The organism is Pseudomonas sp. GP01-A4 (assembly GCF_058780865.1).
The window spans coordinates 1-56,383 of the sequence record NZ_JBYSWF010000017.1; the positions used below are offsets into that span (position 1 = coordinate 1).

The following is a 56,383-nucleotide window of genomic DNA, read 5'->3' on the forward strand; positions in this document are numbered from 1 at the left end:
GTCAATGATACAGTGACTGATCCACCGCATTCGCGAGCAAGCCCGCTCCCACATTGGATTTCTGTTAATACTGGGATAAGTACTAAAGCCCGCCCGTCGCATTGAACCCAACCCCCAGCACCGTCAGCACCGACAGCGGCAACAGCAGCGTGTCGAGCAAGGCACTGGCCGGCAGGTCGACATGGGGATAGCTCGGCGCCTCGGCCCCAAAACGGTCCATCGCGCAGCACCCGCCCTGAATCGCATACATGTCCAGCCGCGTGCCGGCATACACCACCGGCGCGCCGGGCTGGGCGGCGTCCAGGGTTCGCGCAGTCGCACACCCGGTCAGTTGCAGCGCCAGCAGCACCATCAATAGTTTATTCATCACTGCTCAAATGGTGCTCGCCCCAGCGCGGCAGCATGTCCTGGGGAATGTTCAGCAGGTTGAGAATCCGCGCCACCACAAAGTCCACCAGGTCATCGATGGTCTGCGGCTGGTGATAGAAGCCCGGCGACGCCGGCAAGATAGTCACGCCCATGTTCGACAGCTTGAGCATGTGCTCCAGATGGATGCTCGAATACGGCGCTTCGCGCGGCACCAGAATCAACTGGCGACGCTCCTTCAAGGTCACGTCCGCCGCGCGCTCGATCAGGTTGTTGCAGGCGCCCGTGGCAATCGCCGACAGGGTCCCGGTGGAACACGGCACCACCACCATCGCGGCCGGCGCACCGGAGCCCGACGCCACCGGTGACATCCAGTCTTCCTTGCCATAGACCTTGATCTGCCCCGCCGCCGCACCGGTGTACTCGGTGAGGAAGGCCTGCATCATCTGCACTTTGGGCGGCAACGCCACATCGGTCTCGGTGGCCAGCACCAGTTGCGCGGCCTTGGAGATCAGGAAGTGCACCTCGCGGTCTTCGCGCACCAGGCAGTCCAGCAGGCGCAAGCCATAGGGCGCGCCGGACGCACCGGTCATCGCCAGGGTGACGCGTTCCGGGCCGCTCACTTCAGGGCCTCGGCGAGTTTGCCATGCAGGCCGCCAAAGCCGCCGTTGCTCATGATCACCACGTGAGTGCCGGGCCTGGCCTGGTGTTTCACGTGTTCGATAATGCCTTCCAGTGAGTCGCGGCAAATCGACGGCACCGTGCACAACGCGGCGATGGCAGGCAGGTCCCAACCGAGGTTGGCCGGCGCGTACCACACAACTTGGTCGGCATCGTTGACGCTTTCCGGCAAACCATCACGGTGGGCGCCCAGCTTCATGGAGTTGGAGCGCGGCTCGATAATCGCGATCACCTGGGCATCACCCACACGCTTGCGCAAGCCATCCAGGGTAGTGGCGATGGCCGTCGGGTGGTGGGCAAAGTCGTCATAGATGGTAATCCCATTCACTTCGGCGACCTTTTCCATCCGGCGCTTGACGCTTTTGAACGCGCTCAAGGCCGCAATGCCCATGGACGGCACCACGCCGACATGCCGCGCAGCCGCCAGGGTGACCAAGGCATTGGCGACGTTGTGCTGGCCGGTCATGTCCCAATCGACGATGCCTTGGGCGACGCCTTCGAACAGTACTTCAAATTTGGAGCCATCTTCGCTCAGCAGCTTGACCTGCCATTGGCCGCCAGCACCGGTGGTTTGTACCGGGGTCCAGCAGCCCATCTCGATAACTCGCTGCAGGGCAGGCTCGGTGGTGGGGTGAATCACCAGGCCTTCGCTGGGAATGGTGCGCACCAAGTGGTGGAACTGCCGCTCGATGGCCGCCAGATCAGGGAAGATGTCCGCGTGATCGAACTCCAGGTTGTTCAGGATCGCCGTACGCGGGCGGTAGTGAACGAACTTGGAGCGTTTGTCGAAGAACGCGCTGTCGTACTCATCGGCCTCGATGACAAAAAACGGGGTGTCGCCGAGGCGCGCCGACACCGAGAAATTCTGCGGCACGCCACCAATCAGGAAGCCCGGGCTCATGCCCGCATGCTCCAGCACCCAGGCCAGCATGCTGCTGGTAGTGGTCTTGCCATGGGTACCGGCAACGGCGAGTACCCAACGGCCTTGCAACACATGATCGGCCAGCCATTGCGGGCCAGACACGTACGGCAAACCTTTATTCAGTACATATTCGACTGCCGGGTTACCGCGCACCATGGCATTGCCGATCACGACAAGGTCCGGGACCGGGTCGAATTGCGCCGGGTCATAACCTTGGGTCAGCTCAATGCCCTGGGCCTGCAGTTGCGTGCTCATGGGTGGGTAAACGTTGGCATCGGAGCCAGTAACATGATGGCCCAGTTCTTTGGCGAGCACCGCCATGGAGCCCATGAACGTGCCGCAAATACCGAGAATATGAATGTGCATAGTCGACCTCGTAAAACATCGAGGCAGGTTAGCGCAGGGAAGGGAAAATCGCACTCTTTAGCTGTAGCACGCAGGCCTTGGGGGGTAGCCGCCATTGTTTGTCAGAGCGTAGGGGAATATTCGATAAGTCCGGTGCCACAGGATGCATGCATGGCATCGGACCCATCGCCAATTTGATTGAGCATCATCCATGACTCGAAAGTTTACGCGGGGTTATGTCACACGACTTTTGTTTCGGCAGACTCTGCCGGTAATGACAGCGTTCCCATGTGCAACAACTTCCCTATGAACTTGTTTAATGCGTCGAATTTTTTATCAATAACATCCAGACGGCCTTTGTCATCGGTGCCGTCTGCGGGAGTGGCAATGTAAGGCCGGAATACCATGTCGTTTTCGTCCGCCAGTTTTTTAAGCTGTTCCTCCGCAGTTTTATACAAGGCCTCAAGCGTTTCCAGGCGCTCGCTTGGCGTACGCGACGAGGAGTCGCTCATTTTAAGTGCCGGAGCATTCGTTCCTTGACGCATTGCCATAATATTGTTGGCAATGACTTCCATGCGCAACTCGGCCAGGCCCAAGCGCGCGGTCGTGGCACCCGTGTCGGTGTCCTGCGTGGCGACGACCGATGTTGTCCCGTCGGTTTTCGCGGCAGGCACCTGCGTGCTTGGAGCCGGCTGGTGAGCCGGAGGGAGCAGTGGCGTATTGTTTGTAAACTGCGCCTTGATTGTCTCGCCAGACCAAACCGAGCCTGCGTAGGTACCAATACTCAGGGGAGCACTGACCAATCCGCTTACACCCGCACTGACAAAGGCGTCGCGGGCTACCGTCGCAGCCTGGGGCGAGGTGTCGAACACCTTAGCCTTGACCAGGCGATCAGCAACCATCAGGTTTTGAGTCACCTGTGCCATATCTTTAGGATCTGCGCTGGCCTGAGGCTTGAACGGCCGGTTGGCAGACCCTTGGTTCATCAATTTTTGTTGTGTCAGCGTTTGAAAGGTATTGGTTTTCTCGGGCTTGGGTTGGGGTGTGGGGGTTTCTGTGGCCGGATTTTTCCCTAACCGGGGTTTAGGTTGGGGAGCTTTTGGAGGGGTGTTGCCCTGGCCGCCGGGACGTACTACCGGAGGCGTTACACCGCCATTGCGCGTGACCGGTGGTGTATTCACTGGAGGTATATTGACCGTGGTGGGCCGAGATCTAGTAATGTTCATGGTTATTATCTCACTTGTTGTTACTATTTACGCATAAGCGCTATCAGCGAGTTATCGAGAAAATCGATAACCGCCAACTTAGTAACTAAACAGATAATGAACGTTCCAGAAGACAGTCACCTACGCACAAAAATACATGACAAAACATTAATACGGTGCGACGCCAATTATTTAACGCACAGTCGCTCACAACACAGATTGATCACTCACAGTCAGAACAGTTAACGTCATCATTAAACCTGACGCGCTATACCATACTTACGTAACTTTCTATAAAGCGTATTTCTACTGACTCCAAGCACGGTCGCCACGTGCGTCATATGCCAGCGTTGCTGCACCAATGTTGCCAGCAATGCCTGGCGCTCGGCAGCATCCAGCAATGAGTTTGCCGGTTCACTCACCACCACCGGCACGGTTTGCACGGCACGAATCTGTGCAGGCAGGTCATCAAGCCTCACCCGCCCGTCCTCACACAGTGCGGCGAGGGTGCGCAACACCGTGCGCAACTGCCGCACGTTGCCCGGCCACGCGAACGCCAACAGGGCCTGGCGGGCCTCGCCGTCAAGCTGCACCGCCTGATTTCCCGCTTCTTCGGCCAGCAGGAAGTCCAGCAGCTGCAATTTGTCACTGCGCTCGCGCAACGGCGGCAAGGCCACTTCCAGGCCATTGAGCCGGTAATACAGGTCTTCACGAAAACTACCGTCCTGCACCCGATCAAGCAGATTACGGTGGGTAGCGCTGATAATTCTGACGTCAACCGCTTGCGGTTCACCGCCGATGGGCACTACCAAGCGGTCTTCAAGCACCCTTAATAGCCGGGTTTGCAAAGCCAGCGGCATATCGCCGATTTCATCCAGAAACAACGTGCCACCATCTGCCTGCTGCAGCTTGCCGCGCATGCCTTCCTTGCGGGCGCCGGTAAAACTGCCGCCGCGATAACCGAACAGCTCGCTTTCGATGAGGCTTTCCGGGATGGCTGCGCAGTTGAGGGCCACAAAGGCTTTATCTGCGCGCAGGCTTGCATGGTGCACGGCCTTGGCAAACGCCTCTTTGCCAGACCCGGTTTCCCCCTGGATCAGCAAAGGCACATCACGCTCGAACACCCGCAAGGCTCTGCGGAAATCGTTTTGCAGCGCCGCGTCTCCAAGGCAAATGCCCGGCAATCGCGGCCGCTCCGGCAAGGCGTGGGCCACCGGCACCGGTACGCTGCGTGGCTGGCCGCGCAACACCGCGAACAAGCCACGGCCATCGCGGGTACGCAGGGGCCAACTGGCGCTGGCGTTCGCGCTGGCACGCCCGAGCAACTCATCGAGCGAACAATCGAAAAACGCCTCGACCGGCTGCCCCAACAACCCGCCACGGATTTGCCCGAGCAGGTTCAGCGCACTCTGGTTAACCGCGCAAATGCGCCCTTCACCATCGAACGCCAGCAGCCCTTCGCTGAACAGGCCCACAGACTCTGCCTGCAAATGAAAGCGCAGCAACCAGTGGTGCTCAAAATGGCGCAGGAAGTAACAGCTCTCTATCATCTTCGCCGAAAGATTGACCAGCGCCATGGTGTGGAACTGGCTCTGGCGCGACACCGCCTCCCGGGCCGAGGACACATCCAGCACCGCCAGCAGTTCGCCATGAGGGTCGAACACCGGGCTGGCCGAGCAGGTCAGGCCGGTATGTCGGCCACGAAAATGTTCATCGCGATGAATCGTCAGGGACTGGCGCTCCACCAGGCAGGTGCCGATGCCGTTGGTGCCTTCGCAGGCCTCGCTCCAATCGGCACCCAGCCACAGCCCGGCACCCTCGAAGATCTTGCGCTCGCTGGAGGCGGTGACGCAGTTGAGGATCACCCCGCGGGCGTCGGTCAGCAGCACCGCATGGCCGGCGCCGGAGAGCTGTTGATGCAGGCTGTTCATTTCATTGCCGGCGATGCTCAGCACTTGTTGCAGGCGTTCGCGGCTTTCCAGCAGGCGGCCATGTTCGAGCACCGTGGGCGCGATGGTCAATGCGGGGTCGAGGTGATAGTCCTCAAGACAACGCAGCCAGGAGCGGGCGATGGACGGATCGCTGCCGGGGCCATGCAGCGGGTCCTGCCCACGGGTGACCGTCAGGACTTGTTGGGCATGGCGACTGAAATGATCGTTTTGCATGTTCTTATTATTCTCCCTGCGTGAAGTACACCGCGCGCGAGTGCCCAGCATCCTCCAGCCTCCCGACCAATGCAATCCCGGGCAGACCCACCGGTCACAGGCTGTACCGCTTATGGCACAAACTGTCACCCAGGCTGTACCAAGCTTGCCACAGCAACGGTTTGCAACAACCTCTAAACCCTTGATTTACAGGCTCTACGAGGCACTGGCCCGACCTTTGCTCTACGCTTTAACAAGCACAACCGTGCGTCCTCCAATAAACACAAAAAGCCAGGAGATACCCACCATGCGTTACGCACACCCCGGTACTGAAGGCGCGATCGTTTCGTTCAAGGCCAAGTACGGCAACTACATCGGCGGTGAGTTTGTCGCGCCGGTCGATGGCAACTATTTCACCAACACCTCGCCGGTCAACGGCAAGCCCATCGCCGAATTCCCGCGCTCCACTGCCAAGGATATCGACAAGGCCCTGGACGCCGCCCACGCCGCCGCTGACGCCTGGGGCAAGACCTCGGCCCAGGACCGCTCGCTGGTACTGCTGAAAATCGCCGACCGCATCGAACAGAACCTCGAACTGCTGGCCATCACCGAAACCTGGGACAACGGCAAGGCCGTGCGCGAAACCCTGAACGCCGACATCCCGCTGGCCGCGGATCACTTCCGCTACTTCGCCGGCTGCATCCGCGCCCAGGAAGGCAGCAGCGCCGAGATCAACGAACACACCGCCGCTTACCACTTCCACGAACCGCTGGGCGTGGTCGGCCAGATCATCCCGTGGAACTTCCCGCTGCTGATGGCCGCCTGGAAACTCGCGCCAGCCCTGGCCGCCGGTAACTGCGTGGTGCTCAAGCCTGCCGAGCAAACCCCGCTGGGCATCAACGTGCTGATGGAACTGATCGGCGACCTGCTGCCGCCGGGCGTGCTGAACGTGGTGCACGGCTACGGCAAAGAAGCCGGCGAAGCCCTGGCCACCAGCAAGCGCATCGCCAAGATCGCCTTCACCGGCTCCACGCCAGTGGGCTCGCACATCATGCACGCGGCCGCCGAGAACATCATTCCGTCCACCGTTGAGCTGGGCGGCAAGTCGCCGAACATCTTCTTCGCCGACATCATGAAAGCCGAACCGCAATTCATCGAGAAGGCCGCCGAAGGTTTGGTGCTGGCGTTCTTCAACCAGGGCGAAGTGTGCACCTGCCCTTCCCGCGCGCTGGTGGAAGAGTCGATCTACGACGACTTCATGAAAGTGGTGATGAAGAAGGTCGAGTCGATCAAACGTGGCGACCCGCTGGACACCGACACCATGGTCGGCGCCCAGGCGTCCGAGCAGCAGTTCGACAAGATTTTGTCCTACCTCGAAATCGCCAAGGGCGAAGGCGCCGAGCTGCTGACTGGTGGCAAGGTCGAGAAGCTGACCGGCGATCTGGCCACCGGCTATTACATCCAGCCAACCCTGCTCAAGGGCACCAACAAGATGCGGGTGTTCCAGGAAGAAATCTTTGGCCCTGTGGTGAGCATCACCACGTTCAAGGATGAAGCCGAAGCCCTGGCGATTGCCAACGACACCGAGTTCGGCCTGGGTGCCGGCCTGTGGACCCGCGACATCAACCGCGCGTACCGCATGGGCCGGGCGATCAAGGCCGGGCGTGTATGGACCAACTGCTACCACCTGTACCCGGCGCATGCCGCGTTCGGTGGTTACAAGAAGTCCGGTGTGGGCCGTGAGACTCACAAGATGATGCTTGATCACTATCAGCAGACCAAAAACCTGCTGGTGAGCTACGACATCAACCCGCTGGGCTTCTTCTAACTGACAACCCGCTCCCACATTTGAAATGCAATAAAAATGTGGGAGCGGGCTTGCTCGCGAATGCGGTGTATCAGTTACTGAGTTTTCAACTGACTACCGCATTCGCGAGCAAGCCCGCTCCCACACTTGATCTTCACAAGACCTTGCTACTCATTCGGCTTACTTAAGTAAGCCGGGATAAAACAATAAGAAAGGGATTCCATCATGCCCAGCGAACCGAATGGCGCTCCGGCGTCCGGGTCTTCCGTCGACTTTGAAAAGGTCGGCACCGAATACTTCCAACAACGGGAACTGAAAAAAGGCGCTGCCGGCTGGGTACTATTAGTCGGTCTCGGTGTTGCCTACGTCATCTCCGGCGACTACGCCGGCTGGAACTTCGGCCTGGCCCAGGGTGGCTGGGGCGGTATGTTCCTCGCCACACTGCTGATGGCCACCATGTACCTGTGCATGTGTTTCTCCCTGGCCGAACTGTCTTCCATGATCCCTACCGCCGGCGGCGGCTACGGCTTTGCCCGCAGCGCGTTCGGCCCCTGGGGCGGGTTCCTCACCGGCACCGCGATCCTTATCGAATACGCCATCGCCCCCGCCGCCATCGCGGTGTTTATCGGCGCCTATTGCGAGTCGCTGTTCGGCATTGGCGGCTGGATGATCTACCTGGCGTTCTACATCATCTTTATCGGCATCCACATCTTCGGCGTGGGTGAAGCGCTGAAGCTGATGTTTGTGATTACCGCCGTCGCCGCGATTGCCCTGGGTGTGTTCCTGGTGTCGATGGTGCCGCACTTCAGTGTCGCCAACCTGCTGGACATCCCGGTGACCGAGGCCAAGGGCGCCAGCTCTTTCCTGCCCTTCGGTTATGTCGGCGTGTGGGCGGCGATTCCCTATGCGATCTGGTTCTTTTTGGCCGTCGAAGGTGTGCCACTGGCCGCTGAAGAAACCAAGAACCCCAAACGCGACCTGCCCCGCGGCCTGATCGGCGCCATTGTGGTGCTGACCAGCTTCGCCCTGCTGATTTTGGTAATCGCCCCCGGCGGTGCTGGCGCCTACGCGCTGATGGCATCGGGCAATCCCCTGGTGGAAGCCTTGTCCAAAGCCTACGGCGGCTCCACGTGGATGGGCCACTTCGTCAATCTGGTGGGCCTGGCCGGGCTGATCGCGAGCTTCTTCTCGATCATCTACGCCTACTCCCGGCAGATCTTCGCCCTCTCCCGCGCCGGCTACCTGCCGCGCAAGCTGTCGCAGACCAACAAAAGCAAGGCACCGGTACTGGCCCTGGTGATCCCCGGCATCATCGGGTTCGGCCTGTCGCTGACCGGCCAAGGCGATTTGCTGATCCTGGTCGCCGTATTCGGCGCGACCATTTCCTACGTGCTGATGATGGCCGCGCACATCACCTTGCGCATCCGCCGCCCCAAAATGGACCGCCCTTACCGTACTCCGGGCGGCATCTTCACCTCGGGCGTCGCCCTGGTACTGGCCTGCATCGCTGTTGTGGCGGGCTTTCTGGTGGATCCGCGCGTGGTGATTGGCGCCGCGATCATCTATGGAGTATTAATTGCTTACTTTGCTTTCTACAGTCGGCATCACTTGGTAGCAGGCACGCCGGAAGAAGAATTTGCGGCGATCCAGGCCGCAGAGGCCGCCTTGCACTAAACGCCGTAAACCTCGGCGCGGGCGCTTTACTCACATTCCGCCCGCGCCGAAAAGGAGACTCTGTATGGCAAGCTTTTCCCACGCGGTCGGTGCATTGACCTACCGCTTCGACAGCCTCAAGGACGTGATGGCCAAGGCCAGCCCGGCCCGCTCCGGGGATTTTTTGGCGGGTGTTGCCGCCCAGAACGATGGCGAGCGGGTCGCGGCGCAAATGGCCCTGGCCAACATTCCGTTGAAGCACTTTCTCGAAGAAGTGTTGATCCCGTACGAAAGCGACGAAGTCACCCGGCTGATTATCGACACCCACGATAAACAAGCGTTTTCCGTGGTCAGCCACCTGACCGTCGGGGGTTTGCGGGATTGGCTGCTCAGCGACGCGGCCGACGAACAGAGCCTGCGCGCCCTGGCGCCCGGGCTGACACCGGAAATGGCCGCCGCCGTGTCGAAGATCATGCGCGTGCAGGATCTGGTACTGGTGGCGCAGAAAATCCGCGTCGTCACACAGTTCCGCGGCACGATGGGCCTGCGCGGGCGCCTGTCCACCCGCCTGCAGCCCAACCATCCCACCGATGAGCCGGCCGGTATCGCCGCGAGCATTCTTGACGGCCTGCTCTACGGCAACGGCGACGCCATGATCGGCATCAACCCGGCCACCGACAGCATCGCCTCGATCTGCGCGATGCTGGAAATGCTCGACGCGATCATCCAGCGTTATGAAATCCCGACCCAGGCCTGCGTGCTGACCCACGTCACCACCTCCATCGAAGCCATCAACCGTGGCGTGCCGCTGGACCTGGTGTTCCAGTCGATCGCCGGCACCGAGGCGGCCAATGCCAGCTTCGGCATCAGCCTGAGCGTGCTGCAGGAAGGCTACGACGCGGGCCTGAGCCTTAATCGCGGCACCCTCGGGCAAAACCTGATGTATTTCGAAACCGGCCAGGGCAGCGCCTTGTCGGCCAACGCACACTTTGGCGTCGACCAGCAAACCTGCGAAACCCGCGCCTATGCCGTCGCCCGGCATTTCAAGCCGTTTTTGGTGAACACGGTCGTAGGATTTATCGGCCCCGAGTACCTGTACAACGGCAAGCAGATCATCCGCGCCGGCCTCGAAGACCACTTCTGCGGCAAGCTGCTGGGCGTGCCCATGGGGTGCGACATCTGCTACACCAACCATGCCGAAGCCGACCAGGACGACATGGACACCCTGCTCACCCTGCTGGGCGTGGCCGGGATCAACTTCATCATGGGCATCCCGGGCTCCGACGACATCATGCTCAACTACCAGACCACTTCATTTCACGACGCGCTGTACGCCCGCCAAACATTGGGGTTAAAGCCGGCACCGGAGTTTGAACAGTGGCTGGCGAAAATGGGCATCTTCACGCAAGCCGACGGCAAGGTGCACTTCGGCAACAGCCTGCCACCGGCATTCCGCCACGCCTTGGCGCAACTGGGATGAAGAAGGAACCGCCCGTGCACATCGACACCCCGGAAAACAACGTGGACAACCCGTGGCTTGAGCTGCGGCGCCTGACCCCGGCGCGGATTGCCCTGGGCCGCACCGGCACCAGCATGCCTACCGGCGCGCAGCTGGATTTCCAGTTCGCCCATGCCCAGGCCCGCGACGCGGTACACCTGCCGTTTGATCATGCAGGACTCAGCAGCCAACTGGCGGAGCGCGGCCGCGACAGCCTGTTGCTGCACAGCGCCGCCGTCGACCGCCACAGCTACCTGCAACGCCCGGACCTTGGGCGCCGCCTCAGTGATGAATCCGTCCAGGCCCTGCGGGACTATGCCGAAGCCAACCCCGGCGGCGTGGACCTGGCGGTGGTGGTGGCCGATGGCTTGTCGGCCCTGGCGGTGCATAAACATACGTTGCCGTTTCTTACACGCATGGAGGAACAAACCGACGCTGAAGGCTGGTCGCTGTCACCGGTGATTCTGGTGGAACAGGGCCGTGTCGCCGTCGCGGATGAAGTCGGCCAGTTGCTCGGGGCAAAAATGGTAGTGATCCTGATCGGCGAGCGGCCGGGGCTCAGCTCGCCGGACAGCCTGGGGCTGTATTTCACCTACAACCCCAAGGTCGGACTCACTGACGCCTACCGCAACTGCATCTCCAATGTGCGCCTGGAAGGCTTGAGCTACGGCATGGCCGCTCACCGCCTGCTTTACTTGATGCGGGAGGCCTGTCGCCGGCAGTTGTCGGGGGTCAACCTCAAGGATGAAGCGCAGGTACAAACCCTCGATTCGGATGATCCCGACCTGATGAAAGGAAACTTCCTGCTCAGCCCACCGAAGGACTGATCCCTGCACGATTGCGCTTTTTCTCTGCTTTAGGCAGCATCGAGACACGGCCGCTTGTGTGGTCATACCCCATTTGGAAGTTGAGGCCTGGCATGCGGATTACTCAAGCGACCCTGGAACACCTGGACCTGTTGACCCCGCTTTTCGTCAAATACCGCGAGTTTTACGGCGCGCTGCCGTTTCCTGATTCGAGCCGCGCCTTCCTGGAAAAACGCCTGCGCCGCAAGGAGTCCGTGATCTACCTGGCGCTGGCCGACGATGACGACAAGAAACTGCTTGGCTTTTGCCAGCTGTATCCAAGCTTTTCATCGTTGTCCCTCAAGCGGGTGTGGATCCTCAACGACATCTACGTCGCCGAAGACGCACGCCGGCAGTTGGTGGCCGACAACCTGATGCGTACCGCGAAGAAGATGGCCAAGGAAACTCAAGCCGTGCGCCTGCGTGTGTCCACCAGCAGTGACAACCAGGTGGCGCAGAAAACCTATGAGTCCATCGGTTTTCGGGAAGACACCGAGTTCAAGAACTACGTGCTTGCGATCAGCGATGACTGACAACTATTAACCAAACCTCATACATCTGTTGTGGGAGCCCCCTCCCACACTGACGCTGTGTCTACAATCAGATCGCTTTCGCGACATTCCCCGCTACAAAACCAGCACGCTTTTCACAACTCTATCCGTATAATGCGGACCTTTCAGGGTCGTAAGAAATACGCCACTACCTTGTAGCCCTTATTACCCGAAGCCTCCGCACAGGCCCGCTGAGCCAGGCCATTCACACAGGTGCCCTCCATGGATTTCAACCCGCTCGACCTTATCCTGCATCTCGACGTGTACCTCGACATGCTGGTGAGAAACTACGGAGTGTGGATCTACGCCATTCTGTTCCTGGTTATCTTTTGCGAAACCGGCCTGGTGGTCATGCCGTTTCTGCCGGGTGATTCCTTACTGTTCATCGCCGGCGCTGTTGCAGCGGGCGGCGGCATGGACCCGATATTGCTGGGCGGCCTGCTTATGCTCGCGGCCATCCTGGGTGACAGTACCAACTACGTGATCGGACGAACGGCCGGGGAACGCTTGTTCAGCAACCCCAACTCGAAGATCTTCCGCCGCGACTACCTGCAAAAAACCCACGACTTCTACGACAAGCACGGCGGCAAAACCGTGACCCTGGCGCGCTTCCTGCCGATCCTGCGCACGTTTGCGCCGTTCGTCGCCGGTATCGCGAAAATGCCTTACCCGCGCTTCTTCGGTTTCAGCGTGTTCGGCACCGTCCTGTGGGTCGGCGGCCTGGTAACCCTGGGCTACTTCTTCGGCAACGTGCCGTTCATCAAGAAAAACCTGTCGCTGCTGGTGGTGTTCATCATCCTGCTGTCGCTGGTACCGATGATCATCGGTGTGTTCCGCAGCCGCTTTGGCCGCAATTCCACCGAAGCCAAGCCGCAGTAACCTGCGATGTGGTCCCTCAGCGCCTGGCGTCGCCGGCGCCTGCTGGCCAAGCACCCGATTGCCGATGAAACGTGGCAGCGGGTGCGCCATCACCTGACGTTCCTCGACGGCATCACTGCCGAGCAAGACCAGTGGCTGCGGGAAGCCTGCGTGGTGTTCCTCGCCGAAAAACACCTCACCGCCCTGCCCGGCGTCGAACTGCACCAGGAACAGCGCCTGCTGCTCGCCGCCCAGGCACAGCTGCCGCTGATGAACCTTGGCGACCTCGACTGGTACCAGGGCTTCCACGAGATCGTGCTGTACCCCGACGACTTCCTCAGCCCGCAGCGCCATCGCGACGCCAGCGGCGTGGAGCACGAGTGGGACGGCGAGCACAGCGGCGAAGCCTGGCAACAGGGCCCGGTGATCCTTGCGTGGCCCGGCGTACTGGCCAGCGGCAACTGGGAAGGCTACAACCTGGTCATTCACGAACTGGCCCACAAGCTGGACATGCTCAACGGCGACGCCAACGGCCTGCCACCCCTGCACCACGACATGCGCGTGCAGGAATGGGCCAGCGTCATGCAAAGCGCCTTCGACGACCTCAACCGCCAGCTCGACCGCAACCCAGACGCAGAGACTGCCATCGACCCCTACGCCGCGGAAAACCCGGCCGAGTTCTTTGCCGTCACCAGCGAATATTTCTTCAGTGCCCCGGATTTACTGGTCAGCAGTTATCCACAGGTGTACGAGCAACTGAGCCACTTCTACCGTCAGGATCCCCTGGCGCGCCTGCACCAACTGCAGGCCGGCGACGTGCGGTATCAGACGGAACGCCAAGCGCCCTACGACGTCTGACGCATGGCATCGGCGTCAGAATATGCCTATAATCGCCGCCACTTTTAGGCCAATCCGGCCATGTTCCATGGCCAACTACGGGGGCAACGCCCAATGAGCTACAGCAAGATTCCGGCTGGCAAAGACCTGCCGAACGACATCTACGTCGCCATCGAGATTCCGGCCAACCACGCGCCGATCAAATACGAAATCGACAAAGACAGCGACTGCCTGTTCGTTGACCGTTTCATGGCCACCCCGATGTTCTACCCGGCCAACTACGGTTTCATCCCCAACACCCTGGCAGACGACGGTGACCCCCTCGACGTGCTGGTCGTGACCCCTTACCCGGTTACCCCAGGCTCGGTTATCCGCGCCCGCCCGGTCGGCATCCTGAACATGACTGACGACGGCGGCGGCGATGCCAAAGTTATCGCAGTACCACACGACAAGCTGTCCCAGCTGTATGTCGACGTGAAGGAATACACCGATCTGCCGCCACTGCTGCTGGAACAGATCAAACACTTCTTCGAGAACTACAAAGACCTCGAAAAAGGCAAATGGGTGAAGATCGACGGTTGGGGCAACGCAGACGCCGCCCGCGCCGAGATCATGAAGTCGGTCGCTGCCTACAAAGGCTGATACCGCTATTCGCTCTGAAAAAGCCCCGATTAAACGGGGCTTTTTTTGTGGGAAAAATATAAACATCCGCCTACTTTAATAAACATATTTACAGCAATTGTTTAACTAGCTTAATCAACTAGCAGAATAGTCCTGCGATAAGGAAACACCTACATACAGCAACTCAACGCATGGTTTATTTGATCTGATTTTACGGCCAGTAAACTCTGCGTTTATGAATACATCAGGTGATCGCTTAAGAGCGCTATTACGGGAAGTTCATCTTTCCGCTTCCGACTTCGCCAAGAACCGCGATGTTACGCCTCAACACGTAAACAACTGGTTCAAACGCGGCGTCCCCATGGGCCGGCTCAACGAGTTCGCAGAATTGTTGTGCGTCACCAGCCGTTGGCTGCGCACAGGCGAAGGCCCCAAACATCCACCCGCCAACTACCTGCTGGAAGGATCCGATGCAGACACCTCCCACCGTATCGCCCGCGAGACCAGCGGCAACTACATCACCCACCCGGTCTCGGGCCCGGTAAAAATCGACGTGGAGATCCCCCTCCACCCCACCTTCACCTCGACCGAAAGCATCCGCCTCTCCCTGCACACCCTTGAAGCCATCGGTGTAAGCCCGGAGCGGGCGCTCGGGGCCTACATGGTCGGCAACAGCATGATCGACATCATCCAGGACGGAAGTACCCTTGCCATCGACTGTGGTCGCAAACAGATCATCGATGGCGAAATCTACGCGGTAGAGCACGACGGAATGCTGCGGATCAAATACCTCTACAACCGTCCAGGAGGTGGCCTGCGGATGCGTAGCCACAACAGCGCCGAGCATCCGGACGAGTTTTTGACCTATGAGCAGCGGCATGAGCAGAACTTTGAGATTCTGGGTTGGGTGTTCTGGTGGGCGACACTGAATAACCGCCGCCCGCCGGTGCCGCTGGATGCGCATTTATTGGGCTACGAAGGCTCTAAATCGGATCCGGAGCTGGGAAATTGAGGCGAATATGGGTATTATCCGCCGCACATTTGGCAGGGGGTTGGCGTGAAGCCGGTCCGCCCTGCCTGGCGATGCGGAGGAGTTCCCGCTGATGCCCCTTATCACCTGGGTGTGAGCCTGGGTGAACGATTTGAAGGCTGGTGAGGTTTACCAAAAATAAGCTGAACCAGTCCCCGAGAAGCCGGCCACAAGCCGGCTTTTTAATGCCTGGAAGAAATGCGCTACAACTGCCAGGCATCGAGCTATTTGAGAACGCGCCAACCGCTCCAAGGCACGCAAGCCGTCTTTTCCATCCTCAGGACATTCGCCTGATACGTCGCTAAAAGCCCGTTCCAAGAACACGTTTCGCATACCTGTCGTTACCAACGACATGACATCAAGACGTGTCGCAGAAATCAAAATATAGCGACACGTAGTGCACGCATGTTTACACTGACGCCACGAAAGGGCGCCCTGATGAGCCCCTCTTACCTTTAGACGGATAAGTCAAAGACCGAGCCCCATCCATGACCGCATCCCACCTTCCCTGGCAGGCTGACAAGCCCTACAACCAGCTTCCCACTTTGCCACCGGCAACTGTTCTGGAAACCCATGCAGTGCTCAAACGCTGCATTGAGGCCCGCACAGCCCTGGCCGAATTGAAGCAAGCGGCTGAGCTGATCCCTAACCAGACAATGCTGATCAACACCATTCCATTGCTGGAGGCCAAGGACAGCTCAGAGATCGAAAGTATCGTCACCACCACGGATTTGCTCTTTCAGCATGCTCAGGATGGAGATAGCCACGCAGACCCAGCGACCAAGGAAGCACTGCGCTACCGCAAAGCCCTGCAGAAAGGTTATCAATCGTTGGCCGACCGCCCACTCTCCACCGGTACTGCAGTCGAAATCTGCCGCACGCTTAAAGGCGTGAACATGGATATACGCCGGGTGCCAGGAGTCCAGCTAGCCAACGACCGAACCGGCGAGATCATCTATACCCCACCGGAAGGCGAAGATCGCTTACGTGACATGCTCGCCAACTGGGAGCGTTTCCTGCACAACGAGACCGACCTGGATCCATTAGTACGTATGGCGGTTAGTCACTATCAATTCGAAGCCATTCACCCATTCACCGACGGCAATGGCCGTACCGGGCGAGTGCTCAACACCCTGTACCTGATCCAGGAAGGCCTGCTGAATCTACCGATTCTCTACCTTAGCCGTTACATCATTGCCCATAGAGCCGATTACTACCGCCTGTTGCTTGATGTCACTCGCGAACAAGCCTGGGAGCCTTGGCTGCTGTACATGCTCAGCGCTGTGGAAGAAACAGCACGCTGGACTTGTGCAAAAATTGCCGCTATTCGCAGCCTGTCCGAGCACACCACCCAGTTTGTTCGTGAGCAGTTGCCGAAAACCTATTCCCGCGAGCTGGTAGACGTCATTTTCGAACAGCCCTACTGCCGCATCAGCAACGTCGTCGACAAACAGATTGCCCAGCGTCAAGCAGCCTCCCGTTACCTCAAAGAACTAGTCGCCATCGGCGTTCTGCAAGAGGTTCAGGTTGGCAAGGAAAAGCTCTTCATCCATCCCAAACTGATGCAGCTACTCACTCGCGACAGCAATGACTTCAAGCCATACGCCTGAGGAGACCGCTTTAATCCATGGCGATCGTCTGCCGGGATTTCCGCCCCTGAGCCAGGATGATGAGCATTTGGTCAGTAGATCGCTGACCAAATGCATCGCAACCTCAGCGTAGGCTTAAGGTCCTCACCTCGGCTGCAAACAGTCCAGCGCTCGATCCACCACCACCTTCGACATTTCCACCAAATGCATCACCGCCCGCTGTGCGCCATTCAGCGGCTCGGTCGACGCCTGGGCGGTTGCTACGGCGCAATGCAGCAACTCGGCAGCATGGGCCAGCGCATCTTCGAAACTCAGTTCGTCATCGACGGTAAACGGGTTGGGTGAAGGCTGCGCGTCCGGCGCTTTAAGGTAGTGATCGATCACTCGACGCGAGGCATCAGTGTCGCGGAGTAAGGCTTTATGGAATGCGGGTGGATCGGGGGTAACTTTGACCATGGTAAATCTCCAATCAAACATTTGGAGCCACCACTCCTCGCGACTAAACGAAGGCGGCAGCTGTACGCAGGTTAGTCGACCGGTCGATTGGAAACCCGGCGCGCCCGAGGGCGCCCTGCGCACAGCCACCATAAAAGTGCAGGCGAAAAACGGCCTGACTCATGAACTGATCGTGCGCCAATCGAATCCGGGCGACTAAACCCGATCACCGAATATGCAGTGACGGAACGCAGACTAGTCGCGGGATTTTGCTGGCGCAAGCGCTTGGAATTCTCTAGGAAACGTCCTGCAAATGAAAGGGATCAGTCTTCCTGGCCATTCCCAATCACTGCATCTTCTTGACTCTCCCCCTAAGGTCACACCTCACCCTGAAACCCCAGTTTTCAGGACCGCACCACCATGAGCCAACGCATCCTGGTCATCCTCGGCCACCCTTCCAGCACCAGCTTCTGCTCGGCCCTCACCGACACCTACATCACCAGCGCCAAAAACGCCGGCCACGAAGTACGCATCCTGCGTCTGGGTGAACTGGCTTTCGACCCTATCCTCCACAACGGCTACAACCAGGCCCAGCCTCTGGAACCCGACCTGCTCAACGCTCAATCCGACATCCTGTGGGCCAATCACCTGACGTTTGTTTTCCCCGTCTGGTGGGGTGGAATCCCTGCGTTGATGAAAGGTTTTATCGACCGAATTTTCCTATCCGGTTTCGCCTTCAAATACCGCAAGGGAAAGACCTTCCCCGACAAACTCCTGAAGGGCAGAACCGCGCACTTGCTGGTGACCCTGGACACGCCGCCGTGGTATTACAGGTGGTTCTACCGCATGCCCGCGCTGCACCAGATACGCAAGACGACGCTGGAGTTTTGTGGCATCCAGCTGATCAAGACGTTGCAGTTCGGGCCGGTGCTTGGCTCTACGCCAGCACAGCGGGAACAGTGGCTGAAACAGGCCGGCGCACTCTTTGGGAAAAGGACTTTTCATGTACATCGGCAAAGCCGCGCAACTGTCGGGCACAACCATCAAGGCGATTCGTCACTATGAGGCCATCGGCCTGTTGCCGCCGCCGCAGCGGGAAGGCCGTTATCGGATTTACTCTACGCAAAGTGTCGAGCTGCTGACGTTCATCAAGTGTGCCCAGCAGTTGGGTTTCAAGCTCAAGGAGTTGCAGGTGATTCTGGTCGGGCATCCTGGTGATGGGTTGCCCTGGGAGCTGGCGGACAAGGCAATCACCAACAAAAAGCAGGAACTGATGAAGCAAATCGAAGCGCTGCAGAAGATGCACGGGGGATTGGTCGAATTTGAGGCCAGTCTCAAGGACGCTCAGGGTCAATGCAACGCACCACCGAAAACGCCACGGCCGTCAATGAGCTGAACCGCTGTTTTACGTAGTACCGGGCAGCGGCTCGGAACAGAAAAAGCTTCGCAAGTAATGGAGTGGTTTCCGGCCGCACTGGGAAAGGTCCACTTCGAGCGCGATTGGCAATGGCGTGCTGGCGGGAAGTTGGACGGCGATTACCGGCGTGTGGGACGCCATCAAGCAAGCGCAGGAGATCTTCAAGGACGCCGGCAAGCTGTTTGAAAGCCTGGGGGCGACAGCCAGCGAATCGATGGAGCTGGCGAGTACTGCGCCAAAGGTTATGGAACAGGCGATCCTGCTGGCCAGTGATGAGGCGGCGCTGTACCTGATGTGCGCATCTGACTGGACAGTGAGCCGAATAGCTCACACAATCGGCTCACCAAATGAGCCGAATAAGCCTCCTATTCGGCTCACGCACAGAGCATGCCCCATGGATCACCCGAACTGGATCTGGCAACAACCCGACTGGCCGCACTTTCACTGGCAACCAGAGCGCCTCGCAGCGTTGTTGCGCGAGTGCACGCAGGCGCAAGGAAAGTTGCTGGGCATGCTCGGTTCGGTCAGCCAGGCCCAGAGCTCAGAGAATGAACTGGATGCGTTGCTGCAAAACATTCTGACCTCCTCGGCAATCGAGGGTGAGCAACTGAATGTGGGTTCCGTACGTTCCTCTTTGGCCCGACGCCTGGGCCTGGAGCAATTGCAAGACGGCTCAGTGAGCCGACGCAGCGAGGGTCTGGCTGACTTGATGCTGGACGCCACGCAACAGTTTGCTCAACCGTTTACCCTCACCCGTCTATTTAACTGGCATCGGTGGTTGTTTCCCGCCGAGGAGGCCCGCTTTTCCACCCACGGCTTGAACGTAGGCGCGCTAAGGGGGGATGAGCCCATGCAGGTTGTGTCGGGACGACTGGACCGACCCACTGTGCATTTCGAGGCCCCACCCCGCCAAGGGCTAGAGCAGTCGCTGGACGATTTCATCGAATGGTTTGAAGCCAGTCGCCATCATGCGGCCCTTGACCCATTGCTGCGCGCAGGCCTGGCGCATTTCTGGTTCGTCACCCTGCATCCCTTCGATGATGGTAATGGTCGTCTGACGCGGGCGATTACCGACCTCGCGCTTGCCCAGGCAGAGCATCAAGCGATCCGCTTCTACGCCATGTCGGCGAGCATCCTTGAAGACCGGGCGGGCTATTACCGTGCACTGGAAACCAGTCAAAAGGCCACGCTGGATATCACCGATTGGCTTGAGTGGTTCCTGCAAACGCTGCTTCGTAGCTTGCAGCAGGCCATGGTGCGGATTGACCGGGTACTGGGCAAAACCCGCTTCTGGCAGCAGCATCGGGACCACGCACTCAGCGCCGAACAGACCAAAGTCTTGAATCGCCTGCTCGACGGTGGCGAAAAGGGCTTTGAGCACGGGATCAGCGCCGCCCAGTATCAGGCAGTGGCCAAAGTGTCCAAGGCCACGGCGACCCGACATCTGGCCGATCTTCTGGAAAAAAACTGCCTGGTTCGGCTACCCGGCGGCGGCCGCAGCACCCGCTATCAAATCAACACTCAAGGCGATTGATTTTCAAGGCAAACCCCCCCACTCATTTGCCCCAATCCCCCATGTCTGCTAGTGTCGCGCCGGTTTACCGTCTACCGGAATAGCCGCCATGGCCCGCAAAAAAGTCGCACTCGATTTCGAACAATCCCTCGCCGACCTGCAAACCCTGGTCGAGCGGATGGAGAACGGCGAGTTGTCGCTGGAAGACTCGTTGACCGCATTCGAGCAAGGCATCGGCCTGACCCGCGACTGCCAGAGCGCCCTGGCGCAGGCGGAGCAGAAGGTCCAGGTGTTGCTGGAACGCGATGGGGAGTTGGCCGAAGAACCTTTCGATGCGGAACAGCCTGAATGATCGACGCTTATCAGGCCGGCAGCCAGGCCCGGGTCAATGCTGCGCTGGAACCGCTGTTTGTCGCGCCCAGCCCTGAGCTGAACCGCCTGTATGAGGCCATGCGCTACAGCGTGATGAACGGTGGCAAGCGGGTTCGCCCGTTGCTCGCCTATGCGGCCTGTGAAGCCCTCGGCGCCCAGGCGGAGGAAGCCAACGGCGCCGCCTGTGCGGTGGAGTTGATCCACGCTTACTCCCTGGTACACGACGATTTGCCGGCGATGGACGACGACGATCTGCGTCGCGGCCAACCCACTACCCATAAAGCCTTTGATGAAGCCTGCGCGATTCTCGCCGGTGACGGCCTGCAAAGCCTGGCGTTCAGCGCCCTGCTGGACCCGCGCCTGAGCAGCGTCAACGCCGAGATCCGTCTGCGCATGGTTACCGCGCTGGCGCTGGCCGCAGGGCCTGCCGGCATGGTCGGCGGCCAGGCGATTGACCTGGGCTCGGTCGGTTTGAAGCTCGATCAACAAGCCCTGGAATACATGCACCGCCACAAGACCGGCGCGCTGATCGAGGCCGCCGTGCACCTCGGCGCCCTGGCCAGTGGCCGTGCCGAAGCTGCGCAACTGGCGGCGCTGCAAACCTACGCGCGGGCCATCGGCCTGGCGTTCCAGGTGCAGGACGATATTCTCGACGTTGAAAGTGATACCGCGACCCTCGGCAAGCGCCAGGGTGCTGATATCGCACGGGACAAGCCGACTTATCCTTCGCTTCTCGGGCTGGAAGCCGCCAAGGCGTACGCCCTGGAGCTGCGGGACCAGGCCCTGGATGCCCTGCGACCTTTCGACGCGGCTGCCGAGCCACTGCGTGACCTGGCGCGGTATATCGTCGAACGTCGCCACTGACAACAGCGGCCTTTTCCACCGCATATCAGCCAAGTTCGGCGCTCTGCGTGGGCAGTTTGCGATGCTTGAGGTAAACTGCCGCCTCTTCTATACCTATAACGATTCGCCTGATGCCCACGACGTTTCAAGAGATTCCCCGCAAGCGCCCGGCCACGCCCCTGCTGGACCGTGCCAACACGCCAGCCGGCCTGCGCCGCCTGGGTGAAGCCGAGCTGGAAACCCTGGCCGATGAGTTGCGCCTGGAATTGCTCTACACGGTCGGCCAGACCGGTGGGCATTTCGGTGCCGGCCTGGGCGTCATCGAGCTGACCATTGCGCTGCATTACGTATTCGACACTCCGGACGACCGGCTGGTGTGGGACGTGGGTCATCAGGCCTATCCGCACAAGATTCTCACCGGACGCCGCGAGCGCATGGCCACACTGCGCCAGAAGGATGGCATCGCCGCCTTCCCGCGCCGCTCCGAGAGCGAGTACGACACCTTTGGCGTCGGCCACTCCAGCACCTCTATCAGTGCAGCGTTGGGCATGGCGATTGCCGCCCGCCTGCAAAACAGCGATCGCAAGGCGATTGCGGTGATCGGTGATGGCGCGTTGACCGCCGGCATGGCCTTCGAGGCGCTGAACCACGCGCCGGAAGTGGACGCCAACATGCTGGTGATCCTCAACGACAACGACATGTCGATCTCGCGCAATGTCGGTGGCCTGTCGAATTACCTGGCAAAAATCCTCTCCAGCCGCACTTACGCAAGCATGCGTGAAGGCAGCAAGAAGGTGCTCTCGCGTCTGCCCGGCGCGTGGGAAATTGCCCGTCGTACCGAAGAATATGCCAAGGGCATGCTGGTTCCCGGCACCCTGTTCGAAGAGCTGGGCTGGAACTACATCGGCCCGATCGACGGCCACGACCTGCCAACCCTGATCGCCACCCTGCGCAACATGCGTGACCTTAAAGGCCCGCAGTTCCTGCACATCGTCACCAAAAAAGGCAAAGGCTTCGCCCCGGCGGAAGTCGACCCGATTGGTTACCACGCGATCACCAAGCTTGAACCGCTGAACGCCCCGGCCGCCGCGCCGAAGAAGCCCAGCGGGCCAAAGTATTCCGGTGTGTTCGGCGAATGGCTGTGTGACATGGCCGCCGCCGACCCGCGCCTGGTGGGCATCACCCCGGCGATGAAGGAAGGTTCCGACCTGGTGGCGTTCAGCGAGCGTTTCCCGCTGCGCTATTTCGACGTGGCCATCGCCGAGCAACACGCGGTGACCTTCGCCGCGGGCATGGCCTGTGAAGGCGCCAAGCCGGTAGTCGCGATCTACTCTACGTTCCTGCAACGCGGTTATGACCAGTTGATTCATGACGTCGCGGTGCAGAACCTCGACGTGCTGTTCGCCATCGACCGTGCGGGCCTGGTGGGCGAAGACGGCCCGACCCATGCCGGCAGCTTCGACCTCTCGTACCTGCGCTGCATCCCCGGCATGCTGGTGATGACCCCGAGCGACGAGAACGAACTGCGCAAGATGCTCAGCACCGGCCACCTGTACAACGGCCCGGCGGCTGTGCGCTATCCGCGTGGGAATGGTCCGAATGCGGTGATCGAAAAGGACCTTGAGCCTATCGAAATCGGCAAGGGTATCGTCCGCCGCCAGGGCAGCGGCGTTGCCTTGCTGGTGTTCGGCGTGCAATTGGCTGAAGCCTTGAAAGTGGCCGAGAAGATCGACGCCACGGTGGTAGACATGCGTTTCGTCAAGCCACTGGACGAGGCCTTGGTGCGCGAGATCGCCGGCAGCCATGAGCTGCTGGTGACCATCGAAGAAAACGCCATCATGGGCGGCGCCGGTGCGGCAGTCAGTGAGTTCCTGGCACGGGAGAATATCCTCAAGTCGGTGCTGCACCTGGGCTTGCCGGATGTGTATGTCGAGCATGCCAAGCCGGCGCAGATGCTGGCCGAGTGCGGGCTGGATGAATCCGGGATTGAAGCTTCGGTTCGTCAGCGCATGGCCCTGCTGGGCCTGTAGAAACGCGATTAAAAATGTGGGAGCGGGCTTGCTCGCGAAAGCGCTGGGTCAGTCGACAGATGCACTGACTGACACTGCGCCTTCGCGAGCAAGCCCGCTCCCACATTTGTTTTATGCCAACTTCAAATGCTACGGACAGCCCATGAACCGCCTTCGCCTTGCCCTGCCCCTTCTGTTATTGCCAACCGCCGACCTGCTCGCCGACAGTTTCGAACGCGACCAAGCCCTCAAGCTGCCCGACGTGGTGATCAGCGCCAACCGCCAGGTCCAGGCGCGCAACGACAGCAGCGCCGCCAACACCGTCTTCACCCGCGACGACATCGACCGCCTGCAACCCACCAGCGTGACCGACTTGCTCAGCCGCGTGCCCGGCGTGCAGGTTTCACAGGCCGGTGGCCGTGGCAGCCTGGCAAGCGTCTACATTCGTGGCACCAAGTCGGCCCAGAGCCTGGTGCTGGTCGACGGCCAGCGCATCGGCAACTCGACTTCCGGCGACAGCAACCTGCAGCACCTGAACATCCAGCAGATCGAACGCGTGGAAGTCCTGCGTGGTTCGCGCTCGGTGATCTACGGCAGCGATGCGATTGGCGGGGTGATCCAGATTTTCACCCGGCGTGGTAACGAGTCCGGCCTGCAACCCCGCCTGCATGTGGGATTTGGCAGCAACCAGACGTGGGAACGCAGCCTGGGCTTGTCCGGCGGCGATGCGCAAACTCGCTTCAACCTCGGCGCCAGCCTGGATGACACGGCCGGAATCAATCGCACGTACGACTCCTATCCCAGCGACCGTGACCATGACGCCTATCGCAACCAGGCCATCAGTTTCAGCCTGAGCCATGCCTTCAACGATGACCTCGAAGCGGGTGTGAACGTGCTGGATAACCGCGGCAAAAGCGAATTCGACAACCCGTTCGGTCGCTTCGATTCGACCACCTTCCAAAGCTTCCAGCAAAAGCCCTACACCCACTTCACCGTGAGCAGTGTCAGCACCTATGTTGACGCGCGTATCAATGACACGTGGAAGTCCCGGCTGGAAGCGGGCCACAGCGAAAACCGCGAAGAAACCCAGGACAAGCTCAGCACCGAACGCAGCGTGTTCAACACTTACCGCAACTCACTGAACTGGCAGAACGACCTGACCCTCAATGAGCAGAACAGCCTGATACTGGGCGGCGACTGGTACGAGGACCAGGTCAACAGCAGCACAGCGTTCGCCGAAGACAGTCGCTGGAATCGAGCGGCGTTTATCCAGCACCGTTTTCAAGCCCAGTCCTTTTCCACTGAACTGGGCCTGCGTCGCGACGATAACCAACAGTTCGGCGGCCACAACAGTTGGAGCGGCACCTTCACCCTGCCGCTGAACCCGGACAATGATCTGTTGCTGAGCTACAGCGAAGGCTTCCGCGCGCCTACGTTCAACGACCTCTACTACCCGGACGAATTCGGCTTCAAAAACAGTAACCCGAACCTCAAGCCCGAGACATCGAAAAGCTACGAAGTGCAGTGGCGCAGCCAGCTCAGCGACAGCAGCCGACTGGAAGCCTCGCTGTACCGCACCGATATTCAGGACGCGATCGTGTTTGCCAGCAACGGCCCGCAAAACGTCAGCGCCGCACGCATCAACGGCTTCGAGGCGGCGCTCAAGCAAGAACTGTTCGGCTGGCAAAGCAGCCTCGCCGTTGCATTGATCGACCCACGCGACCGCGACACCGGGCGCACACTGGCACGTCGAGCCCGGCGCACCCTGAGCCTGGACCTGGATCGCCAATTCGATCAATTCGGCGTCGGCGCCAGCTGGCAAGCGGTCAGCAGCAGCTACGACGATGCGGCGAACCAGCAACGCCTGGGCGGGTATGGCTTGCTCGGGCTACGGGGCAGTTGGGCGGTGAACCATGAAGTCACGCTGGAAATGAAGCTCGATAACCTGCTGAACAAGGACTACAGCCGGGCGCTGTATCAGTATCAAGGCCAGCAATATGGCTATCGGGAAGAAGGCCGGGCACTGATGGTCGGGGTGACCTGGACGCCGGAACTCTAAGTCGCCTGCACCGGCCTCATCGCGGGCAAGCCCGGCTCCCACAGGGGACCGTGCTTATCCAGACGACTCGGTCAAATGTGGGAGCTGGCGTGCCTGCGATAGCGGTCTCACAGCCCCGGAGCAAGAACCTGACACAACCGCGCCACCGCCTGCAGCATCTGCCCGCTGGGCCGTTCCAGGCCCTTGTCAGGCACCACCAGCAAACGCCCGCCAGCCACCGCCGCCACCTGGGGCCAGGCTTTCCAGGCATCCAGCTGCGCTTGATCGCCCGCCAGAATCACCTCGGGATTACGCTGCAACACCGACTCAATGCTGACCTGCGGTGCCGGTAATTTCAGGTCATCGAACACATTGCGCGCGCCGCACACACTCAGCGCATCGCTGATGATCTGCCCGCCACCCACGGTGTACAGCGGCTGGTTCCACACCTGATAAAACACCCGCAACGGCTCGGCCCGGTGATAGCGTGAGCGCAACTCGGCCAAGCGCTGACGCAACTGCGCGGCCAATTGCCGGCCGGCGTCATCCCGCCCGAGTTGCCGGGCAATGGTTTCGACCTGTGAGGTGAGTTGTTCGAGGCTGTGGGGTTCGGCGACAAATACCGGGATGTTCAGGCGTTGCAGCTGTTCACGCTGGCCCGGGCCGACGCTGCCGGGCCAAAGCAGGATCAGGTCGGGCTTGAGGCTGAGCAGCCGCTCCATGTCCAACTGCCCGTAGTTGCCCACAGACGGCACGTTCGCCAACGCCTGTGGCCGCTCGCCGCCATCCAGCACGCCCACCAGCAAATCGGCGGCGCCCAGTTCAACGACGATTTCAGACAAGGAAGGCGCAAGGCTGACCACCCGCTCGACCGCCGCAGCCTGGGCCGCGACAACCAGCAGCCACACCGCCAGCCAGACGCGCATCAACCCAACTGGCGCGGGATGCGGTAGAGGTAGAACAGCACCAGGGTCGACAGTGCCAACAGAAACAGCGGCACCGCTTCCAGCCCGACAAACACCGCCAGCGCGCCGACCCAGGCCGGCAGTGCAGCCACCAGCAACGCCACACGACGGCGGGCCGCGAGGGTGATCCAGGCAGCCGGTTCTTCAGGGGTATCGAGGGCTTTGCCGGTGGCGATCAGCGCGTGTTTATAGCCGTGAAAGTAACGCAGGCTGACAAACATCGAGGCTACGCCGGCGATAAAAAACGGCATCGCCAGCACCGGCAGCAGAGGCTCGGCCTTGCCAAACACGAGGTTGATCACAAACAACGGCGCCAGCGCCAACGCCAGGTATTGCCACCAGTTAAACGACAGCCGCCGCTTGACCTGGCCGCGCGTCACGCCCGATCGGCCTCGCCCTGGTGCTCGTTGCCCATCATGTGGTCGAGCTTGCTGGCCTTGGTGGCCAGGTAGAGCTTGTTGTGCGGGTTGTGGCCGGTGTGCAGCGGCACGCGCTCGGCGACGGTGATGCCCATGTCGGTCAAGGCTTTGACCTTGCGCGGGTTGTTGGTCATCAGGCGCAGGGATTTGACGCCCAGGTGCTGGAGCATCGGCAGGCAGATCCCATAGTCGCGCTGGTCAGCGGCAAAACCGAGGCGCTCGTTGGCTTCCACAGTGTCGGCGCCGCCATCTTGCAGCTCATAGGCGCGGATCTTGTTCAGCAGGCCAATGCCACGGCCTTCCTGACGCAGGTACAGCAACACGCCACGGCCTTCGCGGGCGATGGCCTGCAGGGCGGCTTCCAGTTGTGAGCCGCAGTCACAGCGCTGGCTGAACAGCGCATCGCCGGTCAGGCACTCGGAGTGCACGCGACCGAGGACCGGGGCACCGTCCGCCACGTCACCGAGGCTGAGAACAACGTGTTCGCGCCCGGTGGCTTCTTCGAGAAAGCCATTCATGGTGAACGTGGCAAAAGGGGTTGGCAGCTTGGAAGCGGCGACGAAAACGACGGGCACCTTGTGCTCCTGATTTCAGATTTCACAGGGGAGGGATTGTAACAGTAGGTTCCTACAGACGCTTAAGCTGAATTATCGCTGATAAAGATCAATAGGTTCGATTGGCCTTCAGCTTGGTTCTATGCCTTTCAGAAATGTTGATAGCCACGAATGGCCGGCGTGACGTCCTGGCCAGACGCATCCAGCAGGGTAACGCCCTGCCCCGCCTCGACCCGGCCGATTACATGGACCGGTACACCGGCGGCCAACAGCGGCGCCAGTTCGGCGGGCGGCAAGGTGAACGCCAGTACGTAGTCGTCCCCCCCGCTCAACGCGGCCACCCGGGCATCCGCCTCACCGACGAACGCCAGCAAGGCGGCGGACAACGGCAGTTTTTGCTGCTCGATCAACAAGCTGACAGCCGACGCCTTGGCGATATGCCCGCAATCAGCTAAAAGGCCGTCGGAAATATCCATGGCAGACGTGGCCTTGCCCCGCAACGCCAAGCCCAGCGCCAACTGCGGTTGCGGCGACCAGTAATGGGCCAGCAGTGGCTCGACGATAGCCGCCTCCGCCGTGCGCTGCCCCAGCACCAGCGGCAAGGCGCCCGCTGCGTTACCCAGCTCACCGCCCACACACAGCAAGTCGCCAGGCCGCGCGCCGCTGCGGGTCAAGGCCTGGCCCGCCGGCACCCGGCCAAACACGGTCATGGTCAGGCTCAGCGGCCCACGGGTGGTGTCGCCACCTACCAGAACCACGCCACAACCCTGCGCCATGGCGTTCAAGCCCTGGGCATAGCGTTGCAGCCAATCGGCATCAACCGTCGGGGTGGTGAGGGCAAGGGTAAACGCGAGGGGATTGGCGCCCATGGCCGCCAGATCGCTGACTGCCACGGCCAGCGAGCGCTGGCCGAGCAGAAACGGATCGCAGGGGTCGGCAAAATGCACGCCGGCCACCAGGGTATCGGTAGAAATCGCCAGCTGTTCCCCGGGAGGAACAGCCAGCAAGGCGCAGTCGTCGCCAATCCCCAGTGCAATGCCTTCGCCGCCCTGCGCACAGGGCGCGGCGGCGAAGTAGTTGCGGATCAGCTCAAACTCGCCCATTGCGTCAGCAAGCGCCAGTTAGCGCTTGTACGCCTTCACTTCGGCTTCACGCAGGCGCGGGGCCAGCTTGTCGAGCACGCCGTTGACGAACTTGTGACCGTCGGTGGAACCGTAGACTTTCGCCAGTTCGATCCCTTCGTTGATCACAACGCGGTAAGGCACGTCGACGCGCTTGAGCAGTTCCCAGGTGGACAGGCGCAGTACGGCCAGTTCAACCGGGTCCAGCTCTTCGATCGCCAGGTCCAGGCACGGCGTCAGTGCAGCGTCGATCTCCGCCAAGTTGGCCGGAACACCGTGCAGGATGTCGTGGAAGTAGCTGGCATCGGCCGCGCTGAAATCGTTGTCGACGCGAAACTGCGCCTCGATTTCGTTCAGCGAGGTTTTCGCCATGTGGCGCTGGTACAAAGCCTGGGTCGCGAGCTGGCGGGCCGAACGACGCTTTTCGCTTTTCGATGGCTTGCCGGCGTCTGCCGGGCGCGGGTCCTGGGGGTTGAACTGATCGCTGTCGTCGCTAATCACTTGGCCTCCAACTGCGCCAGCAGGCTGACCATTTCCAGGGCGGACAGGGCAGCTTCAGCACCTTTGTTGCCGGCCTTGGTGCCGGAACGCTCGATGGCTTGTTCGATGGAATCAACGGTCAGCACGCCAAAGGCGACCGGCACGCCGAACTCCATGGACACCTGGGCCAGGCCCTTGGTGCATTCGCCAGCCACGTATTCGAAGTGCGGAGTGCCGCCACGAATGACCGCGCCCAGGGCGATGATCGCCGCGTATTCACCCTGCTGTGCAACTTTCTGCGCAACCAGTGGAATTTCGAAGGCGCCAGGAGCGCGGATGATAGTGATGTCGCTTTCGCTCACACCGTGGCGAACCAGGGCATCCACGGCACCGCTTACCAGGCTTTCAACCACGAAGCTGTTGAAGCGGCCAACCACCAGGGCATAGCGGCCTTTGGGGGCGATGAAGGTACCTTCGATGGTCTTCAGGGTCATTCGACAAATCTCTTAAAGAGCCGGGACGCGCTTAGTGCGCGCCCCTCAGTGATATTTGAACCGCGAACAAGGGGCAAACAACGCCGGCCTTTATTCGGAGGGCACGTATTCTACTACTTCCAGGTCGAAACCGGATATGGCATTAAATTTCATTGGCGCACTCATCAGGCGCATTTTGCGCACGCCCAGGTCCCGCAGGATCTGCGAACCGGCCCCGACGATGCTGTAGGTGGTCGGTTTTTTCACCGGCGCGTGGTCGGCGGTTTCGCGGATATGCGCCAGCAGCACGTCGCCATCCAGCGGATGGCCCAGCAGCAATACAACACCGCTGCCGGCCTCGGACACCGCGGACATCGCGGCCCGCAGGCTCCAGCGCCCCGGTTGCTTGACCATCAGCAGGTCGCGCAGCGGGTCCATGTTGTGCACCCGCACCAGGGTTGGCTCTTCAGCGCAGATGGTGCCCAGGGTCAGGGCCATGTGCACGTCGCCTTCCACGGAATCACGATAGGTCACCAGGTTGAACTGGCCCAGTTCGCTGTCCAGCGGCTGCTCGGCAATCCGCTGAACGGTACGTTCGTGGATCATCCGGTAGTGGATCAGGTCGGCAATGGTGCCGATCTTGATGTTGTGCAGCGCGGCAAATTCTTCCAGCTCGGCGCGACGGGACATGGTGCCGTCGTCGTTCATCACTTCGCAGATCACACCGCTCGGCTCGAAACCGGCCATGCGCGCCAGGTCGCAGGCCGCTTCGGTGTGGCCGGCGCGAGCCAGGGTGCCACCCGGTTGGGCCATCAGCGGAAAGATGTGGCCCGGGCTGACGATATCTTCGGCCTTGGCGTCTTTCGCGGCAGCGGCTTGTACGGTGCGGGCGCGGTCAGCAGCGGAGATACCGGTGGTGACACCGGTAGTGGCTTCGATGGACACGGTGAACTTGGTGCCAAACCCGGAACCATTGCGCGGCGCCATCAACGGCAGCTTCAACAACTCGCAGCGCTCGCGGCTCATCGGCATGCAGATCAGGCCACGGGCGTGCTTGGCCATGAAGTTGATGTGTTCCGGCTGGCAGCACTCGGCGGCCATGATCAGGTCGCCTTCGTTCTCGCGGTCTTCGTCATCCATGAGGATGACCATCTTGCCTTGGCGGATGTCTTCAACCAGTTCTTCGATGCTGTTGAGCGCCACGCGGCACCCCCTTGGGTCAGGATTTAAGGTAGCCGTTAGCGGCTAAAAAACTTTCAGTGATGTTCCCGGCGGGCCCTTGAAGAGAGTCAGACTCTGCGGCCTTATCGCCCAACAACAGGCGCTCCAGGTAACGGGCAAGCAAGTCCACTTCCAGGTTCACCCGGCGACCCGGCTGGTACGACGCCATGATGGTTTCGCTCAGGGTGTGGGGAATGATGGTCAGTTCAAATTCGGCGCCATTCACGGCGTTCACCGTCAGGCTCGTGCCGTCGACGGTGATCGAGCCTTTGTGGGCGATGTACTTGGCCAGCTCTTTCGGTGCGCGAATGCGAAATTCCACGGCACGCGCGTTTTCGCTGCGGGCAACCACTTCGCCGACACCGTCGACGTGGCCGCTGACCAGGTGCCCACCGAGGCGGGTGGTCGGGGTCAGGGCTTTTTCCAGGTTCACCGGGCTGCCGCTCTTGAGGTCGTTCATCGCGGTGCAGTCCAGGGTTTCCCGGCTGACATCGGCGGCAAAGCCGTTGCCAGGCAACTCGATGACGGTCAGGCATACACCGCTGACGGCGATGCTGTCGCCCAGTTTGACGTCGCTCAGGTCGAGCTTGCCGGTTTCAACCAGCAGGCGTACATCGCCGCCTTTTGGGGTCATTGCACGGATGCTGCCGATGGATTCGATAATGCCGGTGAACATGCCGTTCTCCTGAAGACGTGGCGCAGGCCGGGAATTATACGCTCGCTGATGGCAGAGGGATGGCAGTGACTCTCCAGTCATCGCCAACAGCGCGCATTTCAGTGATCTTGAGTTGGGGGGCGTCGGCCAGTTTCTCAAGCGGCCAGTCCAGCAAAGGCCGGGCGGCAGAGCCAAGAAACTTGCCGGCGACGAATATCACGTACTCGTCCACCAGCCCTTGCTGGGCGAAGGCACCCGCCAGGCTTGGGCCGGCTTCCACCAACACTTCGTTGACACCACGGGCCGCCAGGGCCACCAGCGCGGAACGCAGGTCGACCTGGCCGTCGACACCCGGCACCACCAGGCACTCGGGGCCTGTGGGGTACTGGTTGTCCGGCGTCACGCAGGTGATGACCAGCGCGGGGCCAGCCTTGAAGAACGGCGCATTCAGCGGCACCCGCAGGCGGCCGTCGATCAGCACACGCAGCGGCGGACGGGACATCGCCAGGGCGGTGGTTTCTTCATCCAGGCCCAGTTCGGCGGCGCGCACGGTCAGGCGAGCACCATCGGCCAGCACCGTGTCGGCGCCGGTCAGCACCACACTGGCCTGGGCACGCAGGCGCTGCACAGCGGCACGGGCGGCCGGGCCGGTGATCCATTGGCTTTCGCCGTTCGCCATCGCGGTGCGACCGTCCAGGCTCATGGCCAACTTGACCCGCACAAACGGCAGGCCATGCTCCATGCGCTTGAGAAAGCCCGGGTTAAGCGCCCGCGCTTCGTTTTCCAGCAAGCCGCTGTGGGTCTCGATCCCGGCCTGGGCCAGGCGGCGCATGCCACGCCCGGCGACTTCCGGATTCGGGTCCTGCATCGCTGCCACCACACGGGCCAGGCCGGCATTCACCAAGGCATCGGCGCAGGGCGGTGTGTGCCCGTGGTGGCTGCACGGTTCAAGGGTCACGTAGGCCGTGGCGCCCCGGGCTTTGTCGCCCGCTGCCCGCAGGGCATGGACTTCCGCATGAGGTTCGCCGGTGCGCACGTGCCAGCCTTCGCCGACAACCTGCCCGTCACGCACGATCACGCAGCCAACCCGGGGGTTGGGGTGGGTGGTGTACAGGCCCTTGCGCGCCAGTTCCAGGGCACGGGCCATGTAATGGGCGTCGAGTACCGCTTGTTCTGCCGAAGGTGGGTTCATTCTTTTACCGGCTCACGGGCCAGGCGGTCGATCTCTTCGCGGAACTCGTTGAGGTCCTGGAAGCGTCGATACACCGAGGCGAAACGGATATAGGCGACTTCGTCGAGCTTTTGCAGCTCGCCCATCACCAGTTCTCCAACCACCAGGGATTTGACTTCGCGCTCGCCGGTGGCGCGCAGCTTGTGCTTGATGTGCACCAGCGCCGCTTCCAGCCGCTCGACACTCACCGGGCGTTTTTCCAGGGCGCGCTGCATTCCGGCGCGCAGTTTTTCTTCGTCGAAAGGCTGGCGACTGCCGTCGGTCTTGATCAGACGTGGCAATACCAGTTCGGCGGTTTCGAAGGTGGTGAAACGTTCACCGCAGCCAGAGGCCAGGCATTCACGCCGGCGACGCACCTGTTCGCCCTCGGCGACCAGACGCGAGTCAATGACCTTGGTGTCGTTGGCACCGCAGAAGGGACAGTGCATGGTGGCAGGCAACAAAAAATGGGAGGGCCATGGTAGCGCATCCCTGTGGCAAGACAAGCCATAGCCTTTACGGTATATAGGCTGACTATTATGTTTCATATTTTTTAAGCCACGGATTTTGTCCTTTCTGGAGCCGTACATGCAGTTACGACCACTTGTTTTGCTCACGTTGCTCGGTTTTCTGGTCGCCTGCAGCAGCCATGCCCCAAAACCTGCGGCGCCGGCTCCGGCACCGCAACAAGAGAAAAAACTGCCGGGTGTGGAAGAAGATCTCGGCCCGTTGCCCGCCTACCAGCGTGAAGTCAGCGGCCAATTGAACGGTATACCGGCGGGTGCGGAAGTCGAACTGGCGCTGCTGGTGATCGACGACCGTTCGCGCCCGCAACAACTGCTGGCAAGCAGCGTGCTGATCGGCAACAACAAGCCCCTGGCCTTCCGCCTGCGCTTCAACCCGCAAGCGTTCCCGGCGGGCGGGCGCGTTGAATTGCGTGGTCGCGCCAGCCAGTCCGGCCAGTTGATCCTGCACCTGCCGCCGGTGCGCATCACCCAGGCGATCACCCAGACCACCGGGCCGCTGCAACTCGTTCCCGCACCATGACGCCACCGCTGGACCTGCAACGCGCACTGAGCGAACTGATCGGCGACGCCCAACTGGTGCCCTGCCCGCTGCCGGGCACCGAGTTGTCGCTGTGGTTACTGGACGCCGACAACATGGACCGCGCCTTCAGCCCCGAAGAAACCCGGCGCATCCTGCATGAGCCGCCGTACTGGAGCTTTTGCTGGGCCAGTGGCCTGGCGCTGGCGCGATACCTGGCGGCCAACCCCGAGTGGGTCGCGGGTAAGCGGGTGCTGGATTTCGGCGCAGGTTCGGGTGTTGCCGGGATTGCCGCGGTAAAGGCCGGAGCGCTGGAAGTGGTGGCGTGCGACCTGGATCCGCTGGCCCTGGCTGCCTGCCGGGCGAATGCCGAACTCAACGGCGTAACACTGGGCTATTCAGAAGACTTCTTCACCGAAGCCGACCGGTTTGACCTGATCCTGGTCGCCGATGTGCTGTACGACCGGGCGAACCTGCCGCTGCTGGATCAATTCCTGACACGCGGCCGCGAAGCGCTGGTCGCCGATTCCCGGGTTCGGGACTTCCAGCACCCGGATTATCAGCGCCTGGGTATCCTCGACGCCCTGACACTGCCCGACCTGGCCGAGCCGTGGGAGTTTCGCAAGGTGAGCCTGTACCATTCGCAGCGATAGTCGCGCCTATCAAACCCGCAAATCTCCAGTAACAGATGGGCTAAGACAGTCTTCAGCGTAGCGTGGAAAATGGCCGCCTCTCGCACGCTACCTGGACGACCAAACGGTATGCCAAACCCCCGATTTGCATCCGTCGCCTCTTGCTCAAAAAGCTTGCAAACGTTACCGCTACTGCCTAATCTTTGCCGCAATACACCCGCCATGCCTCTGGTCGCGCAAGTGACTAAGCACAAATTGTGCGGGTTTTTTATGCCTGGCGTTTTTTGGGCATGAGAACGTTCGACAAACCTGCCATTGATGTCCCCTCCCAGATAGAACTGCTCAAACAACGTGGCTTGCTCATTCAAGATGAAGCTCGTGCGCAGTGTTTCTTGCAGTCCGTCAGTTTTTTCCGATTGAGCCCCTACATGCGCCCTTTTCAGCAATCGGGGGATGTCGATCATCGATTTCGCGATGGCACAGGTTTTCGTCAGTTAACTCGACTCTACGACTTTGACCGCAGGCTTCGATTGTTGAGCATGGATGCCATTGAACGCGTGGAAATAGCGACCCGCTCGATGATCAGTAACCATATGGGGCCCAACTATGGCAGCCATTGGTATACCGATATCGGAATGTTTCAACAGGCATTTGACCACCAACGCCTACTCGCAACATTGCAGTCCAAGCAATGTGCCGCTATCCGAGACTATGAGCGCGAATGCCTGCGAATAGATCGGTTGCAAGCCGAAAGCGGTCGCAAAGCCCATCTCAAACGCCAGAGAGCAAAAGAGAGTTACGCCCGACACTACCCCACCACCTACGACCAACCACCACTCATGCCCGGCTGGGCAATGCTGGAAGAACTCACACTCGGCGACCTGTCCCACTCAAAGCGATGGGTTTTCCTCAAGACTGGTACCAGGACCCTTTCTGGCATCCTGTACGCGCTTAATCGCGGCATAGCTTCCGGTCGCCTCCTCCAGTCTTTATAGTTGCCCCATTCCTGCTTTCTTCGAGATTCCCCATGAGTGAGCCCACGCCGTACATCTTCGATGCCACCACCGCCACCTTCGATCAGGCGGTGATCCAGAACTCCTTCGAAAAGCCCGTGCTGGTGGATTTCTGGGCCGAGTGGTGCGCGCCGTGCAAGGCGTTGATGCCGATGCTCGCGCAGATTGCCGAGAGTTATCAGGGTGAGTTGCTGCTGGCCAAGGTCGATTGCGATGCCGAGCCGGACGTGGTCTCGCGCTTTGGCATTCGCAGCCTGCCGACCGTGGTGCTGTTCAAGGATGGCCAGCCAGTGGATGGGTTTGCCGGTGCGCAGCCTGAATCCGCCGTGCGCGCGATGCTGGAGCCCCATGTGCAGATGCCACCACCGGCGGCTGCCGATCCACTGGAGCAGGCCCAGGCGCTGTTTGCCGAAGGCCGTATCACCGACGCCGAGGCCGTGCTGGTCACCCTGCTTGGCGAAGACAACACCAACGCCGCCGCGCTGATCCTGTACGCACGCTGCCTGGCCGAGCGCGGTGAACTGGGCGAAGCGCAAACCGTGCTCGACGCCGTCAAGAGCGATGATCACAAGGCCGCACTGGCCGGCGCCAAGGCGCAGATCACTTTCCTGCGCCAGGCCGCCGACCTGCCGGACGCCGCAGACCTGAAAGCCCGCCTGGCGCAAAACCCGCAGGATGACGAGGCGGTGTACCAACTGGCCGTGCAACAACTGGCGCGCCAGCAATACGACGCCGCGCTGGATGGCTTGCTCAAGCTGTTCATCCGCAACCGCAGCTACAGCGAAGGCCTGCCCCACAAGACGCTGCTGCAGGTGTTCGAACTGCTCGGCAACGATCACCCGCTTGTCACGGTGTACCGCCGCAAGCTGTTCGCCGCGCTGTATTAAGCCTTACTCGATCCAACTGTACAGCGGCGTATCCCCGCCGCTGGCTACCTTGACCTTGGCGCTATGGCGCAGGCGCACCAGCAGGCGCTTGCCCGCCGAGGCGCTGCCGGCCAGGCCTTCCAACTGATCAAGCAATTCCAGGCCGTTGAGTTGCCCGGCCTTGCGCAGTAAATCCTGGGCGGCCTGCCACAGGCTCTCGTCCAGGTTACCCGCCGCCGGCGTCACTACCGGTTCCACACTCGGGGTTTTGCTGGCCTGCAACTGCGCGCCCAGCCGGGCCCAGTCGCCGTCATCCAGCTCCAGGGTCAAGTCCACCGGCAGGTCACCGACGGTTCCACGAATTCTCAACATCGCACTTACTCCCGCACTTTTCTGACGAGCATGCTCCCACGCGTCTTGCGCTACGCCAAGCAGGCGGTCAAACTCCTCGCAAAATTGTTATAAGATCACATAACAAAACTTTCATCTTTGTCCGGGAGCTCCACCATGCGCCGTTTGCTGCTCGCTTTGCCGTTTGCCCTGTTGCCACTGGCCATCGCCCAGGCTGCCGACGAGCACGACCATGATCACGAGCACGGCAGCCTCGGTGCCCACGAACACGGCGTGGGTCGCCTCAATGCGGTGCTCGACGGCCAGGCCCTGGAGCTGGAACTGGACAGCCCGGCGATGAACCTGGTGGGTTTTGAACACCTCGCCACCACCCCTGCCGACAAAGCCAAGGTCGCCGCCGCCCGCAAGCAACTGGAGCAACCTTTGGTGCTGTTCAGCCTGCCCAAGGCCGCCGGTTGCGTGATCAGCACCCAGGAACTGAACAGCCCGCTGTTCGGCGACAAGCCTGAAGCCGACCACGATGAAGACGATGACGACCACGCCACCGATGGCAAAGGCGCCGCCGCCCACGAACATCACCACGACCACAGCGAAATCCACGCTCACTACCAGTTCACTTGCGCCACGCCGACCGCCCTGAGCAACCTCGACCTGACCCAGGTGTTCAAGACCTTCCCCGCCACCCAGAAAATTCAGGTACAACTCATTGGCCCGAGCGGCCAGCAGGGTGTGGAAGCGACGGCCACAGCAGCCACCCTGAAATTCTGATGTAAACACCACACTGTAGGAGCTGGCTTGCCTGCGATGCAGACGCCGCGGTGCTCCAGAAACACTGCGGTGATGCCATCGCAGGCAAGCCAGCTCCTACAGTTGATCGGTGTCATCATCCAAATCGAGCCAGACCACTGACCTCCCTATGACCCAAGCACTTATCGAACTGTCTGACCTGGGCTTCAATTGGCCCGGTCACCCACAGTTGCTGGACATCCCCACGTTCCGCCTGGAGCCGGGGGAAACCCTGTTCCTCAAGGGCCCCAGCGGCAGTGGCAAGACCACCCTGCTCGGCCTGCTGGGCGGTGTGCAAAAGCCCAGCCGGGGCAGCATCCGCCTGCTGGGCCAGGAGCTGACCGAACTCTCGGCCGGCGCCCGCGACCGTTTCCGGGTCGACCACACCGGCTACATCTTCCAGCAGTTCAACCTGTTGCCGTTTCTCTCGGTGCGCGAGAACGTCGAGTTGCCCTGCCACTTTTCAACGTTACGGGCACAGCGGGCAATCCAGCGTCACGGCAGCGTCGACCAGGCTGCCGCGACCTTGCTCGCCCACCTGGGCCTGAAGGACAAGAGCCTGCTGGAGCGCCGCGCCGACTCCCTGTCCATCGGCCAACAACAACGGGTGGCCGCTGCCCGTGCGCTGATCGGCCAGCCGGAGCTGGTGATCGCCGACGAGCCGACCTCGGCCCTGGACTACGACGCCCGGGAAGCCTTCATTCAGTTGCTGTTCGCCGAATGCCGCGAAGCAGGCGCCAGCCTGTTGTTCGTCAGCCATGACCAGAGCCTGGCGCCGCTGTTCGACAGCAACCTGTCGCTGGCCGAACTCAATCGCGCCGCCACGCCCGCAGAGGTTTGAGATGTATTTGTTTCGACTAGCCATGGCCAGCCTGGCTAACCGCCGCTTTACCGCGATCCTCACCGCCTTCGCCATCGCCCTGTCGGTGTGCCTGTTGCTGGCGGTGGAACGGGTACGCACCGAAGCCCGCGCCAGCTTCGCCAGCACCATCAGCGGTACCGACCTGATCGTCGGCGCGCGCTCCGGCTCGGTGAATTTGCTGCTGTATTCAGTGTTCCGCATCGGCAACGCCACCAACAACATTCGCTGGGACAGCTACGAACACTTCGCGGCCAACCCGCAGGTAAAATGGGCGATCCCGATTTCCCTCGGCGACTCCCACCGTGGCTACCGCGTGATGGGCACCAACGAATCCTATTTCGAACACTATCAATACGGCCGCCGGCAGAACCTGGAACTGGCCAGCGGTCGCGCCTTCGCCACCGATCCATTCGAAGTGGTGCTCGGCGCCGAAGTGGCCGACGCGCTGCATTACAAGCTCGGCGACAAGCTGGTGCTGGCCCACGGCGTGGCGGTGGTCAGCCTGGTCAAGCACGATGACAAGCCGTTCACCGTGGTCGGCATTCTCAAGCGCACCGGCACTCCGGTGGACCGCACACTGCATATCAGCCTCGGCGGCATGGAAGCGATTCACATCGACTGGCACAACGGCGTACCGGCCCAGGGCAAAGGTCGGATCAGCGCCGATCAGGCCCGCAACATGGACCTGACGCCACAAGCCATCACCGCGTTCATGCTCGGTTTGAACAACAAGATTTCCACCTTCGCCCTGCAACGGGAGATCAACGAGTTCCGTGGCGAGCCGATGCTGGCGATCCTGCCGGGCGTGGCGCTGCAAGAGCTGTGGAGCATGATGGGCACGGCTGAAAAAGCGCTGTTCGTGATCTCGCTGTTCGTGGTGCTGACCGGCTTGATCGGTATGCTCACCGCGATCCTCACCAGCCTCAACGAGCGCCGCCGGGAAATGGCAATCCTGCGTTCGGTGGGCGCACGGCCCTGGCACATTGCGACCTTGCTGATCTTCGAAGCCTTCGCCCTGGCATTGTCGGGCGTGATCGCCGGCGTCGGGCTGCTGTATGTGTGCATCGCCGCGTCGCGCGGGTATTTGCAGGCCAACTACGGCCTGGACCTGCCGCTGTCGTTGCCGAGCGAATATGAATGGACTTTGTTGGGCGGTATTCTCGTCGCAGCCCTGCTGATGGGCAGCGTGCCAGCCTGGCGCGCCTACCGGCAATCGTTGGCCGACGGCCTGTCGATACGTTTATGAGGAAGCTGTTGATGCGTCGCGCCGTGCTCGCACTGTTACTGCTGGTGGCCCTGCCCGTGTGGGCTGAAGACCAGCCCAAGGACCTGTCGTGGCAGGAGATGATCCCGCCGGACGCGCCGCCGGAAATCCCCAACATGAAACCGCTGCACGACTTGTCGGGCATGGCCGATGCGTTGTCGGTGGAGTCAGCGCCGGCCGCCAAGCAGGACCTGCCCAACGCGCCGGTCGTACAAAGCCTGGACGGCAAGCACATCCGCCTGCCGGGTTATATCGTGCCGCTGGAAGTCAGCGAAGAAGGTCGCACCACGGAGTTCCTGCTGGTGCCGTATTTCGGCGCGTGCATCCATGTACCGCCACCGCCGTCGAACCAGATCGTGCATGTGAAAAGCGAAGTCGGCGTGAAGCTCGACGAGTTGTATCAACCGTACTGGATCGAAGGCCAGATGCAGGTCAAACCGTCCAGCAGTGAACTGGCCGACGCCGGCTACCAGATGGATGCCGACAAGATCTATGTGTACGAGTTGCAGGAATAACCCGTGATTGCGCTTTCATTGAGCTGAGTCAAAAGCTCGAACGTTACGATCTTTACCATTGGACACAAGCAATTAATAACGTCCTTTGGAGCTCCCATGAACAAGTCCCTGCTCGGCGCGTCGCTTGTCGCGCTCGCCCTCGTCGCCCCTGTTGCCCACGCTCACGAAGCGGGTGACATCCTGATTCGCGCCGGTGCCATCACCGTCAACCCGAAAGCGGACAGCAGCAGTGTCAAGGTTGACCAGGGCCCGCTGGCCGGGACCAACCTGGGCGGCAAGGCGACCATGAGCAGCGACACTCAACTGGGTTTGAACTTCGCCTACATGTTCACCAGCCACTGGGGTATCGAACTGCTGGCGGCCACGCCGTTCGAACATGATGTGAAGATCAAGAACACCGCCCTGGGCGCTGCCAACGGCAAGCTCGGTACGCTGAAGCACCTGCCACCGACCCTGAGCGTCGTGTACTACCCGCTGGACAGCAAGTCGGTATTCCAACCGTACATCGGCGCCGGTATCAACTACACCTGGATCTACGACGAGCACGTCGGCAGCCGCGCCGAGCAGGCCGGCTTCAGCAACTTCAAGGCGGAAAACTCCTGGGGTTGGGCCGCGCAGATCGGTGCGGACTACATGATCAACGACAAGTGGATGATCAACGCCCAGGCGCGCTACATCGACATCAGCACCAAGGCCACCGTGGATAACAACGCCCTGGGCCAGGGCACTCGGGCCAAGGTCAATGTGGATGTTGACCCGATGGTGTACATGGTCGGTATTGGCTACAAGTTCTAGGTTCTACCCAAGGCCCTGTTGTACAGGGCCTTTTTTGTGAGGCTTCCCCTGGAGGCAAGCGCCAATCAGAGGCCAGGCACACGCCCGTGTGCTGCGAATCAGGCGTCAGCCAGGAGCTGGTGCACTTCAGCTATGACCAAGTCAATGTTGAACGGCTTTTTCAACACCGCATTGAACAAGTCCGACCGCTCCATACCAATATGTGCCTGGGCTCCGCTGATCAGAATGATGGGCAAGTGTTTGACTGCCGGCAGAGCACGAACCGCTTCGGCAAACTCCTGGCCATCCATGACCGGCATCATGAAGTCGGTGATGATCAACGCTGGCCGCTCGCGCTCCAGGACCTCGAGTGCTTTCTGGCCATTGCTCGCTTTTACGACCATGTACCCCTCATCCTCCAGCGCATAGCCGAGAATGTCAGCGATCAAATACTCGTCGTCGACGACCAGGATGGTGGTCATGTCAATTCAACCCGAATCAGAGACTTAGGACGTTGAGCCCGGCAGCGAAGAATCATTAGGGACAGCCAATGCATTTCTTGATGCCTTCTTCAGGTCAACGCCGTTTTCATGGATTACCACTTCAAGAAGCGAAGGATCGTAGAAGCTATCTCGTACCTTAAGAATCGAAAGCATTCTTCTTAGTTCAGATTGAATCTCGAAGAAACGCATCAGCAGCAGGTTATCGACAATACTGGACAGGTCCGGAGTCGGAGAACTGACCTCCGAACCAAAAACGTCACGCATCTCCCATGAGGCAAATACCGTTACGCCACGGGCACGAAGCTCGCTCATCAGGGCGCTGTAGAAATCAGTGATACGTGCCGGGTTTGTCGACACTCGGGTCATGCCGCTCAAGCTGTCGATGAACAGGCGCTTGATGCCCTTTTCCTCAACTATTTTCAGCAGACGTGCGCCGAGACCGTCGAGCAGGCCTTCTGTCGTGGGTTGCCAGGCAAGACTCAGCGCACCAATTTCTTCCATACCCTTGATATCAATACCCAGCGATTGGCCTTTGAGGCGTAACCGCTGCGGGCTTTCATAAAAACCGAAATGCAGGCCCGGCGCTTCCACTGTCGACTCAGCGAGGAACCGGAGCCCCAATGTGGTTTTCCCGACGCCGGAAGGCCCCATGACGAGGGTAACGGAGGAACTGTGCAGGCCACCGCCGATGATGGCGTCCAGCGAACCGATGCCGCTGGTGATACGCGTCAGATCAGCACTGTCAGGTAAAGACGGATGGCTGTAGAGGCTTTCCAGACGCGGATAAACCACCAGGCCATCGTCGGTGATTTCACACTCGTGCAATCCGGTCAGTGCACCACTGCCCCGAGTCTTGCGCAATTGAATACGGCGCACTGAACGGCTGCCGTGAAGCTCTTCACCCATCTCGATCACACCATCAACCATGGTGTGCTCAGGACTGCCGTCGTCCAACCGGGAACTGGTGAGAAACAGCACCGTACAACCGGCGAACGCAGCGTGCCCTTGCAGCTCGGAAATGAATTTCTTGGTGTCGATGGGCGAGTCAGCCTTGGAGCGTGCATTGAGCAAGCCGTCGACCACTAACACGGTGGCCTTCTGGCGACTGATCTCACGCCGAAGCAGCTTGACCACTTCATCGAGACCGTCGTTCTCAAGGGTGTCAAATGCACTGACGAACTGAATTTCGGCCCCCACCCGGGAAACATCAAAGAAGTTCAGGGTCGAGAGGAACTGAAATAAACGGTCGTGGGACTCGGCCAGCAACGTGGCCACCAGTACTCGGCCCCCGTTGCGCGCATGATTGAATCCCAGTTGATTGGCGAGGATGGTTTTACCCGATCCTGGGCGCCCCTGGATAATGTAGGAGGCACCTGCGACTAGCCCGCCCTTGAGCAGAGCATCCAGCCCTTCTATTCCGCTTTGAAGGCGATTTAGCTTTTCCACAATGCAACCCTGATGTGAACAACAGGCTCTTGAGCCGAAGGTTTACGATGCTAACTCCATTTGTGCAATCGGGCTATCCACTCATCCCGTTCAAGCGCGGGGCAAATAAAGCGTGAACGTACTTCCCTGCCCCAGACGACTCTCGACCCTGACCTCTCCCCCCGACTGTTTGGCAAAACCCAATACCTGACTGAGCCCCAGCCCACTTCTCTGGCCTTTGCCTTGGGTGGAGAAAAACGGTTCAAAGATTCTATCGAGGCTGAACGGAGCGATACCCGAGCCATTGTCTGTGATGGACACGGCAACAAAACGCCCCTTGATAAGGGGATAGCCATCGGACGCAGGGATAAGGTCCATCGACTCAACACGGATGACCAGCTCCCCCTTATCCATCATGGCGTCGCGGGCGTTCATGACCATATTGAGAATGGCCGCTTCAAACTGTCCTGGGTCGACGTGAACAACGCAGGGTAATTCTGCGGACTCGATGCGTACGTGGATGCCTGTGCCAACCCGCACAGCAATCGTATCGGCCATGGCCAACGTGCTTGAATTGACGTCCAGCGGTGCGGGATGCAGGGCTTGCCTGCCAGCGAAGGACAGCAATTGACTGGTGAAATGAGAACCACGCTCCACCGCCTCGGAAATGGCTTCTACCAGGCGCAGCCGCCGCTCTTCCGATACGGAAGGACGCTTCAAAAGATCCGCTGAAGAACGTATCACCGTCAGCAGATTATTAAAGTCATGAGCCACTCGGCCTGTTACCCGCCCCAGCGCGTCCATCTTCTGCGACTGAAGTGACTGCTCTTGGCTCACATCCTGAACGGTTCCCGTCATCGTGACGGGTAGACCATCATCGGCATAACGGGGTCTTGCGCACACATGCAGCCAGCGAGTTTCACCGATTGGCGTGATGACGCGGTAGCGAACGTCGTAGTCGCCACGTTGAGCGATTGAGCGATCCCACGCTTCGGCCACTCGACGCTTGTCTTCGGCGTGCACCAAGCGCTGCATGTGTTCATAGCTGAACGGTACGTGAGGTTCGAGTCCGAAGTTGAGGCGGCAAGTGGCCGAGGTCTTCAGCTCGCCCGTCGTCAAATCCAGGCGCCATATACCAAGCCCGGAGGCACTCAAAGCGAACTGCAGGTCGTGCGCTTCCTCATACACATCATCGTGAGGCGGCGGCGAACCATTCACCGGAGAATGTGTTGCCATGATGGGTGGGGCTCCTCTTTTAGGCTGCCCATGGCTGGATGGGCGAAGTCTTCTTCTGAATGCAGACTTTTGCTTTTGCTGAACGAGCCGTAAGCACAATCAATCCCTATTGGCATGGATGACCGGGCGCACCAAAGGTTTCAAATTTTTCGTATGCCGTGGCGCATCCGACTTGCCAACACATATCACTTTTAACCGTCCGCGCACCGCCACAAAAAAAGGCGCCTGTTTCAGGCGCCTTTTTTATGTTTGACCGTGTCGATAGAACCGGTCGAGCAACGCCGGCAGCCCGGCCCGCCATGCCCGTGGCTTGATGCCAAAGGTGTGGAGGATTTTCTTGCAGGCCAGCACCGCGTGTTGCGGCTCGTCGGCTGCATCCGGACGGGCGGCGTGGGCCTGGGCGGTCGGCGCTTCCACGGCCAGCGGGTGGAAGTTGCGCGCTTCGGTCAGGATCGCCTGCCCCAGCGCCAGCGGGGTAGTCGCTTCGTGGCCGGCATAGTGATAAGTGCCCCACAACGGCGCGGCGCAATCCAGTTGCTTAAGCACCGAAATGATCACCCGCGCGGCATCGTCCACCGGCGTCGGGTTGCCCCGGCGGTCGTCGGCCATCAGCAGTTCGTCAGGTTTTTCGGCACGGGCCAGGAAGCGCCCGAGGGTGCCATCGACGCTGTCATCCAGCAGCCAGCCGAAACGCAACAGCACGTGCTGCGGGCAGGTGGCGCGTACGCTCTGCTCGATGCGCCACAACGCCTGGCCTCGCAGGCCCAAGGGCACGGGTTCGTCTTTTTCGCTGTAGGCGGTGGCGCGGGAGCCGTCGAACACCCGGTAGCTGGACGGTTGCAGCAGGGTGATGCTGTGGTGCTGGCACAGTTCAGCCAGGCGCTCAATCGCATATTCCTGGGCGGCCAGGCGTGTCTCGCTGACCGTCTCCGCCTGAAACCAGTCGAAGTAATAGGCGAGATTGATCAAGGCATCGGGACGGGTGTCGTCGAGCAGTTGCGTGAGGCTCGCGGCATCCCAGCCGTCTTGGGGCGGGCGCGGGGCGAGGAAACCGATGTCTTCCTCCGCACCGAGGCGAATCAGCGCCTGCCCGAGGGCATTCCCGCCGCCCAGTAACATAAGGCGCATTCGCATAGATTGAGCAGGCCCGGTCTGTTTGGAACGATGGTTATTATCGACAGGCTTGTGAGCCATGCCGTTGGCATTTGCCAGAATCGTTGCATTTTGCGGGTTTGTAGCGCAACCGTCACTTATAAAGTGCGCCGCCGATTGCGGCCGGGGGGGGCTTTAGGTAGAGAGAGCCTTTTTATGGCCAGGGAGCATGCAGTGGCCAGGGGCCTTGCAGTGGTCAGCGAGCTTGCTGTGGCCAGGGAGCTTCTTGTGGCGAGGGAGCTTGCTCCCGCTGGGCTGCGTAGCGGCCCCAAAAAAGCGGGAGCGCTGCGCACTCCAGCGGGAGCAAGCTCCCTCGCCACTGCAAGCTCCCTCGCCACAACAAGATCCCTCACCACAGGGAATGCATCCCGGGGTTGCAAGTTGCCGGGGCCGGCCGCATAAATTGGGGATGAACCTTCCTGAATCAACGGACACGGTCTTGAACGGTTTCCACCCCGCCGTCAGCACCTGGTTCCGCAGCACGTTCCCGTCGGTGACCGCCGCCCAGGCCCAGGCGTGGCCGCTGATCCGCCAGCGCCGCTCCACACTGATCGCCGCGCCCACCGGCTCCGGCAAGACCCTGACTGCTTTTCTCGCCGTGCTGGACGATCTCGTGCATCAAGGCCTGGCCAATGGCGGCCAACTGCCAGACCAAACGCTGGTGGTCTACGTCTCGCCACTCAAAGCCTTGTCCAACGACATCCAGATCAACCTGCAAACCCCGCTGGCCGGCATCACCGAGCACTTGCAGCGCCTCGACCTGCCTCCGCTGGCGATCCGCACCGCCGTGCGTACCGGCGACACCCCGCAGAAAGACCGCGCCCTGATGCGCAAGCACCCGCCGCACATCCTGGTCACCACCCCGGAATCGCTCTACGTGTTGCTCGGCTCGGATTCCGGCCGGCAGATGCTTGCCAGCACCCGCACGGTGATCGTCGATGAGATCCACGCCATCGCCGCCAGCAAGCGCGGCAGCCACATGGCCCTGACACTGGAGCGCCTGCAGGGTTTGTGCAGCGAACCGCTGACCCGCATCGGCCTGTCCGCCACGCAAAAGCCCATCGAGGCGGTGTCGCGCTTTCTGGTGGGCACCGGCCGGCCTTGCGAGATCGTCGATATCGGCCACGCACGCCCACGGGACCTGGATATCGAAGTGCCGCCGGTGCCGCTGTCGGCCGTCATGGCCAACGACGTGTGGGAGCTGGTCTACGACCGCCTCGCCGAACTGGCCAGGCAACACCGCACCACGCTGATTTTCGTCAACACCCGGCGCCTGGCCGAACGCCTGGCCCGGCACTTGAGCGAGCGCCTGGGCAAAAACGCCGTCGCCGCCCACCACGGCAGCCTCGCGAAGGAAATGCGCCTGGACGCCGAACAACGGCTCAAGGCCGGTGAGCTGCAGGTGTTGATCGCCACTGCGTCGCTGGAACTGGGGATTGATATCGGCGATGTCGACCTGGTGTGCCAGATCGGCTCGCCCGGCTCGATCAACGGTTTTCTGCAACGGGTCGGACGCTCCGGGCATCAGGTCGGCGGCACGCCCAAGGGCCGGTTGTTCGCCACCACCCGCGACGACCTGATCGAATGCGCCGCCCTGCTCGACTGCGTGCGCCGGGGCGAGCTGGACACCTTGCTGATTCCGGTTGCGCCGCTGGATGTGCTGGCCCAGCAGATCATCGCCGAAGTCAGCTGCCAGGAATGGCAGGAACAGGCCCTGCTCACGCTGATCCGCCGCACCTCGCCCTACGCCGAGCTGGATGAGCGTCACTATCAGGCACTGCTGCAAATGCTCGCCGAAGGCTACAACGGGCGCCAGGGCCTGCGCAGCGCCTACCTGCACCGCGACGCCATCACCCGCACCCTGCGTGGCCGGCGGGGCGCCAAGCTCACCGCCGTGACCAGCGGCGGCACCATCCCCGACAACGCCGACTACAGCGTGCTGCTTGAGCCGCAAAGCCTGAACATCGGCAGCGTCAACGAAGACTTCGCGGTGGAAAGCATCGCCGGGGATATCTTCCAGCTGGGCAACACCTCCTACCGCATCCTGCGAGTGGAGCCCGGCAAGGTGCGGGTCGAGGATGCCCACGGCCAGCCGCCGACCATTCCGTTCTGGCTCGGCGAAGCACCGGGGCGCAGTGCCGAGTTGTCGTTTGCCGTGGCGCGTTTTCAGGGGCAACTCGACGCGCTGCTGGGCGCCACGCCGGGTAACCTGCAACCGGCGCTCGATTGGCTCACCGGTACCCTCGGCCTGAACCTGGCCAGCGCCGAACAACTGCTGGATTACCTGGCGCGGGCGCGGCTGGCGCTGAGCGCGCTGCCGTCCCAGGACACGTTGATCATGGAACGGTTTTTCGACGAGTCCGGCGGCACCCAATTGATCATCCACACGCCGTTCGGCAGTCGCATCAACCGCGCCTGGGGCCTGGCGCTGCGCAAGCGGTTTTGCCGCACCTTCAACTTCGAACTGCAAGCCGCCGCCAGCGAGGATGCGATCGTGTTGTCGCTGTCCACCAGTCACAGCTTTGAGCTGGACGAAGTGTGGCGCTACCTGAACAGCAACACGGCCGAGCACATCCTGATCCAGGCGGTACTGGATGCACCGCTGTTCGGCGTGCGCTGGCGCTGGAATGCCGGGGTGGCCCTGGCATTGCCGCGCTACACCGGTGGGCGCAAGGTGGCGCCGCAGATCCAGCGCATGAAGAGTGAAGACCTGATCGCCAGTGTGTTCCCCGACCAGATCGCCTGCCTGGAAAACCTCGCCGGCGAGCGCGAAGTGCCCGAGCATCCGCTGGTGGAGCAAACCCTCGACGACTGCCTGCACGAAGCCATGGACAGCGAAGGCTGGCTGGCCCTGTTGCGGCGCATGGAGCGCGGCGAAATCCGCCTGATCAGCCGTGATCTGCCGGCGCCGTCGCCACTGGCAGCAGAGATTCTCAGCGCCCGCCCCTACACCTTTCTCGACGACGCTCCGCTGGAGGAGCGCCGCACCCAGGCCGTGCTCAACCGGCGCTGGAGCGACCCGCAAAGCACCGATGACCTTGGTGCGCTGGATGCCGAAGCGATTGCCGGTGTGTGCGAGGAAGCCTGGCCGGCGCCCAATGGCCTGGACGAGATGCATGAAGCGCTGATGAGTTTGGCGTGCATTGCCGAATCGGAGGTCACGGCGCAGTGGGCCGAATGGCTGCAAGCCCTGGCCGACGGTGGGCGCGCCAGCCGATTGCAGAGCGGTACCGACCAGGCCGTTTGGGTCGCTCTGGAGCGCTTGAGCTGTTTAGCGGCGATCTACCCGAATGACCTGCCGCTGTTGCCCGGTTTCGATGAGCCCTGGACCTTCGATGAAGCCTTGGTGGAAGTGCTGCGGGCGCGCCTGAGCGGCTTCGGCCCATTGACGCTGATCGAGATCGCCGCGCCCCTGGCCTTGCCGGTGGCCGACGTATCACAGGCACTCGCGCGGCTGGAGAGCGAAGGCTACGTGCTGCGCGGCCGTTTCAGCCCCGGCGCCAGCGCCGAACAATGGTGCGAACGTCACCTGCTGGCGCGCATTCACCGCTACACGGTCAAGCGCCTGCGCCGGGAAATCGAGCCGGTGGCGTTGCAGGATTTCATGCGTTTTCTGTTCGACTGGCAGCACCTGTCGAACGGTACCCGCGGCCAGGGCAGCGCCGTGTTGCCGCAGATCGTCGCGCAGCTGGAAGGGTACGCCGCAGCCACTTCGGCCTGGGACAGCGATTTGCTCAGCGCACGAATCAAGGATTACGCGCCCCACTGGCTGGACGATTTGTGCCGCAGCGGCAAAGTGGTGTGGACACGCCTGAGCAACAAGGCCGGCGCGACGGCCCTGCGCAGCACGCCAGTGGTGCTGTTGCCCCGCAGCCAGGTGCCATTGTGGAGTGGACTGACCGAAGCGCCGGACAGTACCGAGCTGTCGCCCAAGGCACAGAAAGTCCATCAGGCGCTGCGGGAAAACGGCGCGCTGTTTTTCGATGAATTGATCCACGAAGCCCATCTGCTGCGCAGCGAACTGGAAACCGCGTTGCAGGAACTGGTGGGCGCGGGGCTGGCGAACGCCGACAGTTTTGCCGGCCTGCGCGCCCTGACCACGCCGGCGAGCAAACGTCAGGCCCGCAGCAGTCGGCGCGGGCGTGGCGCGTTTGTCGGCGGGATGGACGATGCCGGGCGTTGGGCCCTGGTACGGCGGGCGCCGGTGGCGGACGGCACACGACCGGGGGCTCACTCGGCCGAGACGCTGGAGCATGTGGCGATGACCTTGCTGCGCCGCTACGGGGTGGTGTTCTGGCGCCTGCTGGAGCGCGAGGCGGACTGGCTGCCCAGTTGGCGGGAATTGCTGCGTACGTTCCACCGGCTGGAGGCCCGGGGCGAGATTCGGGGCGGGCGGTTTGTGAGTGGTTTGGCGGGGGAACAGTTTGCGTTGCCGGAAGCGATTCCGCTGCTGCGGGAAGTTCGGCGGCGGCCTCACGATGGCAGCTTGATTGCCGTGTGTGGGGCGGATCCGCTGAACCTGGTCGGTACGCTGCTGCCGGGTAGCAAGGTGCCGGCGTTGAGCGGTAATCGGCTGGTGTACCGGAATGGTTTGCCGGCGGCGGTGGAGATTGCCGGCAAGCAGCAGGTATTGCTGGAGCTGGATCAGCAGGAGGCCGGGTTGGTGCGGGAAAAACTGATCAGACACTGACTTGTTCAGTGCCCGTAATGACGCCTTCGCGAGCAAGCCCGCTCCCACATTTGACCGCATTCCAAGGGTGGAACCGTATCGAATGTGGGAGCGGGCTTGCTCGCGAAGAGGCCGGCGGCCTCAACACAAAACTATTGGGTTCTTGGCTGCTCGGTAAGCACCACCGACGAAGGCACTTCTTCCTCCGGCTCATCCACCTGCTGCCCGACCCGCTGCGGCAACATCACCTGCTGTGGATAAGTTTGCGCGAAATGAACAAAGGCACAGTTATCCACAAGCTTTTTCAAGCGCTGGTTAAACGCGCGGCTCACCGCATATTGCCCGCCCGACACCGTGCGGAACTGCGCCGTCAGCACCACGCCGTTGAGGTCCATCTTGTCGACGCCAAATACCTCCAGCGGCCCTTGCAGGTTGTACTTGAGGAACACGTCGTCGCGGATCGACTGTCCCGCCTCGCGAATCAGCTCCACGGCCTTGTCGACATCGGTGTCGTAGGTGAACTGCACCGAGAAGAACGCATAGGCGAATTGCCGCGACTGGTTGGTGACGGCCTTGATCTGCCCGAACGGCACCGAATGCACAAACCCCTTGCCGTCCCGCAGGCGCAGGGTGCGGATGGTCAGGCCCTCCACGGTGCCGGCGTGGCCGGAGTCGAGCACCACCCAATCGCCAATCGACAGGGTGTCTTCGATGATGATGAACAGCCCGGTGATTACATCCTGCACCAGTTGCTGGGAGCCAAAACCAATGGCCAGGCCCACCACCCCGGCACCCGCCAGCAGCGGTGCGACGTTGATCCCCAGGTTGGCCATGGTGGTGATCGCGCAGATCACCACCAGGATGATTTTCACTGCGTTGCGCAGCAGTGGCAGGATGGTTTTCACCCGCGTGCTGGGCTGGCGGCTGGAGCGTTTGTTGACCGGGGGTTTCAATGCTTCCTGAATCGCCGTGTCGAGCACCACCCAGAACAGCCAGGTCACCAGCAGGATCAAACCGATGCTGCTCAGGGAGTCGCTGATGGCCCGGCCCACGGAGTTGCGCTGGGCAAACTCAAACAGCGAAACGCCCCAGATACGCCCGAGGATTTCGATAAAGGCGATGGCCATCACGATGCGCAACAGCGCGTGCAGCAGGCTGAGGAAACGTTCCTTGTAGGCACTGCTGCGCTGCACCGCCACCGTGCTGCGGGACTGGAACAGGTGCTGCAACACGGTGCTGAGAAACACCGTGCCGATCAGCAGGATCGTGGTGAACAGTGCGCAGCGCAGGGCTTTCTGGCTGTCGTCGCCGGCGCCGATCAGGTTGATCGCCGACACCAGCACCATCAATAGAATCGGCCAATACCACAGGCCGGAAAACACCCGCAGGGATTGCTGCACCGCCGGGTGTTTCAGGCGCTGGGCCAGGGGCCGGTTGCGGATCAAATGCGCCACCGGACGGCGCAGGCGAATCACCAGCATGCCGAAAATCACCGAGGCAAACAGCCCGGTGAAGATCGCAACGCTGGCGGTGATATTGCCCCCCAGTTGACGGGCGATCTGTGGGCTGGTCAGCGCATCGCTGAGGGCCGCAAGGAAGCCGATCAGGAACAACGGCTTGGGGCAGTAGTCCCGAATAATCTGCACCGCCGGGCGCTTGTGGCCGACGTTGAACATGACGATCACGCACAACAGGATCGAGGTGGAGAAAATGCCGCTGCTGGTGGCGTAGGCAAAACACAGCGCCAGCGCACGGCCCACCGAGGTGGGCAGGAAGTGGCTGACGTAGAGCGTCAATGGCAGGCAGATAAGCGCCGGTATCGTGTAGGGAATCAGGTAACCCAGCAACGCCTGGAGGCGCTGGCGAGGTGCGATATGCCGCTGCAGGCTCAGGCGCTTGACGATAAAGCGCCCCAGCAGGGTCAGCGCGGCGAACGCGCCGATCCACACCCCGGACAACAACAGGAAATCCCCGGCCACGCTCCACGAGGAACGTTCGGACGGCTGGTTGACCAGCTTGTCCACCTCATCCGCCGCCCGGTCGGCCCGCAGCCGCCAGGCGTCGACCAGGTTCTGGTTGAGGTCGAGTTTGTCCTGCACATCATCGATGCTGGAGCTGATGGCGCCGAGCAGGCCGCCTTCTACCAAAAGTTCCGGCTGGGCCGGGGCGGCAGGCGCAGGAGCCGCGGGGGCAGTGGCCGCTTGCAGCGCACCGCTGCCGCAGAACAGCAGCGTGCCGAGCAGTAGCACAGTCTTTAAATTCAACAAAACACCGGGCTCCTTCAGAAGGGTCTGTAAGGAACTGACGAGTTTGACGCCTGATCGTTCCCCGCAGACTTCGATCCGTGCGCCCCAGGCAAATATCAAATGCCAATACCTGGCTTTTTCCGCACAAGCCGAACCTCGAGACTGCGCTCCTGATTGAAACCCACCGGAGTTGCAGCCATGCCCATTGCCTTGCTCGCGCTGACCCTCAGCGCTTTTGCCATCGGGACGACCGAGTTCGTCATCGTTGGCCTGTTACCCACCATCGGCGCCGACCTTGGCGTCAGCCTGCCGTCCGCCGGCCTGCTGGTCAGCCTCTACGCCCTGGGCGTGGCCATCGGCGCGCCGGTACTCACCGCCCTCACCGGCAAAGTGCCACGCAAACTGCTGCTGTTGTCGCTGATGGTGCTGTTCACCCTCGGCAACCTGCTGGCCTGGCAAGCGCCGAGTTATGAGTCCCTGGTACTGGCACGGATCGTCACCGGCCTGGCCCACGGGGTGTTCTTCTCGATTGGCTCCACGATCGCCACAAGCCTGGTGCCCAAGGAAAAAGCCGCCAGCGCGATTGCCATCATGTTTACCGGCCTGACCGTGGCGTTGGTGACCGGTGTGCCACTGGGGACGTTTATCGGCCAGCACTTCGGCTGGCGCGAAACCTTCCTCGCCGTCTCGGCCCTGGGCTTGATCGCGTTTATCGGCAGCCTGCTCTACGTACCGAAAAACATCGCCCACAGCAAACCCGCGTCGCTGTTGCAGCAACTGCAAGTGTTGAAACAACCACGGCTGCTGCTGGTGTACGCCATGACGGCGGTGGGTTACGGCGGCTCGTTCATCGCGTTCACCTACCTGGCGCCAATCCTTCAGGACATCTCCGGGTTCAGCGCCGGCACCGTCAGCCTGGTGTTGCTGGTGTATGGCATCTCGGTGGCCATCGGTAATATCTGGGGCGGCAAGCTGGCCGACAAACGCGGCCCGATCAGCGCCCTGAAAATCATCTTTGCCCTGCTCGCCGCTGTGTTGTTCGTGCTGACCTTCACCGCGGGTAATCCATGGCTGGCCCTGGCCACTGTGCTGGTGTGGGGCGCGGTCGCTTTCGGCAATGTGCCGGGCTTGCAGGTGTATGTGGTGCGCCAGGCGGAACATCACACGCCGAACGCGGTGGACGTGGCCTCGGGCCTGAACATTGCGGCGTTCAACCTGGGGATTGCCGGTGGCGCGTGGGCCGGCGGCATGATCGTCGCCCACATGGGCTTGATCCACACGGCGTGGATTGGCGGTTCGGTGGTGTTGGTGGCCTTGGCGCTGACGGCCTGGAGCGGGCGCCTTGACCGGCTGGGGCCGGTGTATGCCGAAAGTTCGACCCGGGTGGTTGGCGGGCACTGATCCCGCAGCGATAAAGAACCCGCTCCCACATTTTGAGAGGTGCCGTCTGTAGGACCATCGAAACTTTCTCCCGATCCTCACAGTCATCCAAAAACGGAGGTCACCACACAGTTAACCCACGGGAGTCATCATGGCCGCGATTCATATCGGCATTTCCGGCTGGCGCTACACGCCCTGGCGGGGGGATTTCTACCCCGAGGGCCTGACCCAGAAGCGCGAGCTGCAGTTTGCCTCACGGGCGGTCAACAGCATCGAGATCAACGGCTCGTTCTACGCGCTGCAAACACCCAAGCGCTATGCCGAATGGTATGGCGACACGCCTGAAGGGTTTGTGTTCAGCGTCAAGGCGCCGCGCTACATCACGCATATCCTGCGGCTGCGGGAGGTGCACAAGCCGATGGCGAATTTCTTCGCCTCCGGGGTGCTGGAACTCAAGGAAAAGCTCGGGCCGATCCTCTGGCAGTTCCCGCCCAGTTTCAAATTCGACCCGCCGTTGTTTGAAGCCTTTCTCGCCGAATTACCCACCACTACCCAGCAGGCCGCCGCCCTCGCCCGCGAGCATGAGCCGCGCCTGAACGGCAAGGCGAGCCTGCAAGCCCACGGTAAAAAGCCACTGCGCCATGCGGTGGAGATTCGCCACAAGAGTTTCGCCGTGCCGGAGTTTGTCGAGATGCTCGACAAGCACGGCGTGGCCCTGGTGGTGGCGGACACAGCCGGCAAGTGGCCTTACCTGGAAGACGTCACGGCCAACTTTGTGTACCTGCGTCTGCATGGGGACAAAGCGCTGTATGCCAGCGGCTATACGTCCGAAGCGCTCAAGCGCTGGGGCGATCGCATCGAACGCTGGAGCCACGGCAAACAACCCGCCGATGCACAGTTGATCGACCCGAAGCACAAACCCCGCGCCCGCAAGCAGCGCGAGGTGTTTTGCTACTTCGATAACGACATCAAGGTGCGCGCGCCCTTCGATGCGCGCCAATTACTGCAGCGTTTTGGCCTGGACCAGGCACTGGCCACCGAACCCGGCAAGTTGCCGGACACGGGAGTGTTGCCATGACCCATCCGGAACTGATGCCAACCACGCCCACCGAAACCATCACCCGCTTCAGGGTGCTGACGGTCAATACCCACAAGGGCTTCACCGCGCTCAACCGGCGCTTCATATTGCCCGAGTTGCGGGAGGCGATTCGCAGCGTGGCCGCCGACGTGGTGTTCCTTCAGGAAATCCACGGCACCCATGAACGCCACCCCAAGCGCTACAGTAACTGGCCGAGCATGCCGCAATACGAGTTCCTCGCCGACAGTATCTGGCCGCAATACGCCTACGGTCGCAACGCGGTGTATCCCCATGGCGACCACGGTAATGCGCTGCTGTCGAAATTCCAGATCATCCGCTACGACAATCTCGACATCTCCCAGAGCGGCCACGAAAGTCGCGGGCTGCTGCATTGCGTGCTGCGCTTGCCGGGCAACGTGCAGGACGTGCATGCCATCTGCGTGCACCTGGGGCTGCGGGAAGTCCATCGCCAGCAGCAACTGCGCCTGATCGCGCAGCGGGTCGCCGAGATTCCCGCCGACGCGCCGGTGATTGTCGCCGGTGATTTCAATGACTGGCGCCAGCGCGCCGATCTCGCCCACTGCGGGCTGCGGGAAGTGTTTATCGAAACCCACGGCAAGCCGGCCCGCACCTTCCCGGCGCGCCTGCCGCTGCTGCCGCTGGACCGCATCTATGTGCGCAACCTCAAGGTGCATCAGCCCCAAGTCCTGACCAGCCGCCCGTGGTCACACTTGTCGGACCATGCGCCGCTGTCGGTGGAGATCGAGTTATGAACAGCGCACCGCTGGAAAAGGTCGCGGTGGAACACATCGCGACCGACCAACCGCCGGACGATGCCGTGGCCCGGGACCTGGATTACGGCTGGCAGAGCGGTAACCAGATCGAGTTGCTGGAGAACGGCGAGGCCTACTTTCCCAAAGTGTTCGAGGCGATGCGCCAGGCCCAGCGGGAGATCTTGCTGGAGACGTTTATCCTTTTCGAAGACAAGGTCGGCCACGAGCTCAAAGGCATTTTGATCGAGGCGGCGCAGCGTGGCGTCAAGGTCGTCGCCAGCCTCGATGGCTTTGGTTGTGGCGAGCTGACACCGGGGTTTCTCAGCGAATTGAGCCAGGCCGGCGTGACCGTGCAGATGTTCGACCCGGCGAGCAAGACATTGGGTTTTCGCACCAACTGGTTTCGCCGCCTGCACCGCAAGATTGTGGTGGTGGATGCCAGTGTGGCGTTTATCGGCGGGATCAATTTCTCGGCGGATCACCTGGGGGATTTCGGTCCCGAGGCCAAGCAGGATTATGCCGTGCAGGTGCAGGGCCCGGCAGTCGCCGACCTGCATCATTTCGCCCTCGCACAAAGTGGCCGGCGTGTGCGCAAGCGGCGCGGCTGGCGGCGCGAGCAACGCCCGTCGCCATGGGCTGCCGGCGAAGGCGATGGCCTGGTACGGCTGATCTACCGGGACAATCTGCAACACCGTACCGATATCGAAGAGGCCTACCTGCACGCCCTGCGCAAGGCCGAGCGGCGGGTGGTGATCGCCAACGCCTATTTCTTTCCCGGCTACCGCCTGCTGCGGGAAATTCGTAATGCCGCGCGGCGCGGCGTGCACGTGCAGTTGATCATGCAGGGCCAGCCGGATGTGCTGCTGGCCAAGCTGGCGGCACGCATGCTCTATGACTATTTGCTCAAGGAAGGCGTGGTGATCCACGAGTACTGCCAGCGTCCGTTGCACGGCAAGGTGGCGCTGGTGGATGAAGAGTGGAGCACGGTGGGTTCGAGCAATCTCGACCCGCTGAGCCTGTCGCTGAACCTGGAGGCGAATGTGCTGGTTCGTGATCGTGCCTTCAACCAGCAGTTGTTCGAGCGCCTGGAATATCTGAGCCAGAACCACTGCAAGACCATGCCGGAAAACCGCGCGC

General features: G+C 61.2%; 53 protein-coding genes (1 of these 53 cut by a window edge). 31 read left to right on the forward strand and 22 right to left on the reverse strand.

Going from position 1 to position 56,383, the window contains the following annotated elements; genetic code table 11:
- Nucleotides 1-82: 82 nt before the first annotated feature.
- The 5 genes from AC3WKX_RS12390 to AC3WKX_RS12410 form a co-directional block, all read right to left on the reverse strand.
- Nucleotides 83-367 (reverse strand): YceK/YidQ family lipoprotein, encoded by a 285-nt coding sequence (locus AC3WKX_RS12390; protein WP_023659172.1) that lies wholly within the window; start codon nucleotides 365-367, stop codon nucleotides 83-85.
- A complete protein-coding gene (gene ubiX / locus AC3WKX_RS12395; RefSeq protein WP_003219402.1) occupies nucleotides 360-989 on the reverse strand; it encodes a flavin prenyltransferase UbiX in 630 nt (209 codons plus the stop codon). The genes AC3WKX_RS12390 and ubiX overlap by 8 nt, the downstream gene beginning before the upstream one ends.
- Nucleotides 986-2,335: a UDP-N-acetylmuramate:L-alanyl-gamma-D-glutamyl-meso-diaminopimelate ligase gene (gene mpl, locus AC3WKX_RS12400; protein ID WP_003219401.1), complete on the reverse strand. Its 1,350-nt coding sequence runs from the start codon at nucleotides 2,333-2,335 to the stop codon at nucleotides 986-988. The genes ubiX and mpl overlap by 4 nt, the downstream gene beginning before the upstream one ends.
- Before the next feature lie 218 nt (nucleotides 2,336-2,553).
- Complete coding sequence (locus AC3WKX_RS12405) at nucleotides 2,554-3,540, reverse strand: hypothetical protein (RefSeq protein WP_256349582.1); 987 nt, start codon at nucleotides 3,538-3,540, stop codon at nucleotides 2,554-2,556.
- Between the two features lie 233 nt (nucleotides 3,541-3,773).
- The gene (locus AC3WKX_RS12410; RefSeq protein ID WP_102605732.1) at nucleotides 3,774-5,684 is read right to left on the reverse strand and encodes a sigma-54-dependent Fis family transcriptional regulator; all 1,911 of its coding nucleotides are present in this window, start codon (nucleotides 5,682-5,684) and stop codon (nucleotides 3,774-3,776) included.
- Between the two features lie 286 nt (nucleotides 5,685-5,970).
- Between AC3WKX_RS12410 and exaC the strand changes: the two genes are divergently transcribed.
- The 10 genes from exaC to fic all read left to right on the forward strand — a co-directional run bounded on the left by exaC (nucleotide 5,971) and on the right by fic (nucleotide 16,973).
- Nucleotides 5,971-7,491: an acetaldehyde dehydrogenase ExaC gene (gene exaC / locus AC3WKX_RS12415; RefSeq protein ID WP_003219398.1), complete on the forward strand. Its 1,521-nt coding sequence runs from the start codon at nucleotides 5,971-5,973 to the stop codon at nucleotides 7,489-7,491.
- A 204-nt stretch (nucleotides 7,492-7,695) separates the two neighbouring features.
- Nucleotides 7,696-9,144: an ethanolamine permease gene (gene eat, locus AC3WKX_RS12420; protein ID WP_003219395.1), complete on the forward strand. Its 1,449-nt coding sequence runs from the start codon at nucleotides 7,696-7,698 to the stop codon at nucleotides 9,142-9,144.
- A 64-nt stretch (nucleotides 9,145-9,208) separates the two neighbouring features.
- On the forward strand, nucleotides 9,209-10,603 hold the full coding sequence (locus tag AC3WKX_RS12425) for an ethanolamine ammonia-lyase subunit EutB (RefSeq protein ID WP_003219393.1): 1,395 nt from the start codon (nucleotides 9,209-9,211) through the stop codon (nucleotides 10,601-10,603).
- Nucleotides 10,600-11,448: an ethanolamine ammonia-lyase subunit EutC gene (gene eutC / locus AC3WKX_RS12430; protein WP_102605733.1), complete on the forward strand. Its 849-nt coding sequence runs from the start codon at nucleotides 10,600-10,602 to the stop codon at nucleotides 11,446-11,448. The genes AC3WKX_RS12425 and eutC overlap by 4 nt, the downstream gene beginning before the upstream one ends.
- A gap of 92 nt (nucleotides 11,449-11,540) precedes the next feature.
- A complete protein-coding gene (locus tag AC3WKX_RS12435; RefSeq protein ID WP_003219389.1) occupies nucleotides 11,541-11,999 on the forward strand; it encodes a GNAT family N-acetyltransferase in 459 nt (152 codons plus the stop codon).
- Between the two features lie 240 nt (nucleotides 12,000-12,239).
- Nucleotides 12,240-12,896 (forward strand): DedA family protein, encoded by a 657-nt coding sequence (locus AC3WKX_RS12440; RefSeq protein ID WP_008436520.1) that lies wholly within the window; start codon nucleotides 12,240-12,242, stop codon nucleotides 12,894-12,896.
- Between the two features lie 6 nt (nucleotides 12,897-12,902).
- On the forward strand, nucleotides 12,903-13,733 hold the full coding sequence (locus AC3WKX_RS12445) for a M90 family metallopeptidase (RefSeq protein ID WP_003219385.1): 831 nt from the start codon (nucleotides 12,903-12,905) through the stop codon (nucleotides 13,731-13,733).
- A 93-nt stretch (nucleotides 13,734-13,826) separates the two neighbouring features.
- Nucleotides 13,827-14,354: an inorganic diphosphatase gene (gene ppa, locus AC3WKX_RS12450; RefSeq protein WP_003176323.1), complete on the forward strand. Its 528-nt coding sequence runs from the start codon at nucleotides 13,827-13,829 to the stop codon at nucleotides 14,352-14,354.
- A 214-nt stretch (nucleotides 14,355-14,568) separates the two neighbouring features.
- Nucleotides 14,569-15,345, forward strand: a complete 777-nt coding sequence (locus tag AC3WKX_RS12455) for a LexA family transcriptional regulator (RefSeq protein WP_087692357.1) — start codon at nucleotides 14,569-14,571, stop codon at nucleotides 15,343-15,345.
- 506 nt (nucleotides 15,346-15,851) lie between these two features.
- Entirely contained in the window at nucleotides 15,852-16,973 is a 1,122-nt protein-coding gene (gene fic / locus AC3WKX_RS12460) for a protein adenylyltransferase Fic (RefSeq protein ID WP_008436517.1), read from the forward strand.
- 123 nt (nucleotides 16,974-17,096) lie between these two features.
- Here fic and AC3WKX_RS12465 read toward each other — a convergent pair whose 3' ends face one another.
- Nucleotides 17,097-17,408, reverse strand: coding sequence for a DUF6124 family protein (locus AC3WKX_RS12465; protein WP_003219377.1), 312 nt, complete (start codon nucleotides 17,406-17,408; stop codon nucleotides 17,097-17,099).
- Nucleotides 17,409-17,807: 399 nt separating this feature from the next.
- Here AC3WKX_RS12465 and AC3WKX_RS12470 point away from each other — a divergent pair, with 399 nt between their 5' ends.
- From AC3WKX_RS12470 to AC3WKX_RS12500, 7 genes are all read left to right on the forward strand, one after another.
- Complete coding sequence (locus tag AC3WKX_RS12470; protein ID WP_102605734.1) at nucleotides 17,808-18,452, forward strand: NAD(P)H-dependent oxidoreductase; 645 nt, start codon at nucleotides 17,808-17,810, stop codon at nucleotides 18,450-18,452.
- Nucleotides 18,391-18,783, forward strand: coding sequence for a MerR family transcriptional regulator (locus AC3WKX_RS12475; RefSeq protein ID WP_087692355.1), 393 nt, complete (start codon nucleotides 18,391-18,393; stop codon nucleotides 18,781-18,783). The genes AC3WKX_RS12470 and AC3WKX_RS12475 overlap by 62 nt, the downstream gene beginning before the upstream one ends.
- A gap of 415 nt (nucleotides 18,784-19,198) precedes the next feature.
- On the forward strand, nucleotides 19,199-20,338 hold the full coding sequence (locus AC3WKX_RS12480; RefSeq protein ID WP_102605735.1) for a Fic family protein: 1,140 nt from the start codon (nucleotides 19,199-19,201) through the stop codon (nucleotides 20,336-20,338).
- 88 nt (nucleotides 20,339-20,426) lie between these two features.
- Nucleotides 20,427-20,669 (forward strand): exodeoxyribonuclease VII small subunit, encoded by a 243-nt coding sequence (locus tag AC3WKX_RS12485; RefSeq protein WP_003209964.1) that lies wholly within the window; start codon nucleotides 20,427-20,429, stop codon nucleotides 20,667-20,669.
- Nucleotides 20,666-21,553 carry a (2E,6E)-farnesyl diphosphate synthase gene (gene ispA / locus AC3WKX_RS12490; RefSeq protein WP_003209966.1) on the forward strand — a complete coding sequence of 296 codons (888 nt, stop codon included), beginning with the start codon at nucleotides 20,666-20,668 and terminating at the stop codon, nucleotides 21,551-21,553. The genes AC3WKX_RS12485 and ispA overlap by 4 nt, the downstream gene beginning before the upstream one ends.
- Nucleotides 21,554-21,663: 110 nt before the next feature.
- The gene (gene dxs / locus AC3WKX_RS12495; RefSeq protein ID WP_008436502.1) at nucleotides 21,664-23,562 is read left to right on the forward strand and encodes a 1-deoxy-D-xylulose-5-phosphate synthase; all 1,899 of its coding nucleotides are present in this window, start codon (nucleotides 21,664-21,666) and stop codon (nucleotides 23,560-23,562) included.
- A 142-nt stretch (nucleotides 23,563-23,704) separates the two neighbouring features.
- The gene (locus tag AC3WKX_RS12500) at nucleotides 23,705-25,600 is read left to right on the forward strand and encodes a TonB-dependent receptor domain-containing protein (RefSeq protein WP_102605736.1); all 1,896 of its coding nucleotides are present in this window, start codon (nucleotides 23,705-23,707) and stop codon (nucleotides 25,598-25,600) included.
- Between the two features lie 107 nt (nucleotides 25,601-25,707).
- Here AC3WKX_RS12500 and AC3WKX_RS12505 read toward each other — a convergent pair whose 3' ends face one another.
- The 10 genes from AC3WKX_RS12505 to nrdR form a co-directional block, all read right to left on the reverse strand.
- Nucleotides 25,708-26,505: a cobalamin-binding protein gene (locus tag AC3WKX_RS12505; RefSeq protein ID WP_087692352.1), complete on the reverse strand. Its 798-nt coding sequence runs from the start codon at nucleotides 26,503-26,505 to the stop codon at nucleotides 25,708-25,710.
- Entirely contained in the window at nucleotides 26,505-26,924 is a 420-nt protein-coding gene (locus AC3WKX_RS12510; RefSeq protein ID WP_008436498.1) for a nuclear FMR1 interacting 1 family protein, read from the reverse strand. The genes AC3WKX_RS12505 and AC3WKX_RS12510 overlap by 1 nt, the downstream gene beginning before the upstream one ends.
- Nucleotides 26,921-27,538 carry a GTP cyclohydrolase II gene (ribA, locus tag AC3WKX_RS12515; protein ID WP_003209983.1) on the reverse strand — a complete coding sequence of 206 codons (618 nt, stop codon included), beginning with the start codon at nucleotides 27,536-27,538 and terminating at the stop codon, nucleotides 26,921-26,923. The genes AC3WKX_RS12510 and ribA overlap by 4 nt, the downstream gene beginning before the upstream one ends.
- Nucleotides 27,539-27,666: 128 nt before the next feature.
- The gene (thiL, locus tag AC3WKX_RS12520; RefSeq protein ID WP_102605737.1) at nucleotides 27,667-28,620 is read right to left on the reverse strand and encodes a thiamine-phosphate kinase; all 954 of its coding nucleotides are present in this window, start codon (nucleotides 28,618-28,620) and stop codon (nucleotides 27,667-27,669) included.
- 18 nt (nucleotides 28,621-28,638) lie between these two features.
- Entirely contained in the window at nucleotides 28,639-29,139 is a 501-nt protein-coding gene (nusB, locus tag AC3WKX_RS12525; RefSeq protein WP_003209985.1) for a transcription antitermination factor NusB, read from the reverse strand.
- Nucleotides 29,136-29,612, reverse strand: coding sequence for a 6,7-dimethyl-8-ribityllumazine synthase (gene ribH / locus AC3WKX_RS12530; protein WP_003209986.1), 477 nt, complete (start codon nucleotides 29,610-29,612; stop codon nucleotides 29,136-29,138). Before ribH ends, nusB begins: the two co-directional genes overlap by 4 nt.
- A 90-nt stretch (nucleotides 29,613-29,702) precedes the next feature.
- Complete coding sequence (gene ribBA / locus AC3WKX_RS12535; RefSeq protein ID WP_003209987.1) at nucleotides 29,703-30,794, reverse strand: bifunctional 3,4-dihydroxy-2-butanone-4-phosphate synthase/GTP cyclohydrolase II; 1,092 nt, start codon at nucleotides 30,792-30,794, stop codon at nucleotides 29,703-29,705.
- A gap of 16 nt (nucleotides 30,795-30,810) precedes the next feature.
- Nucleotides 30,811-31,488: a riboflavin synthase gene (locus AC3WKX_RS12540; RefSeq protein ID WP_003209988.1), complete on the reverse strand. Its 678-nt coding sequence runs from the start codon at nucleotides 31,486-31,488 to the stop codon at nucleotides 30,811-30,813.
- Nucleotides 31,489-31,522: 34 nt separating this feature from the next.
- Nucleotides 31,523-32,659: a bifunctional diaminohydroxyphosphoribosylaminopyrimidine deaminase/5-amino-6-(5-phosphoribosylamino)uracil reductase RibD gene (ribD, locus tag AC3WKX_RS12545; protein WP_003209989.1), complete on the reverse strand. Its 1,137-nt coding sequence runs from the start codon at nucleotides 32,657-32,659 to the stop codon at nucleotides 31,523-31,525.
- A complete protein-coding gene (nrdR, locus tag AC3WKX_RS12550; RefSeq protein WP_003209990.1) occupies nucleotides 32,656-33,126 on the reverse strand; it encodes a transcriptional regulator NrdR in 471 nt (156 codons plus the stop codon). The genes ribD and nrdR overlap by 4 nt, the downstream gene beginning before the upstream one ends.
- Nucleotides 33,127-33,265: 139 nt before the next feature.
- Between nrdR and AC3WKX_RS12555 the strand changes: the two genes are divergently transcribed.
- The 4 genes from AC3WKX_RS12555 (at nucleotide 33,266) to trxA (ending at nucleotide 36,253) form a co-directional block, all read left to right on the forward strand.
- Nucleotides 33,266-33,724, forward strand: a complete 459-nt coding sequence (locus tag AC3WKX_RS12555; RefSeq protein WP_003209991.1) for a YbaY family lipoprotein — start codon at nucleotides 33,266-33,268, stop codon at nucleotides 33,722-33,724.
- Nucleotides 33,721-34,374, forward strand: coding sequence for a class I SAM-dependent methyltransferase (locus AC3WKX_RS12560; RefSeq protein WP_102605738.1), 654 nt, complete (start codon nucleotides 33,721-33,723; stop codon nucleotides 34,372-34,374). The genes AC3WKX_RS12555 and AC3WKX_RS12560 overlap by 4 nt, the downstream gene beginning before the upstream one ends.
- Nucleotides 34,375-34,643: 269 nt before the next feature.
- Complete coding sequence (locus AC3WKX_RS12565) at nucleotides 34,644-35,348, forward strand: Abi family protein (RefSeq protein ID WP_173883019.1); 705 nt, start codon at nucleotides 34,644-34,646, stop codon at nucleotides 35,346-35,348.
- A 32-nt stretch (nucleotides 35,349-35,380) separates the two neighbouring features.
- The gene (gene trxA, locus AC3WKX_RS12570; RefSeq protein ID WP_003209995.1) at nucleotides 35,381-36,253 is read left to right on the forward strand and encodes a thioredoxin; all 873 of its coding nucleotides are present in this window, start codon (nucleotides 35,381-35,383) and stop codon (nucleotides 36,251-36,253) included.
- A gap of 3 nt (nucleotides 36,254-36,256) precedes the next feature.
- On the opposite strand, the gene AC3WKX_RS12575 is transcribed toward trxA, so the two are convergent.
- Nucleotides 36,257-36,604: a hypothetical protein gene (locus AC3WKX_RS12575; protein ID WP_008436481.1), complete on the reverse strand. Its 348-nt coding sequence runs from the start codon at nucleotides 36,602-36,604 to the stop codon at nucleotides 36,257-36,259.
- Nucleotides 36,605-36,739: 135 nt separating this feature from the next.
- Here AC3WKX_RS12575 and AC3WKX_RS12580 point away from each other — a divergent pair, with 135 nt between their 5' ends.
- The 5 genes from AC3WKX_RS12580 to AC3WKX_RS12600 all read left to right on the forward strand — a co-directional run bounded on the left by AC3WKX_RS12580 (nucleotide 36,740) and on the right by AC3WKX_RS12600 (nucleotide 40,805).
- The gene (locus AC3WKX_RS12580; protein ID WP_102369990.1) at nucleotides 36,740-37,351 is read left to right on the forward strand and encodes a DUF2796 domain-containing protein; all 612 of its coding nucleotides are present in this window, start codon (nucleotides 36,740-36,742) and stop codon (nucleotides 37,349-37,351) included.
- 148 nt (nucleotides 37,352-37,499) lie between these two features.
- The gene (locus tag AC3WKX_RS12585; protein ID WP_003210001.1) at nucleotides 37,500-38,210 is read left to right on the forward strand and encodes an ABC transporter ATP-binding protein; all 711 of its coding nucleotides are present in this window, start codon (nucleotides 37,500-37,502) and stop codon (nucleotides 38,208-38,210) included.
- 1 nt (nucleotide 38,211) lies between these two features.
- Nucleotides 38,212-39,477 carry an ABC transporter permease gene (locus tag AC3WKX_RS12590; protein WP_003210004.1) on the forward strand — a complete coding sequence of 422 codons (1,266 nt, stop codon included), beginning with the start codon at nucleotides 38,212-38,214 and terminating at the stop codon, nucleotides 39,475-39,477.
- 11 nt (nucleotides 39,478-39,488) lie between these two features.
- Complete coding sequence (locus AC3WKX_RS12595; RefSeq protein ID WP_102369991.1) at nucleotides 39,489-40,010, forward strand: DUF3299 domain-containing protein; 522 nt, start codon at nucleotides 39,489-39,491, stop codon at nucleotides 40,008-40,010.
- A gap of 96 nt (nucleotides 40,011-40,106) precedes the next feature.
- The gene (locus AC3WKX_RS12600; protein WP_102369992.1) at nucleotides 40,107-40,805 is read left to right on the forward strand and encodes an OmpW/AlkL family protein; all 699 of its coding nucleotides are present in this window, start codon (nucleotides 40,107-40,109) and stop codon (nucleotides 40,803-40,805) included.
- 98 nt (nucleotides 40,806-40,903) lie between these two features.
- Here the strand turns inward: AC3WKX_RS12600 and AC3WKX_RS12605 are convergent, their stop codons facing one another.
- The 4 genes from AC3WKX_RS12605 to AC3WKX_RS12620 form a co-directional block, all read right to left on the reverse strand.
- Nucleotides 40,904-41,266: a response regulator gene (locus AC3WKX_RS12605; RefSeq protein WP_102605740.1), complete on the reverse strand. Its 363-nt coding sequence runs from the start codon at nucleotides 41,264-41,266 to the stop codon at nucleotides 40,904-40,906.
- Nucleotides 41,267-41,290: 24 nt separating this feature from the next.
- Complete coding sequence (locus tag AC3WKX_RS12610) at nucleotides 41,291-42,733, reverse strand: ATPase domain-containing protein (protein ID WP_102605741.1); 1,443 nt, start codon at nucleotides 42,731-42,733, stop codon at nucleotides 41,291-41,293.
- 90 nt (nucleotides 42,734-42,823) lie between these two features.
- The gene (locus AC3WKX_RS12615) at nucleotides 42,824-43,948 is read right to left on the reverse strand and encodes an ATP-binding protein (protein WP_102605742.1); all 1,125 of its coding nucleotides are present in this window, start codon (nucleotides 43,946-43,948) and stop codon (nucleotides 42,824-42,826) included.
- 243 nt (nucleotides 43,949-44,191) lie between these two features.
- Nucleotides 44,192-45,082: a sugar nucleotide-binding protein gene (locus AC3WKX_RS12620; protein WP_008436463.1), complete on the reverse strand. Its 891-nt coding sequence runs from the start codon at nucleotides 45,080-45,082 to the stop codon at nucleotides 44,192-44,194.
- A 427-nt stretch (nucleotides 45,083-45,509) separates the two neighbouring features.
- Here AC3WKX_RS12620 and AC3WKX_RS12625 point away from each other — a divergent pair, with 427 nt between their 5' ends.
- On the forward strand, nucleotides 45,510-49,790 hold the full coding sequence (locus AC3WKX_RS12625; protein WP_102605440.1) for an Lhr family helicase: 4,281 nt from the start codon (nucleotides 45,510-45,512) through the stop codon (nucleotides 49,788-49,790).
- 131 nt (nucleotides 49,791-49,921) lie between these two features.
- Here the strand turns inward: AC3WKX_RS12625 and AC3WKX_RS12630 are convergent, their stop codons facing one another.
- Nucleotides 49,922-52,036: a mechanosensitive ion channel family protein gene (locus AC3WKX_RS12630; protein WP_102369996.1), complete on the reverse strand. Its 2,115-nt coding sequence runs from the start codon at nucleotides 52,034-52,036 to the stop codon at nucleotides 49,922-49,924.
- Between the two features lie 177 nt (nucleotides 52,037-52,213).
- On the opposite strand from AC3WKX_RS12630, the gene AC3WKX_RS12635 reads away from it, so the two are divergent.
- The 4 genes from AC3WKX_RS12635 to clsB all read left to right on the forward strand — a co-directional run.
- Nucleotides 52,214-53,416: an MFS transporter gene (locus AC3WKX_RS12635; protein WP_003210022.1), complete on the forward strand. Its 1,203-nt coding sequence runs from the start codon at nucleotides 52,214-52,216 to the stop codon at nucleotides 53,414-53,416.
- Between the two features lie 130 nt (nucleotides 53,417-53,546).
- A complete protein-coding gene (locus tag AC3WKX_RS12640) occupies nucleotides 53,547-54,473 on the forward strand; it encodes a DUF72 domain-containing protein (RefSeq protein ID WP_102605439.1) in 927 nt (308 codons plus the stop codon).
- The gene (locus AC3WKX_RS12645; RefSeq protein ID WP_003210026.1) at nucleotides 54,470-55,246 is read left to right on the forward strand and encodes an endonuclease/exonuclease/phosphatase family protein; all 777 of its coding nucleotides are present in this window, start codon (nucleotides 54,470-54,472) and stop codon (nucleotides 55,244-55,246) included. Before AC3WKX_RS12640 ends, AC3WKX_RS12645 begins: the two co-directional genes overlap by 4 nt.
- Nucleotides 55,243-56,383, forward strand: partial view of a cardiolipin synthase ClsB gene (gene clsB / locus AC3WKX_RS12650; RefSeq protein ID WP_003210028.1) — the 5' portion only. Its footprint extends 158 nt past the window's final position; the window shows 1,141 of its 1,299 coding nt (coding positions 1-1,141); its start codon is at nucleotides 55,243-55,245; its stop codon lies off the right edge, out of view. Before AC3WKX_RS12645 ends, clsB begins: the two co-directional genes overlap by 4 nt.

What these genes read in the sequence shown, in the direction of transcription:
- AC3WKX_RS12390 (WP_023659172.1), bottom strand. Translation starts at nt 367, where the DNA reads ATGAATAAACTATTGATGGTGCTGCTGGCGCTGCAACTGACCGGGTGT.
- mpl (WP_003219401.1), bottom strand. Translation starts at nt 2,335, where the DNA reads ATGCACATTCATATTCTCGGTATTTGCGGCACGTTCATGGGCTCCATG.
- AC3WKX_RS12405 (WP_256349582.1), bottom strand. Translation starts at nt 3,540, where the DNA reads ATGAACATTACTAGATCTCGGCCCACCACGGTCAATATACCTCCAGTG.
- AC3WKX_RS12410 (WP_102605732.1), bottom strand. Translation starts at nt 5,684, where the DNA reads ATGCAAAACGATCATTTCAGTCGCCATGCCCAACAAGTCCTGACGGTC.
- exaC (WP_003219398.1), top strand. Translation starts at nt 5,971, where the DNA reads ATGCGTTACGCACACCCCGGTACTGAAGGCGCGATCGTTTCGTTCAAG.
- eat (WP_003219395.1), top strand. Translation starts at nt 7,696, where the DNA reads ATGCCCAGCGAACCGAATGGCGCTCCGGCGTCCGGGTCTTCCGTCGAC.
- AC3WKX_RS12425 (WP_003219393.1), top strand. Translation starts at nt 9,209, where the DNA reads ATGGCAAGCTTTTCCCACGCGGTCGGTGCATTGACCTACCGCTTCGAC.
- eutC (WP_102605733.1), top strand. Translation starts at nt 10,600, where the DNA reads ATGAAGAAGGAACCGCCCGTGCACATCGACACCCCGGAAAACAACGTG.
- AC3WKX_RS12435 (WP_003219389.1), top strand. Translation starts at nt 11,541, where the DNA reads ATGCGGATTACTCAAGCGACCCTGGAACACCTGGACCTGTTGACCCCG.
- AC3WKX_RS12440 (WP_008436520.1), top strand. Translation starts at nt 12,240, where the DNA reads ATGGATTTCAACCCGCTCGACCTTATCCTGCATCTCGACGTGTACCTC.
- AC3WKX_RS12445 (WP_003219385.1), top strand. Translation starts at nt 12,903, where the DNA reads ATGTGGTCCCTCAGCGCCTGGCGTCGCCGGCGCCTGCTGGCCAAGCAC.
- ppa (WP_003176323.1), top strand. Translation starts at nt 13,827, where the DNA reads ATGAGCTACAGCAAGATTCCGGCTGGCAAAGACCTGCCGAACGACATC.
- AC3WKX_RS12455 (WP_087692357.1), top strand. Translation starts at nt 14,569, where the DNA reads ATGAATACATCAGGTGATCGCTTAAGAGCGCTATTACGGGAAGTTCAT.
- fic (WP_008436517.1), top strand. Translation starts at nt 15,852, where the DNA reads ATGACCGCATCCCACCTTCCCTGGCAGGCTGACAAGCCCTACAACCAG.
- AC3WKX_RS12465 (WP_003219377.1), bottom strand. Translation starts at nt 17,408, where the DNA reads ATGGTCAAAGTTACCCCCGATCCACCCGCATTCCATAAAGCCTTACTC.
- AC3WKX_RS12470 (WP_102605734.1), top strand. Translation starts at nt 17,808, where the DNA reads ATGAGCCAACGCATCCTGGTCATCCTCGGCCACCCTTCCAGCACCAGC.
- AC3WKX_RS12475 (WP_087692355.1), top strand. Translation starts at nt 18,391, where the DNA reads ATGTACATCGGCAAAGCCGCGCAACTGTCGGGCACAACCATCAAGGCG.
- AC3WKX_RS12480 (WP_102605735.1), top strand. Translation starts at nt 19,199, where the DNA reads ATGGATCACCCGAACTGGATCTGGCAACAACCCGACTGGCCGCACTTT.
- AC3WKX_RS12485 (WP_003209964.1), top strand. Translation starts at nt 20,427, where the DNA reads ATGGCCCGCAAAAAAGTCGCACTCGATTTCGAACAATCCCTCGCCGAC.
- ispA (WP_003209966.1), top strand. Translation starts at nt 20,666, where the DNA reads ATGATCGACGCTTATCAGGCCGGCAGCCAGGCCCGGGTCAATGCTGCG.
- dxs (WP_008436502.1), top strand. Translation starts at nt 21,664, where the DNA reads ATGCCCACGACGTTTCAAGAGATTCCCCGCAAGCGCCCGGCCACGCCC.
- AC3WKX_RS12500 (WP_102605736.1), top strand. Translation starts at nt 23,705, where the DNA reads ATGAACCGCCTTCGCCTTGCCCTGCCCCTTCTGTTATTGCCAACCGCC.
- AC3WKX_RS12505 (WP_087692352.1), bottom strand. Translation starts at nt 26,505, where the DNA reads ATGCGCGTCTGGCTGGCGGTGTGGCTGCTGGTTGTCGCGGCCCAGGCT.
- thiL (WP_102605737.1), bottom strand. Translation starts at nt 28,620, where the DNA reads ATGGGCGAGTTTGAGCTGATCCGCAACTACTTCGCCGCCGCGCCCTGT.
- ribH (WP_003209986.1), bottom strand. Translation starts at nt 29,612, where the DNA reads ATGACCCTGAAGACCATCGAAGGTACCTTCATCGCCCCCAAAGGCCGC.
- AC3WKX_RS12540 (WP_003209988.1), bottom strand. Translation starts at nt 31,488, where the DNA reads ATGTTCACCGGCATTATCGAATCCATCGGCAGCATCCGTGCAATGACC.
- ribD (WP_003209989.1), bottom strand. Translation starts at nt 32,659, where the DNA reads ATGAACCCACCTTCGGCAGAACAAGCGGTACTCGACGCCCATTACATG.
- nrdR (WP_003209990.1), bottom strand. Translation starts at nt 33,126, where the DNA reads ATGCACTGTCCCTTCTGCGGTGCCAACGACACCAAGGTCATTGACTCG.
- AC3WKX_RS12555 (WP_003209991.1), top strand. Translation starts at nt 33,266, where the DNA reads ATGCAGTTACGACCACTTGTTTTGCTCACGTTGCTCGGTTTTCTGGTC.
- AC3WKX_RS12560 (WP_102605738.1), top strand. Translation starts at nt 33,721, where the DNA reads ATGACGCCACCGCTGGACCTGCAACGCGCACTGAGCGAACTGATCGGC.
- AC3WKX_RS12565 (WP_173883019.1), top strand. Translation starts at nt 34,644, where the DNA reads ATGAGAACGTTCGACAAACCTGCCATTGATGTCCCCTCCCAGATAGAA.
- trxA (WP_003209995.1), top strand. Translation starts at nt 35,381, where the DNA reads ATGAGTGAGCCCACGCCGTACATCTTCGATGCCACCACCGCCACCTTC.
- AC3WKX_RS12575 (WP_008436481.1), bottom strand. Translation starts at nt 36,604, where the DNA reads ATGTTGAGAATTCGTGGAACCGTCGGTGACCTGCCGGTGGACTTGACC.
- AC3WKX_RS12580 (WP_102369990.1), top strand. Translation starts at nt 36,740, where the DNA reads ATGCGCCGTTTGCTGCTCGCTTTGCCGTTTGCCCTGTTGCCACTGGCC.
- AC3WKX_RS12585 (WP_003210001.1), top strand. Translation starts at nt 37,500, where the DNA reads ATGACCCAAGCACTTATCGAACTGTCTGACCTGGGCTTCAATTGGCCC.
- AC3WKX_RS12590 (WP_003210004.1), top strand. Translation starts at nt 38,212, where the DNA reads ATGTATTTGTTTCGACTAGCCATGGCCAGCCTGGCTAACCGCCGCTTT.
- AC3WKX_RS12595 (WP_102369991.1), top strand. Translation starts at nt 39,489, where the DNA reads ATGCGTCGCGCCGTGCTCGCACTGTTACTGCTGGTGGCCCTGCCCGTG.
- AC3WKX_RS12600 (WP_102369992.1), top strand. Translation starts at nt 40,107, where the DNA reads ATGAACAAGTCCCTGCTCGGCGCGTCGCTTGTCGCGCTCGCCCTCGTC.
- AC3WKX_RS12605 (WP_102605740.1), bottom strand. Translation starts at nt 41,266, where the DNA reads ATGACCACCATCCTGGTCGTCGACGACGAGTATTTGATCGCTGACATT.
- AC3WKX_RS12615 (WP_102605742.1), bottom strand. Translation starts at nt 43,948, where the DNA reads ATGGCAACACATTCTCCGGTGAATGGTTCGCCGCCGCCTCACGATGAT.
- AC3WKX_RS12620 (WP_008436463.1), bottom strand. Translation starts at nt 45,082, where the DNA reads ATGCGAATGCGCCTTATGTTACTGGGCGGCGGGAATGCCCTCGGGCAG.
- AC3WKX_RS12625 (WP_102605440.1), top strand. Translation starts at nt 45,510, where the DNA reads ATGAACCTTCCTGAATCAACGGACACGGTCTTGAACGGTTTCCACCCC.
- AC3WKX_RS12635 (WP_003210022.1), top strand. Translation starts at nt 52,214, where the DNA reads ATGCCCATTGCCTTGCTCGCGCTGACCCTCAGCGCTTTTGCCATCGGG.
- AC3WKX_RS12640 (WP_102605439.1), top strand. Translation starts at nt 53,547, where the DNA reads ATGGCCGCGATTCATATCGGCATTTCCGGCTGGCGCTACACGCCCTGG.
- AC3WKX_RS12645 (WP_003210026.1), top strand. Translation starts at nt 54,470, where the DNA reads ATGACCCATCCGGAACTGATGCCAACCACGCCCACCGAAACCATCACC.